This is a genomic window from Exiguobacterium sp. s89 (assembly GCF_018617735.1).
GTDB lineage: Bacteria > Bacillota > Bacilli > Exiguobacteriales > Exiguobacteriaceae > Exiguobacterium > Exiguobacterium marinum.
In genome coordinates, this window is record NZ_JACSKS010000001.1 from 976,622 (window position 1) to 1,034,292 (window position 57,671).

The window sequence follows — 57,671 nt, forward strand, 5'->3', positions numbered from 1 at the left end:
AAGTGTGGTTTCTTTTTCTGAATCGTCTTCAGGACATCCGTTACTTCAAAACGCGGCACGAGCACGAGCTCATAGCCGTTCGTGACACCGAAGTTTAGACAACACGACATCCCGTAGACGTGGAAGAAAGGTACGACACAAAGAACGCGCTTCTCATCCCCACGATTATACTTATAGAATAAGTTCGTGATTTGATCCGCGTTCGCCGTCAAATTGAAGTGGGTCAACATGACGCCTTTCGGAAGACCGGTCGTTCCGCCTGTATATTGAAGAACAGCGACATCTTCTTTCGGATCGATTTCGAGCGGTGTGATTGGGTTAAAGTCCTTATAATCTTTGAACGGCGTCGATCCGGTCGTATCGATGACGATATTGTTCTCACGTTTCACTTTGATCGGATACAGTTTGTTTTTCGGGAAAGGTAGGTAGTCAGCGATACTCGTTGTAATTACGGTTTGAATCTCCGTCTTCTCACTGACACGAAGCGTTTTCGGATATAACAGGTCGAGGGTGATGACGATTTTGACGCCCGCATCTGTGACGAGGTTATCGAGCTCACGTTCCGTGTAGAGCGGATTCGTCTGAACGACCGTCCCACCTGCATAGAGCACGGCATAGAACGAGATCACATATTGAGGACAGTTCGGGAGCATGAGGCTGACACGGTCCCCTTTTTCCAAACCTTTCGCTTGGAGCATCGTGCCAAGTCGACGTGCGGCGTCATCAATCTCAGCGAACGTCCACTCTTTCCCGATAAAGGAAACGGCCGTACGATCCGGATAATCCTTTGCTGCGCGAGACAACGCCTCATAGAGCGGCTTTACCTCATAATCAATCGACTGGGGCATTCCTTCTGGATAATCTTGTAACCACGGTTTGTTCATCGCTGTTCCTCCTTGAGAATGAATACTCATTCAGTTAACTCCATTATAATGCTAAGAAAACGCTTTCATCTACCCTTTACCCGATAATTTTCAGAAAATATCAAAAAAAGCGACTAGATTTGTCATCCAATCGCTGTCATACCCGCCTAAAATAGGAATCTTTCGAATCCAGTTTTTTAAGCTTCTGATTCATGAGTTGTTGCAATTCTTTTTCATGACGAATATTTGAGAAGTCAGTCCCGAACCATGCCTCCATCTCAGGTCGGGAAAAGGCATACGTCCGGTTCGGGAAGGCGAAACGGACGATCTCTGCGTTTGGAATGAGCGTGAAATATGCAGCCGCATTCCGAATCGCCAGACGCTCTTGCTCCGCCCGCTCCATTCCAGGATCTTCATAACGGACGGTCAACCCATAAGGACGCTTCTTCGTCTGCAGTTCGACGGATCGATAACACTCATGTAGCGGCAAACCTTCGGCAATACCGACGACGGCGGCATTGTCTCCGACTTTCGAACCTCTAAATTCAAAGGCGTTCGGTTCCGGATTCGCGCAACCTGATAATGAGATGACGAGTACGAGCAACAGACAGAAGCGTTTCATGGATGTACCTCCTTACGATTTTAGTTTCAAGTTGAATCGGTAGAGCAGGCGCTTGGCGAGTAAGTGCGCTAGAAATGCACCAATTACAAAGCCGACGAGATACAACATCACGCTTTGCGGGTAAAAAACACCCGAGAAGAACACGCCGCCTAACATCGCGAAACAAATGACGATGACGATATGGATGAGCCACAACCAGTTCGAAAACATGAAGAAGCGACCATTGTTCTCTTGAGGTGCTTCCTTGAACATCCACAGCCCTAGACCAAATGTGAGAACGATGAAGACAATAGGACTGAACAGTCCTATTGTGAGAAACTCAGTCCACTCCGCTCGAGAATCAAAGAGTAAATACATGTCCGTATTGACGATGTTATTCAAAGGTGACAGGATTCGCATCGGCACACTTTCAAACGCATCTTCAAAAAATGTATAGGAAGCATTTGGAGATAAGGCAAAAAGTGACCCTTGAATGAGGAGTAAGATTCCCATCGGAAAGACAAGGGCGACGAACGTCCATACGACTTGTGAAATCGACTCTCCTCCAAACGACCCCATCCATAGCGAGACAGAGAAAAATGAGATTCCCGATAATAATAAGAAAAGAATCAACCCAAACACTTTGAATTCATTGCCTTCGAGCAAGAAGGAGTAGTCAGAAAGACGGATGATGAGGAACATCAACGTTCCACCAACCAATGTCGCTGCAACGATACCCGTCACGCCAATCACCCACTTTGATATGTAAAGCTGGGTGCGGGTGTATGGTAGTGACATCGAAAAGTCCGACATTTGACTGTTTCGTTCACTTCCAATCAAGACAGACGCCATGAGCGCACCGAAGACGACAAATAAGAAAATGACGACCCCCATCGGAATGAGTGATTCAAGTCCACCAAGATAACCATAGTCAGAATTACTATTGAAAAAATCCTCGGTATTCATTGTTTCTACATTTCCCTGTAAAACATCCGAATACTGACTTGGATTTTCTTGCATGTCGCTAATCTGTTCTTCATATACTTGCATTTCTGTCCACACTGGCACCGTGAAGGCAACGACACCTAAGAAGACGAGCAAAATCCAAAGAAGCGACACTTGTTTCCAATCTTTCTTCAACAACACTTTAGACGGCATGAGCTTCTCCTCCTAACTGGATACGGAAGACGTCCTCGAGAGACATCGGGATTTCTTCGATGAGCATCGGATTGTATGAATCGACGAACGCCTCGAGTTCTTCCGTCCGTTCTTTCGCCATGAACAGCACGACCCGCCCTGTCACGCTGATGATTTCGATATCTTTTCGTTCGAGCAACTCGACCGGGACATGGTCGTTAAAGACGACTTGCCACTTGATACTGAGAGCACGCGCCTCTTCGAGTGACATGATCGCTTTGACACGTCCGCTCTCGATCATGATGATACGGTCGGCGATTCGTTCAAGTTCATGTAACTGGTGACTCGAGACGATAATCGAACAGTTCCGTTTCTCGACTTGGGAGATCATCAGTTTCAATACGTCTGACTTGGCGACGACGTCTAAACCGTCCGTCGGTTCGTCCAAAAGATAGTATTTCGCTTGGACGGCGAAGGCGAGCGATAACGTGACGAGCGCCTTCTGTCCTTTTGAAAGTTGGCGAATTTTTTTGTTATCGATGTTGTAACGCGTCAATGTTTCACGGAATGCAGAACGATTGAACGATGGATAGATTGACTCATACAAGTCCGTCGCCTCGTTCACTGTGTAATGTTTGAGCGCATCTGCAGAATCCGGCACGAAGATGACGTCCCGTTTCAATCCCGCGTCTTTGAAGATACTTTTCGTTCCATATAATACGTCTCCCATATCTGGGCGGATGATGCCGACCATCGTCCGGAGAAGCGTTGTCTTACCGGCACCGTTACGTCCGACGAGCGCGATGATTTCTCCTGATTCGACCGTAAAGTCGATGCCGTCGAGAATCGTCTGACGGTCAATTTTTTTACTTAACTGTTCAACTTTCAGCATTGGCTTCCCCTACTTTCTCATATTCCCTCCGCAATACGTCGATGGCTTCGTATAACGGCACGTTCGCATAATGGCAATCAATCGCAATCTTTTTGATTGATGCGATGACCGGCTCGCGTGCCGCATCATCGTCTACCCAGTCTTCAGAGACGAACGTCCCGCGCCCACGTCGCATCTCGAGTAGCCCGAGTCGCTCTAACTCCTGGTACGCCTTACTGACCGTATTCGGATTGATGACGAGGTCGGTGGCGAGTTCGCGCACGGACATCACCTTGTCTCCCGGTCGTAAAATCCCCCGGATAACGAGTTCTTTCGTTTGATTGACGATTTGTTCGTATAGCGGTTCTGAACTTTTCATATCGATTTTGTATAGCATGGGTCACACCCTCTCCTAGTCAATGGCACTCTTTAAGTGTATTATATGTATTAGTGCACGTAATTGCAATAGTATTTCGAGGGCACTTTCAGTTTACAGTGAAATGGAAATGATTTGAATAAGTCTTTAGACCGAGGTCCCACCCCGTCTTATCGGGTATATTGGTGGAGAGGTGACAAAATGATAAAAAAACGAATCGTGGCAGGCATCGTCGGCGGGCTTCTCGCTGGCGGCTTCTTCGTGTATACGACGCTTGAAAAATCCGAGGCACGGGATGCATACAGTGCTTATGTGAAAGAAACGTATCAGGAACAACCCGACATCGAGCTATCTCGCGACTGGCATATGGGAGGGTTTACCGGGGAAATGACTTTGACGAAAGAACCGTTCGCCGGCACCTATTTCCTCGAGACATATAGTGACGGACCCATCCACGACAACGTGCTCGAGACGTATTGGGAACGCGAGGCAGAGCGGACGATTCACGAGAGACTCGTGTCGCAAAGAATCTTAAAAGAAGAAGAGACCGTCCGCGCGGAAGTACCGCTCGGAGTGTCCGATGATGCGCAAGCGAACGTCAGTCCGACTCCGACATCCATCTTTAAAACGAATCCGAAGACGTATCTCGACGTATCGATCATGTTTCATGAAGACTGGAACAATACGGACGAACAGAAACAACGGATTCTCGACGTCATCCGTGCAGTGGAGTCCGACGTCTATTCGGTTCACTTCTCGTTCGACGGAAAACCAGGAGGCAACGACGACTACACAGAACGGTACATGATGTTCACGCGCAAAGCATCTGACATCGACCCGTCCTTCCTCGATGTGCGGACGATTGAGGACTTGAACGCCTATAACCGTCTATACGGATTCGACGAGACGACGTTCACGACAGAATATCGATTTGATGGCACCCCCATCGAAGATGAGACGACACAATAATTTGGTGTCGTCTTTTTTTGAGCGTTTGACTTTACAGGCAATCTGAAACGTTGTATCGTTTGACAAGTCAACGATTGATAAGTCAATTGAGAAAGGTGGGACGCAATGGACCTACGTGAAATCAGCCGATTACTTTACCAAATCAAGTTGGCGGAACAAAACGTCGCATCGTCGTTCGAACGGGAGACGGGCTTCAGCCTGACCCGCTACGAGATGTTACAAATCGTCAAAGAACGAGGCGTTTGTTCGCAACGCGTGATTAAAGAAGAGATGAAAATCGACAATGCCGCCATCACCCGACATTTAAAGATCCTTGAAGAAAAAGGGTATGTCGTCAGAGAGCGGAACGCGGAGAACCATCGCGAGATGTTCGTCCGTGTGACAGAGAAAGCAGAGCAAGACCTCGGGCACTGCGAACGAGACGAACAGGCCAACCACCTCGTCTTACAAGCCTTGTCTGCTGAAGAGATTCAACACTTATCCGGACTGCTTCAAAAACTGAACAGTCACACCTAAACAGAGAAAGAAGGAATTCACCAATGGCAACTACATTCGAAAACAACACATTTACAGATATCATGTTCGACCGCAAATCAATCCGTGTGTATGATGAGAACGTTAAAATCTCACAAGAAGAGATGCTCGAAATGATCCAAGAAGCAACAACGGCTCCATCATCGGTCAACATGCAACCATGGCGCTTCGTCGTCGTCGAGAGCCCAGAAGCGAAAGAAACGCTCAAGCCGCTCATCCGTTTCAACACACGCCAAAACGATACGTCGTCAGCGATGCTCCTCATCTTCGGAGACATGGAGTGCTACGAGTACGGCGAACAAATCTACGATCAAGCGGTCGCAGCAGGCAAAATGCCACAAGAAGTTCGCGACCAACAACTCGGCGCGATCATCCCTTACTACAAAAACCTCTCGAAACAAGAGATGAACGACATCGTGAAAATCGATGCAAGTCTCGCAGCGATGCAGTTCATGCTCACAGCACGTGCACACGGCTATGACACGAACCCAATCGGTGGATTCGAAAAAGACCAACTCGCAGAAGCGTTCGGTCTCGATAAAGATCGCTACGTACCCGTCATGATCTTGTCTGTCGGAAAAGCTGCAGAAGAAGGTTATAAATCTGTACGTCTTGACGCTCAAACGGTCACTTCATTCAAATAATTCTTAAAAAAATCGGAGGAATCACCCATGATCTTAGTAAACGCCACATTCGATATCCAAGCATCACAACGCGAGAACTTCTTGCGTGACATCCAAGTCTTGATCGACTCATCAAAACAAGAAGCGGGTTGTGTCGGATATGACCTATATGAGTCAACGTCTGTCGAGAACCGTTTCGTCATGATCGAGAACTGGGAAGACCAAGCCGCTCTCGAGCAGCACAACCAAAACCCGGTCCTCATCAACTTCGCACAAAACGTCGCGAACTACGTGTCAGCGAAACCGGTCGTGCAAGTAGCAGCGGTCAACTAATATGTCGACGCTCACCCTTGTGCTCGGAACGCTCGTCGCCATCGAATTCTTCTATATTTTCTATTTAGAGACGATTGCGACAGCATCTTCCTCGACGTCACGCGTCTTCCGTATGTCGAAAGACGAGCTAACGAGAGACTCCGTATCGGTTTTGTTCAAAAATCAAGGCGTCTATAACGGGTTGATCGGGGTCGGGCTCTTGTACGGGCTATACGTATCCCCTAACCCGATCGAAATCGTCACCATGATTCTGATTTATATCATCCTCGTTGCCCTATATGGCAGTATCACGAGTGACAAGAAGATTATCCTGACACAAGGTGGGCTCGCCATCTTGACGTTGATCTCGATGGTGATGTGATGACAGAAAAAGCGTTCGACCTGTTGAAAAGGTCGGACGCTTTTTGCTTGTATCCTCTATACTAAATAATGAGGTGATAATCTTGAGATACACATGCCCATGTTGCGGCTACCAGACGTTAGAAGATACACCGCCGGGCACATACGACATTTGTCGAATCTGCTTTTGGGAGGACGACGGGGTTCAATTCGACGATCCCGATTATGAAGGCGGTGCGAATACGGTGTCGCTTCGTCAGGCTCAACAAAATTACATTCAATTTGGTGCGAGTAATCGGCTCTTTTGTGATTCTGTCAGAAAACCAAATGAATGTGATAAAAAAGATTCAGACTGGAGACCATTACCCAGTTAACCAAAACAACAATCAATCACTGACATCAATCATTCACCCGCTCTAAACAACCCCACAACGCTTCATCGACGACAAAGAACGCTTCATGGGAACATACCGCGAGCACGCACGTATCCCCCGCGTAAAACATCAAGTCTTCTGGAAGTTCTGGATGGATCCAACTGAACAACGAGCCACCATGTTCTTTTAGGAATTGCGTTGTCCTGTAATTGATGTGAAACGAATACTGATACGCCGTATCCCCAGACAATCGTGTCGTCTCCCATTCACTCACGATGGTCCGTTCAATCAAATCCCAACGAATCTCTTCAGTCAGTACATCCATATACGCCAGACGCTCTTCTTCGATCTCCATTCGTCGCCTGTCTTCCACGAACGCAAAATGAGTACAATGCTTGAACAACACATCAATGAGCGCCTCATAGCGCTTTCCCTTTACATCTTGAGTGATCATCAGCATGCTTCAAGCCTCCTATGGCGAAGATACAAAGATGCCCGTCTCTTCTGTAATCTCGAACGAATCATGATTCCATCTGACTTCAATCGTCCCGACTCGTTCGGGTTCTTCGACACTTCGATATAATCGCCTTACCTCCATGTCAAAAGTGAAAAAGCCACTGGATTGTTTCATATATCCCTCTTCATTCACATATGTATTCGTCTGATCCCCAATCAGCTCGAACGAATCACAGCTCTCATCTTCACATTGTACCGAATACGTTTCCTCGAACCAGCTCACAAAGTCAGTCTCACTGGGTTTAGACGTATATATCGGTGCCACCCAAACTCTAGCTACAATCAACACAATAAAACCGATGAACAACCATTTTTTCATACGCTCTCCCCCACTTTCACTATCCAAAGTCTACCATATCCATTTCATCAAAAAAACCGCCCTGACCGAAGTCAGAGCGGAGTCCTGTTACAAAACGAAAATCGCTGCAGATACACCGACGACACCGACTAGCGCCATCGCATATACCGGTACACGTGGCATTTCACCATTGTTGTCGAGTGCTTTCCCGAACATATAGAAGACGATCGGGTGCACGAGGAACGGCATCGAGAAGATGAGCGGGATGAGAAGCGATGCTTCCGTCCCGAACATACCGCCTTGGACAGCTGCGAATAAGCCGAAGTGCGAGATCGCTGACGATTGTGCCATCGTCGTGTAATCAAACGCAATCGTGCTGAACGTCAAAATGACGAGACCACCGAAGACGGCCATTATCTGCCATCCGAACGAGAACTGCATAAGGGCTTTGACTTCTTTGAAGTCTTCCCCGTTCGCCGCACGCAAGTTTTTCAACGAAAGCGCCGTGAGCGCGAGACCGACCAAGACGATGATCATCGTTGGCCAGATCCAGAGCGCGCCGTTGTCGGCACTGACCGCGAGGATCGAGAAGACGAAGATATGTCCGAAGAACGGGATGTTGATCATGATTGGCGCACGTTTCGCCGCCACTTGACCGAAGTCCCCAGCCGTACATGCTCCTGTGAGACCACTATGTGAAAGAGACCCCGCCATACCTGGCGCGAGGTTACGGATGTGACCCGTACGAGCAAACCACATGATGAGTGCGATTCCACCGAACATCCAGAACAACTGTCCGAAGAAACCGTACACGAGAATCGAATTCATACCTTCGATGGCGAACGCGTCACCGATTCGTGAACCACCGACCATGAAGTTGGCAGCCAAGACGACCGGAATCCCTGCGAAGAGAAGCGCGCGGACAGTCGGTCCGTACGTCCAGTTATGGAAGATGGCACCGAGTGCTGACGAAATCAACATCGCGAAGAAGATTTGCGGCAATGCGATAATCGGCTGAACTGCTGTCGCAATCAGGAACGAGACGAACAAGATGACAAGCAAGAGGACTGTCTCGATGACACCTTTTTGCATGTATACTTTCTTGTCCTGAATCTGTGCTTTATGATCGATGAGTAAGAACGACACCGCAAGACCGAGGAGTGCGAGGATTGGGTAGTAAAGCGCAATCCCTTCTGCCGTACCTGGCTCGATTGCCATGCGGAAGAACCCTTCCAAACCGACGAGCAAGAAGAACGAACGAAGGATAAAGATAAACTGCGTACGCCCTGTCCCGAGGAACATCTCTTCTTTAGAAGGAACGACGATGTCCTCCATCTCGAGCTCTTGTTTGCTCAAGATTTTACGAAGTTCTTGTCCACCGACGAAGAACGAAACGACTAACGCGATGATTGTCGTCCGTGACAAGAAGTCGACGAGCGGGAATTCAGGAAGACCTGGAGTCGCGATACCGAGCTCGACCATACCGAATCCGAGACCGAGACCGAAGATGACGATGACGAGGATCGGCGAGAAGCGCGTCCCTGCCACGACCATACGAGATAAAATGACCATCGGGATGATGAAGGCCATAAGCAACCAGAATTGGTTGATGAGTTGCATTTGAGATAATTGCTGTACAAGTTCCATTGACTAACCCCTAACATAATTTTTAGCACACAATATCGAAGTGTACAGGAATGAACATTGTGTGACAATAGGGTGTGATGTTTTGTAAACATTGAAAGCGGAACCAAGTGAAATTGGTCCCGCTTTCGTTAGTTATTGGATTGTCTGAGGCCCCAAATGCCTTTATTTCCTGTGGAATAAAAGAGGTCTTTTTTTCCGGTAAAGCTCGCTGAATCACTGGAGTGCGCACGAATCTGTTTATTGACGTGCCCTTTCCAATCTTTATAGCGATCGAGCTCGAGTTGATAATACGATTTTTCGACATACGCATAAATGTCTTGTAAAGATGCCGTCCCACCGTGGTGTCGGAGAGCGAATTGGATTTTACGTAGTAATAGGCGTTTCATATTATCCCACCTTTCTACTTCTGCTTCATTTCAAAGTAGTCTTCTAATTTGTTTTCAACTGCTAATTGAATAGTAGCATGCGCTTGTTTAGTCAGAATGCAGTACTCTTCTCTGACAATGAGTTTCCCATTTGAATTCTCAAATGGTGATTTACCTGTTCTTGGCGATTCTGTCGTCAATTTTGCGAACGGTAGTGAGGATAAGTGGTTTTCAACTTCCGCTCGTGAAAATGGCTTGTGAAAAACTTTGCTTATCCCATCTAACGCATGCGTTTCACACTGGTCTCTTACCATATCATAATATTCGTTTGCGATACTATCCGCGGATATAGGCTGAAACCACTCCTCGTGCCCTTTTTTAAGCATAATCTTGATGACGTTCATTTTATATGGACCTTGCCGTTCAAAGCTTTCAATGAAGTCGCAAAAAAGTTTAACTGTAGTGTCAGTCTCTGCTATCCCCGAAGTTGCCATGTTTCTCTCATCCCTCTGCTTTCTTACTGAAGTAGTAATGCAATCGTACATCAACGATTTGCTTTACCCACTCATACACAATCGGACTTTGAAGCGTTTCTTGAAGTTCGATGTGGAGCGTTTCGTTCTCGACATAGAACGGTCCTTTTGCAATCTTGTCAAACGGCATACGAAGTAAAAGCTTCTCTATTTTTTGCTGATTGAATGGTTGTTGGAAATCTTTCGTTTTTCCATCGATCTGCTGACGATATGGTTTCTCTACAATGTAGTCGTAAAAAGGACACGCCGCATCAGCTGCTCTAAGTGGCTTGTACCAGTTCTCTTCTCCTCGTTCTAACATGATAGACATGACGACCATTTTATAGCTTTTGGTCATGCTCGTGTATTCCACCTCGACGAGAAGCGACTTCACATCATTGTATATTATCGTTTCTTCCTCACTTAGTTCTCCGAGTTTATGCAAGAATCCGAAGAACCCACCAAGCTTTCTCCATTCGGAACGATACGCATCTATAGAGTACTCCCCTCGTTGGATTAACTCCATGTAGCTCGGACGTCTACCCAATTCTTCTTTCACCATGAAATAATTTTGTTCAAGTAATTGCTGACGTGTTGAGGAACGTGTCACCATTTTCTTCAGTAAGTCAACAGTTTGTAAATCAAACTTAATTGTACATGACGAAGGTAGATCAATCGTAGTTGGTAAGGAATTCACTTTATCTTGTCGGCTAGTCGTCAACAAAGCCAGTTTCTTATCAATATTTTTATAGTTCCCAATCAAATCGATAATCGTACAGTGTGTCTTTCCTTTTGATAGACGTAGCCCTCGTCCGATTTGTTGAGTGAATACCGTCAGTGATTCTGTCGGACGACAGAACAATAGCGTATCGATTTCAGGGATATCGACGCCCTCATTAAATAGATTCACTGCAAAAATGATGTCCAATTGTCCATGCTTTAACTGACCAATCACTTCCGTGCGATCATACTCGGCCTGACTATGAAGTGCTACCGCCTGCACCCCTTGTCTCCTGAAATAATCCGCCAAATATTCAGCTTGTATAACGGATGAACAAAAACCGAGTGCCCTCGATTGATGATGCTCTGCCCACGCCTTATAAATCTTCTCGGCAACACTTTCTTTTAATTGTTCTGCCAATAACTCTTCCTGATCATAACGTCGTCCATTGATTAGACGAATTTGAGAGTAGTCGATTTCATCATAGATTCCAACATAATGAAACGGAGTTAAATACGATTCTTCGATTGCTTCTGTAAAGTGCATCTGGAAAGCAACGTTATCATCACAAAGTGCGTATACGTCTCCCCCGTCTAAACGGTCAGGCGTTGCAGTCAAACCGAGTAAGAACTTCGGTTGAAAATAATCTAGCACCCGACGGTAGGAAGGAGCAGCCGAATGATGGAACTCATCCACGATAATCAAATCGAATTGCTCCGGGTCATATTGCTCCATTCTTTGTTTTGAAGCTAACGTTTGAATCGAGGCAAACACGACGTCAGCAGTTTCTTGATCTCGTGATTCACCTCCGAGTAATAATCCGGTCTTCCAGTCGGTCGCCACATTGAGGAAAGACCTTTCTGCCTGTAACAAAAGTTCTTTTTGATGCGCGACGAAAAGGACACGTTTAAATTGACGAGCAAAGAATGCACTTAAATACGTCTTTCCTAATCCAGTCGCTAAAACGAGCATCGCTTTCTTTCGACCTTCCGCCATCGTTTCACGAAGTGCCAACAATGCTGCGTCTTGGACAGATGTCGGTGTAATCGAATCATCTTCTATGTAAACAGGAGAATGTTCAGCGACCTCCAGTTCTTTCATTCTATCCTTCCGCGCTTCATACTCTTCACGATAAGGCTGTAAGGAGACTGGATTCATCATTTGCGCATATTCACTATAAAATAATTCGTGGAACGCAGCGACTGATTCTTCAAACACTTCCTCTGATACACTTGAAGGAATTTCAACATTCCATTCCACTCCATGATTGAGTGCGCTATGTGATAAGTTCGACGACCCGACAAAAAATGTTCCGCTATTGAACGTGCGGAACAAATATGCCTTTGGATGGAACGACCTTCCCTTTGAGCGGTATAGCCTGAGCTCGATGTTCGGGATTTTCAGAAGCATGTCCAGCGCATCGGGGTTGGTGAGGTACAGATAGTCCCCAACCAAGATTCTTATTTGAGCACCGCGTTCACTCGCGTTTCTTAGCGAAGCAGATAATTCTTTCACTCCCGACACTTGAGCAAACGCGACGACCATATAAATTTCAGTCGCCGCGTCTATGTGTTCTTGTAAAGGGGTGCCGAGGTTGCTTGTATGGAGTCGTAAGTCACTCATAATCCAGGACCTCTTCTAAGAATAGACCCTTTTCAAAACCGCCGCGTTTTTTTCGTTTCTCTTCACGAATTTGATTCAATTCATCAAAGTTTGCTCCATGCATGTTCCCAAGTGTATAGACCAATTCCAAAATGTCAGCTAACTCTTCAAGAGACTCTTCATCAATGTTCGTTTCTTCATACTCTTTGATTTCTTCGTAGAGTTTCAATCGTGATTGCTCGAAGTGTTCGGCTTGAGTAAGTTTCTTCACAATCGGGATTTTTCCTGATTCGTGAATGATTTCAGGGATGCGGTCACGGATGAGTTTGTTGTATTTAGGCATTGTATTTCTCCTTTCACTCTATTTATCAGAAAGCTAACTTCACTAGGAGTGGTGGTCAACAAACTCAGATTACGGTTCATCACCATAGTCTCTTTTCAAAACAAGTTCCATTTTCTTCAAAGTGAAAAAAGCCCATGACGCTCTCCTCGAATAGAATGCAGTCACTACATCATACATTTAGACAGAGGAAATATCATGAGCTATACCCATCTCACCACAATGAAACGTGTTATAATAGATATTTAGCTAGAGCTAGGGCCCACAGCGAGACGAATCGAGACTTACGAAGAGACGCTACAAGAGGGCGAAGTCCAACTACAGCACCAAGACGAAGCTCGACGATACACCTCGCCGGATAATCATCAAAAAGCTGCAGGCTACTTGATTGCTGGAACAGACTCGCGGTCACCTCTACACAAGCAAAATCGCCATCTCCAACATCTATTGTTGGATTTATTAAAGGACAAATTGAAGTGTCCTCGACTGCGCTGCGCTAGAAGGTGAAACGCCCAGAGGCCGTCAAGACGCTATGGGAATCAACGATTGCCTTCTTCGGACAGGGGCAATGAAAGACATACTTAGCGACGTTCACCGAGGGAAAGAACCATTTCTATCTTACCCTGCCGGACCAAACGAAGGCGACGACTGACCGGCTCAAAGAGTTCAATGGGCACAAGCGCGTCCTAGCGACGCTCAGAGTACCGATGTATTTCGCCAATCCGTACTCATCTGGCAACGAAGAAGAAACGAGAACGCCATTAGATTCCTCCACAAGTTCTTTCCAAAAGGAAAGGACTTCGCATAATACATGATGAAATCACGGACGCGCTCGCCAAGATTAACAAGCGACTGAGAAACCGCATACGAGGTCTTCTACGAGAAAGTACTGCGCTTAATTCGATAAACCTTTATTTATATTAACTTTCATTACGTTTATCAGCTAATTTTCGGACTGCCGGAGTACACATCACCATCTGTATTGTATGTTAGAGTAAATACCATATCTGATAACCATTTCTTAAAAGAGTCGTTATCATTGTACTGCTTAAACACTTCCATGTTGTCAGACATAAGGTTAATGACAGCTCGATTTAGGGCTTTTTGGCTCTCAATTTTTGCATTTTGCTTATCAGAGTTTTTCATCGCATTCTGATAATCTTTATCTTTTGCGACAATTTCAGGGATAGCAGCAATATGTTTCTTAACCTGGTCTTCGTCCCTCCAAGAAATATTTCCAAAGAGGTCATGGAAGGTTTCGAGAATATTGCTCAGTAAGTCTAACTTTACTTCTGATTTCCCACCCGTTGCCGATGTAGGTACTGGTGCAATCTCATATTCTTCCTTATCCTCTAGTACAATGGACATTTTAGCTTGTGCTTCCGCCCTGTAACTATCTAAGTCAATCGCTTCGAGAATACCAATTGATAGGTCTTCTTCTTTTGGTGCAGGTAGCTTTGGTATCAAGAAGTTTAGGAAGATTGAAAGTTTTTCCCACTCAGGATTTCCATAAGGCAAGATGGATGCCAAGAATCCGTATGTTCGCACAAACGCCTTCGCCTTGCTCTTAAAGTCTATTTGGCCATCTTCATCCAAATCATCTTCATAATGCTTAGCACAAACATCGAGAATGGGGTCTAACTTATCACGTTCTGCCCCATTGAGGTAAAACTCTACCAGGTTATCAATATGTGTATCTGTGAAAACATGATAACGTCTAATGTCACTATCTAAGTCATTAAGTTTATCCGGGTCTGTCTCTTCTGAGAGTACCGTTGTTTTATAATACTTAGAAAAAGCATCTTGTATCGTATTCGTTTCATTTGCAAAGTCTAGTACGAATGTATCATGTTTTTGTGGATGCGCTCTATTCAAACGAGATAATGTTTGAACTGCTTTAATGTCTGTCAATATCTTATCAACATACATGGTATGAAGAAGCGGTTCATCATAACCTGTTTGGAATTTATTTGCCACGACTAGGAGACGATACGGGTCCTTTTTGAGTTTTTTCTCAATTTCACTACTAGGAAACCCGTTAATCGAACTCTCTGTTACTTTCTTTCCACCGTACTCGTGCTCACCTGAAAAGGCAACGATTGGTTTGAACTGACTTTTACGTTTTTCCAAGTAAGCAGATATAGAATAATAGTACTGTATGGCTCGTTCAATGCTGCTAGTTACAACCATAGCACGAGCATGACCGCCAATTTTTCCTTTTGCAATCACTTGGTCATGAAAATGGTCTACCATAATTTCAGACTTTAGTTCGATTGCCTTTTCATTGGACTCAACATACTTTCTCAGCTTTTTTTGTGCCTTCTTTTTGTCAAATTTCGGGTCATCTTCTACTATCTTGGCAATCTTGTAGTAACTCTTAATTGGCGTGTAGTCTTTCAATACGTCCAAAATGAAGCCTTCCTGAATGGCTTGTTTCATCGTATAAACATGGAACGGTCGATGTTTAATCTTTCCGTCCTTTGAATAAGGGACACCAAACATTTCAAGCGTTTTATTCTTCGGGGTTGCTGTAAATGCAAAGTAACTCGCATTGTTAAGCATTTTTCTCCCCTCTAGTATCTTTAAAATCTTATCTTCTGTCGTTTCATTTTCCGCATCTTCATATTGGTCAGAAAGTGCCATATTCATCTTGGCCGACATGTTTCCACTCTGACTAGAATGAGCTTCGTCAATGATGATAGCAAACTTGTTTTTTCGGTGTTCATTTCCAATGTCATCAAGAATGTACGGGAATTTATGAACAATGGTAATGATGATTTTCTTACCATCTTGAAGTAGTTTCCTTAAGTCTCCTGAGCTTTCTGCATGCCCCACCGTGTTCGATACCTGCATAAACCCTTTAATGGTATTCTTAATCTGCTTATCGAGATTAATTCGGTCAGTGACAACAATAACTGAATCAAAAAAATTCTTACTGTCTTTTGACAAAGAAACCAATTGATGAGCAAGCCAAGCAATCGAATTCGATTTTCCACTTCCTGCACTATGTTGGATAAGATATTTTTGACCGATACCCTTCTCACTGACATCAGCTAGGATAGATTTCACACCAGCCAACTGGTGATATCGAGGGAAGATTTGGGTACGCTTTACCTTTTTAGTTTCTTGGTCTTTCTCCTCAACAATTTGTGCATAGTTTTCAATGATATTTGCAAGTTCACTCTTCACAAAAATTTGTTTCCAAAGATAGTCCGTCTTGATTCCATCAGGATTAGGAGGATTCCCAGCTCCATTTTTATATCCTTTGTTAAAAGGTAGGAACCAGGATTTCTTACCGTCAAGTTTCGTACACATGCGGACTTCATTGTCATCAACTGCAAAATGAACCATACATCGTCCAAATTGAAAGAGTAATTCACGAGGGTCCCGGTCTATCTTATACTGATAGACCGCATCCTCAACATTCTGCTTCGTCAGTTGATTCTTAAGTTCACATGTAATGATAGGTAGACCATTAAGAAAGATAACAAAATCAAGTGCAAGTTTCATGTTGTCTCTCGAATACATCAACTGTCTTGTTACGCTAAATTTGTTTTTATTGTACAGTGCTTTTGCTGCATCATTGGCTTCAGAAGGCGTAAGGTAAAACAAATCTAGTGTCACTGGATAGATTTTCAGTCCGTTTCTTAAAACTTCAATTACACCATTTTTCGTGATTTCCCCTTGCAAACGATTCAATAACTTTGCTTTGTTGCTATCACTTTTATAAATACCCAACATCTCCAACTTTTCTTTTTGAGTATCCTCTAAGAATTGAAAGAAACGTGTCTCATCAATTGCATAGTCTTTATTATAGTCACTGTTTTGCCCTTGCTCATATCCATTCTGATTTACAAGATGATTAATAATTAATGTCTCAAGTCCTGATTCTTTTGTGTTAGTTGCCATTAGACCACACCCCTCGTCCTCTTAGACTTCCTCCAATTCCAATATTTCTTCATCTATAATATCTTCCTGCTCTTCATACTGGAAATCACCTATTTCAATATTTCTTACATCTACTTTACCAGTGACAACATCTGAAATAAGCCTACCACGATATTCTTCAAAAAGGTTGATTTCCCTTTGAAGTCTTTCTACTGCATCATCGATTCTTTTAAACTCTTTAGGAATAAACTCTAGTATTTCTTTTTGTTCATCTTCAGGTGGAACAAAAAAAGGTATTTCTTTCATTTTAGCGAGCGATAGGTCCCACTGACCAACTCTAATACCATCAGATGCCTGATAAAAAAAGTTTACATATACTTTACTTCTGATTGCATAATGAAAATAGTCTTTATTCTCAAAGTTTAAATCGAAAATATAATATGCTGGACTAACAATTCCATTATAATGAGAAACTCCGTATGAACCTTGCCAAGCTTTCATTTTATTCATTGCAAATTGACCAGTTCTTACTACCTTATAGCCACTCAAATCGTCTGGAATAAAATTATGATTTTCTTCTTTAGACATACTCGACCTTAAAATAACACCTTTTTCTCTTACAACTGAGAGCAAAGGTAAATCCGGTCTATTTTTAATACTCACTGGCCTTAATAATTGTCTTAATGGTTTTATTCCCCAATGCTCAGGAATATCTCCTAACCACTCAATTCCACTTGGCTTCATTTTCACGTTGGAAGTTAATCCTTTTGTAACTGCTTCATTAATTACTGCCTGTTTTTGTTCTTTCAGAACAATTATAAGTTTTTTCTTGGCTGTAATAAATTTATTAATTATAGCAAGCTTGTAGTCAAGATATTTTACAATTTGGTCTTGTTCTTCCCGTGTTGGTATAGGTAAGTATTGATTTGCAAAAACTTCAAACCTAAAATCAGATGACCTTTCACGTATTCCTCTGTATAGAGACTGAATGAAGCCTGTTTTAGCCATTTCTCTAACTATATAAGCATAATAATGATTATTTAAATCTACTTTAGGTACACAGACACTATATACTGGTGTCGATTTACCATCTGAATCAGACACACCTACAGCTCCTGCAAAGGCATCCATTACATGAATCACCAGGTCACCTTTTTTAATCCCTTGATAACCTACTTCTTTTATGGATTCAGTAAAACCTGTTGTTCTTCTATTTTTTCTTAAAGTTACTACTCCGTCTCTGAAACAGGTTATCACTTCATCTGTATCTTTAACAGGACGATTCACCTTTGAATACAATGCTTTTGCACGCTTAACTTCCCAAGTTTCTGGTAATTTGTCTAACCATGGTAAAGGCACATCCTTGTATTTCTCATAGGGTATAAACTTATGATGCATTATATTAACCTCCTATGATTTCCTGAAGCAAGCCTTCGGTTTGTTCTTCTAGCGCTTTTATATCAGCTGCAATTTCTTCAAGAGTACGTAATTGAACAGGTTTATAAAAATATTTTGTAAAACTAATTTCATAACCAATTTGAGTCTTACTCTCATCAATCCATGCATCTGAAGCAAAAGTAAGTACTTCATCCTTAAAGAACCTTTCAATTCCACCTTCATGCATCAATGGAATTTGTTCTGTGTCTCTTAAATTCCCATCTGGCTCATACTCAACTACATAATCTTTTCCATTAATTGTAACACTATATAAACCCTTTAGAGGATTTGCTTCAGACTTTTCAGGTTTGTGAATTTTCTTAATTACCTTCTCGGCATTTTCATCGACCTGTGCTATATAATTTTTAATTAAGTTAATTCGTTTATTAGGTAATTTTTCATCTAAACTTTTTGCAATTTCACTTAGTTCATTTATGAACTCGTTAAAGTCAAGAATAATCGAATAGTTGAATTTTTCTGCTGCTTTTCCGATAATTTCTGCTAGCATTGCGTCTTTTTGATATTCACATACTTCTAATATCTTCTTCAAGCTCTCACTTGTTAAGTCCACACTTAAACGTAATGGTCGTTCTACTGTTATCTTAAAGTAACCAAACTCTTGGTTATCAAATATCTTCGAGTGTTCTGTATCTTCAAAGTTGATAAGCATGTCAGAAATCTGTTTTCTTAATCCTGGTGTCAACTCACAGTTTTTATTGCCTAGATTTCTACGAAGTGGACTCTTCAGACCTGTTGCATCAATTAGCTGTACTTTTCCACTTCGGTGATTTGCTTTTCTATTTGTAACTATCCAAATAAAGGTAGCTATTCCAGTGTTATAAAACATATTTTCTGGTAGTGCTATGATTGCTTCCAACCAATCATTTTCAATAATATATCTTCTAAGATTACTTTCCCCTTGGCCCGCATCACCTGTGAAGAGAGAAGAACCGTTGTGAACTTCAACTATACGGCTACCTAATTCTGTGTCATGCTTCATTTTACTTAACTTGTTAGCAAGGAAAAGCATCTGACCATCACTTGAACGAGGTATCATTTTATAATTAGGGTCTCCGTTATGATTCACAATAAAGCGTGGGTCTGAAATATCTGCTTTCCCACCTAGTCTCTCTAAATCAGTTTTCCAACTCTTCCCATAAGGGGGATTGGATAACATAAAGTCAAAGTTTAACGTTGGATATCCATCATTTGATAAAGTAGAACCAAAAGCTACATTATCATCCTGGAGAGATTCTCCTTTAATTAATAAATCAGCTTTAGTGATAGCATATGTTTCTGGGTTAATTTCTTGTCCGTAGAGATATGTGTTAATCTCCTTACCATGTTCATTGGCCAACTGGTGTAATCGTTCGTCAGCAATTGTCAACATTCCACCCGTTCCACATGCACCGTCATATACAAGATATGGTGCGTTATTGATTTTATCAGCAATCGGTAAAAAGGTGATGTCTGCCATAAGTTCTACTACATCACGTGGAGTAAAGTGTTCACCAGCTTCTTCATTGTTTTCTTCATTAAAACGACGAATAAGTTCTTCAAAGATGACACCCATAGTATGATTATCAAGTCCAGGAATTTTAATATCGTCATTATCATCTAAGACAGGTTTTGGACTTAGGTTAATAGTCGGACTAACAAATTTCTCAATAACAGCACCCAAGATATCAGCTTCAATCATCGTATCTATCTGATTGCGAAACTTAAACTTTTCAAGGATTTCTTGCACGTTCGGTGAAAAACCATCTAGATAGGCAATAAAGTCAGCCTTCAATTGTTGCTGTTTAGCACGTGATTTCAAGTCTTTAAGAGTGAAAGGTGACGTGTTACAAAACGATTGCCCGGCTACACTACATAGAGCATCTGTTTGATTAATAACACCAGCTTCATCTAGACTTTTTTTCATTTGTAAAACCGCATCTTTTGTTGGTTCTAAAACAGCATCCAAACGACGAATAACGGTCATTGGCAAGATGACATCTCGATATTTTCCACGCACATATACATCTCTAAGGCAATCATCAGCAATGCCCCATATAAAACTAACAATTTGATTATAAGTCTGATTGTTCATTTTAACTTCCTCCAAATAAATGATACTTAGCACAATTCTATCATATAAATTGTTTATATTTTTGAGATTCGTAGTGAAAAAAAGAAAAGTATCCGTCCATTTTTTAACAAATGATGAATTAAATGATATTTTTATCTTTTCCCATTTAATTTAGCTATATAAGAATTTATACTTTCAATTATTGCATTTATATTCAAACCGATTCCGAAAAAATTAGGTTTCAGTTCGAACCATTTAGCTTTTTCAGCTAACTGAGAGGCTAGTATTAGTTTTCCACCATTATCAAGAATTCGTATATCTTCCAATTTCTCAACTGCATTACCAGTAGTAAAGGAGGGTACATAATGTACTTCTGATTCGTCAGTATCAATGAGTGACATTTTTCCTATTACTTCGAAAGAGAAGCTACCTCTATTTGACCTTAGCTCCATTTCTATCATTTGAGTATCATATTCTTCATCCCAAAACACCGAATACCTAAACTCTCTTTTTTCACTCATAATTTCTGAGGCATTATCGAATGGGTCAACTACCTTTAAATCCCTCAAACGCCGTGGTTATGGCTATCGAAACCTTGAACGGTTCTTTTTAAGGTTGGATGGTCTACACTAAGTTGGACATAAATGTGGAGGGGCGTTAAGGAACATATGCGTATGATCTTTATCGCATTCCAAGGCTATAATTTTGATATTCAGTTCTTCGCATATTTCGGACATCAAACCTTTGAAACGTATTTCTACATCGTTACGAAGGAATATCTTTCTTCTGTATCGAGGACAGAAAACGAAGTGATAATTGATTAGAGAAACAGTAGTATGAGTTCTTCTATAGTTGGTTTCCATATTAATATCGTGTCAGATTAACCAACAAACTTTCACTGCATTCGTCATCAAGACTTCAAACACTTCTGACCCGTTCGCCATGACCTACACCTCAACCTTCTTATGTATCTCGTTCCAAAATCTAGTTTCAGTATATACGGTTCCCCACATGAATTGTAAAATACCTTCCTAATTACCTATATATTTTATATTTAAAGTTCACGAAATCAAAAAAGGAGCATCCAAACGGATCCTCCCACTTTCTTCAATAAAAGATATACCATAGTGCCGCTGCCACTAAGAACAGCCCGGCCCCGATAAACAAGATTTTTGCCAATCGTTCGTATACCATGTCTTCACCTCACCAATGCCGCGCCGACGACGAGGGAGACCCCGATCGACAGCAAGAATGCCAACAATCCGACGGCGATATTTCCTTTTTGAATCTCATCGTTCACCTTCAGTGTCGGTGTCAAAAATTCAAACAACCAGTAGGTCGCGAGAAGAAGAGCGAATCCGAACCCACCCCCGACAAAGATGTCAATCGTGCTCTCATAATAGCTCTCGACGACACGGAAGATGTTGGCGAGACCGACAATCTTTCCGCCTGTCGCGAGGGCGACGGCGATATTTCCTTTTTGAATCTCGCGCCAGTTGCTGTACGGCGTCGTCACCTCGAAGATGGCCAGACCGACGATAATCATCAGTCCTGCCATCGAATAGAGACCGAACGATTCCAGCATGACGGCAAACATTAACGTGCCCATTCCCGACTCCCCTTACTTCAGTTCGACGACCGTGACACCGAGTCCACCTTCACCCATTCCACCCGGGCGTTGGCTCTTCACGTGACGATGTCCTTTTAAGAATTCTTGTGTCGCCTGACGCATCGCCCCGGTACCAAGTCCGTGGATGATGCGGACGTTGTCATAGCCCGACACGAGTGCTTCATCGATATACTTATCAAGACGCATGAGTCCCTCTTCGACACGGACGCCACGAAGGTCGAGCTCAGACTTCGTCGAGCTCTGACGTTTGAGCGAGCTCCCTTTCGACTGAAGCGACTTCTCTTTCGATGGACCGATCTTCTGAAGGTCATCCGCTTTGACGTTCACTTTCATGATGCCGACTTGGACGTTGTACTCATTGTCATTGATTTGTTTCACGATGTAGCCTTTTTGATTGAACGTCGTCACTTTCACTTCTTCGCCCTTACTGAACGTACGTTGTTGCTGGGCTTTTTGTTTCACTTTTTGGATCTTTTTCTCTTGAAGTGTCGGTTTGGCCGACTCGAGTTCTTTCTTCGCTGCGATAATCTCGTGCTCTTTGACGATTCCCTGCTCCCTGAGCTTCTTCAAGCGGTCGATGACTTCGTTCGCCTGACGCTTCGCCTGTTCGACGGCCTTCTCGGCTTTCGCCTCAGCCGCACTGTACAAGTTGTCGCGTTCGCGCTCAAATTCGGTCATCTTCTCTTCAAACGTTGCCTGCTCTTCTTCGAAGTCATGGCGTTTGACGATGAGTTCCTGCTCGAGCTGCTCGGCGCGTTGTTTCGCCGCTTCGAGCTCGTTGATCATCGATTCGACCGACTCGGCATCACTGCCGACATGGCTTCGTGCCTTGTCGATGACCTGCTCGGACAGTCCGAGACGACGGCTGATCTCGAAAGCGTTCGAGCGACCCGGTACGCCAATCAAAAGACGGTATGTCGGGCTGAGCGATTCGATATCAAACTCCATCGAGGCGTTCATGACGCCTTCGCGGTTATACGCGTATGCCTTCAGTTCTGAGTAGTGCGTTGTCGCCGCGACACGTGCCCCGCGCCGTTTCACTTCATCTAGAATCGCGATGGCGAGGGCTGCCCCTTCTTGCGGGTCCGTCCCGGCACCGAGCTCATCGAAGAGGACGAGTGACATGAAGTCGATCTTGTCGAGCATGCCGACGATGTTCGTCATGTGTGAACTGAACGTCGAAAGACTCTGCTCGATCGATTGCTCATCCCCGATGTCGGCATAGACCGCGTCAAACACGGAAAGCTCTGTCCCGAACTCTGCCGGGACGTAAAGACCTGACTGTACCATCAACTGAAGAAGTCCGATCGTCTTCAACGTGACGGTCTTCCCGCCGGTGTTTGGTCCGGTGATGACGAGTGACGTGTAGTCTTCTCCGAGCTCGACCGTGATCGGCACGACCTCATCTTTCGGGATGAACGGATGGCGTGCCTGTTTCAATTTGATCTCTCGATTGTCGTTCAACTTCGGCTCGGTCGCTTTCATCTCTTGTCCGTAAGCGACTTTCGCGAAGATGAAGTCGAGTTCGGCTAATACATCGATATTCGTCATGATGGCATCATGGACCCCACCGACCTCGTTCGAGAGCGCGCTCAAAATTCGATCGATCTCCGCACGTTCTTTCAGACGAACTTCTTGAATCTCGTTGTTGATGGAGACAATCGCTTGCGGTTCGATGAAGAGCGTCTGACCGGAAGCTGACTGGTCATGGACGATTCCGCCGAACGCCTGGCGATACTCTTGTTTGACCGGCACGACATAACGGTCGTTTCGAATCGTGACGATAGCATCTGAGAGCATTTTCGCGTTATTGCGAAGGATATTGTCGATTCGTGAACGGACGCTCCCTTCATAGCTCCGAAGCTGTGTACGGAGCCCACGGAGTTGTGAGCTCGCCGAATCTTGGACCGTCCCCTGGTCGTCGATCGCATGGCGAATCGATTGTTCGACTTCGATAAGTTTCGTCAATTTGTCCGCATACTCATCAAGGCGCGGGATTCGAATCTCCTCATTGTCCTCATGGAGTTTCTCGAAGAAGTTTTTCACCTGGCGACCGCCATACATGACAGCAGCAACGGCGAGCAATTCGCTCGTCGAGAGGACCGAGCCGATAGCGGCGCGCTTCACTTCCGCACGGACGTCCGTGAGCCCACCGAGGGGTAGACGATCACGGAGACGAACGACCTCGGTCGCCTCTTTTGTCACGTTCAAATTCGAGAGTACCCGGTCGTACGAGTAGTCCGGTTGCATCTTCAGCGCCAAGTCTTTCCCGAGCGAGCTCGCCGCGTGACCGGCAAGCTGTTGGCGTAATTTTTCATATTCTAGTACGCGTAACGCGTGGTCCATCTAGCATGTTCCTTTCTATCGCTTCGCCGCAAAGAACGCCTTGGCGTCCTCAAACGTGAAGCAGTTAATAATATCCGATGGTTCGAGATAGGCTTTCCGTGCGTGTAACACACCGAGTGCCATGTCTTCCATCATATCTGGGTGGTGCGTGTCGGTATTGATCATCACTTTGACTCCCGCAGCTTTCGCCTTCTTAAGCGTAGATGCGGTCAGGTCGAGGCGGTTCGGGTTGGCGTTCAACTCGAGCGCCGTCCCCGTCTCTTTGGCGAGTGCGATCAACTTGTCCTCGTCAATCGGATAGCCGTCGCGTCGACCGATGAGTCGACCTGTCGGATGGGCGATCACGTTGACGTACGGGGAACGGCAGGCGTTCTCGAGACGTGCCATGATCTCGTCGACGGATTGGTCCATCTTCGAATGGATGGAAGCGACGACGTAGTCGAGCGTCTCTAAAAACTCGGGTTCATAGTCGAGCGTCCCGTCAGGACGGATGTCCATCTCGACGCCTCGCAACACCTTCATGTCGTGCGTCTTCGCGGCTTCCCGGATCTCTTCCCCTTGTGCCTCGAGTCGTTCCTCCGTCAACCCATTGACGAACGTCAAATATTTCCCGTGGTCGGTAATGGCCATCCATTCATAGCCGCGCCCTTTCATCGCCACGACAATCTCGTCGACGGTCAACTTCCCGTCCGACCAGACCGTGTGCATGTGCGCGTCAGCCTTGATGTCCTTGAGCGTGACGAGCTTCGATAAGTCGTGCTCGAACTCAGCATGTCCTTCCCGAAGTTCAGGCGGGATGAATGGGAGACCGTACCGTTCGAACAGTTCTTCTTCTGTTTTTGGTTGCCACAACCCATCTGCCGTCTCGACCCCATATTCGGAAATGGACTCCCCTTTTGCCTTCGCGAGTTGGCGCATACGGACGTTGTGGTCTTTTGAACCTGTGAAATGATGAAGCGTGGCAGCGAACGCACCCGGCTCGACCATACGGAAGTCGACCGACACCATCTCCTCACGTTCGAGGACGAGCGAGACTTTCGTCTCACCTGCCGCAATCACTTCGTTGATGAACGGAAGGGCGAGCAGTTTCTCACGCAGCGCAATCGGCTCCTCGGTCGCAATGATGAAGTCAAGGTCTTTACACGTCTCTTCGGCACGGCGGAAGCTTCCCCCGACCGAATGACGCAAGACGAGCTCTTCTTTCTTCAACACGTCATTGATCTCTTCGACGATCGGTCGCATGACCGCATACGCTAATCGTTCCGGACGCGACTCAAGGTTTTTCGCTGCGGCGAGCAGCTTCTCGACACTCTTCGCACCGAACCCGGGTAGTGATGCCGCTGTCCCGTCTTCGAGTACACGGATGAGCGACTCCAAGTCGACGACGCCGACCTCACGGAGTTTCGCGAGTTTCTTCCCGCCAAGCCCTTGAATCTTCAAGAGCTTCATCAAACCGAACGGAATCTCTTCCTGCAGCGCTTCGAGTACTTCACTACGTCCTGTGTCTCGATACTCCTCAAGGACGGCGGCCGTTCCTTTTCCGATTCCTGAGACTGAAGTCAAATCCTCGATGTCCTCGAGTTCAAAGTCCATGTTCTCGAGCGCTGTCGCAGCCTTACGGAACGCATTGATTTTAAACGGGTTCTCCCCTTTGATTTCCATATATTGCGCGATCTTCTCGAGCAACATCATCGCTTCTACTTTATTCATACGGTTCCCCCCCTATTCACACAGAAAAGACCGAGACACAAGCACTAGCTTGCATTCCGGCCTGTCGTGTCACAACATCTTATTTGAAAACCAATCCGATAGATATGGTGTGTCTTGAATGATCGTTGTCGCGAGTGACGAATTGTCGACAGCATTTTGAACGCCCGCCATCGGCACGAACGCGATTACCCAAAGGATGAAGAACGTGATAACATACGCCTCAAAGAATCCGAGGACAGCTCCGATCACACCTTTTAATTGGCGTAAAATCGGCAAGTCCGTCAAGAAGTCGAGCATCGCCAAGATGAGATGCAAGACGAGTTTCGTGATGAGGAACAAGACGACGAACCAAAAGACGTTATAAAACGTCATCTCAATCCCTGAAAGAGAGTTGAGGTCCAAGACGCCGCCAGGTAGCGTTCCATCAAGCTGAGACGGATACGGGATCCATAGCTTGAACGCTTCAGCTAAATCTTTATAGTACGTGTTAGCGACAAGGAAACTGATAATGAGCGCGACCCAATGGCCGAGCTGTAAAATCGCACCACGACGAAAGCCATTGACGATTCCGATAAATAAGAAAAACAGTATAAGTAGCGTAACCATGGATTGAATTATTCTCCCATATTTCGTTTAGTTTTGACGTGATCGCTCGCGATTTGAATCGCAGCAAGGACCGCTGCCTGACGAGCATCTAGATGAGGGGATTGATCACGAATCTCGCGGATCTTACTATCGACCAAAAAGCCTACTTCCCTCACATGATCAGCGGGTTCTTCGCTTACGATCGTATAGTCTTGACCCGCAATGTGAATCGTTGTTCGTTGTAACTGCACGCGCACCCCTCCTTTACGTCTGTCAGCATTAATCATAACATCGTTTTTATATTAGGAAAAGGAGAAGCCCCTTCCATTGATATGTACAACATTTTCTATTACCCTTCTTTACAGTTGTCAAACGTCTTTCTTTAGAAAAAATAAAAGGAATGGTGGCAACATGTTGTGAAATGTGCGAAAATATCAACTATTCAAACAAACAGAAAGGATGATTGATTTGAAACTACGCATTGGCCTCTTAGGTCGCATCATCATCGCGATCGCTTTCGGGATTTTGCTCGGGAGCATCGTACCAGAAAGTCAGAACTGGATTGTTCGGACGTTTGTGACGTTCAACACAGTCTTCGGGCAGTTCTTAGGCTTCGCCATCCCATTGATCATTCTTGCGTTCATCATCCCAGGAATCGGGGAACTTGGAAAAGGAGCAGGAAAGTTAGTCGGACTCACAGCACTCATCGCTTATGCATCAACCGTTGTCGCAGGAACGCTCGCCTATTTCGCAACAAGCAACTTGTTCCCGCAAATTTTATCACGTTCTACAGTAGGAGCCGAAAATCCAGAGGAAGCCTTATTGAAAGGATTCATGGAATTTGAAATTCCACCTGTATTCGGTGTCATGACCGCTCTCATTTTAGCTTTCGTCATCGGCATCGGGATTGCCGCCATCGAAAGCAAACGGTCACTTGACCTCGCCATGGATTTCCGCGATATCATCGAGCTCTTAATCAGTAAAGTCATTATTCCATTACTACCAATTCACATCGCCGGAATTTTCATGAACATGACGTACGCGGGTCAGGTCGCTGAGATCCTCTCGGTATTCTCACTCGTCTTCGTCACAATCATCGTCCTACATTTAACGATGCTCATGATTCAATATTCAATCGCAGGTGGTCTCAACAAAGAGAATCCGTTCAAGTTGCTCAAGACGATGATGCCGGCTTACTTCACAGCGATCGGGACGCAATCATCGGCTGCGACGATTCCAGTCACACTTCGCCAAGCGAAGTTGAATAACACGGATGAGGGTGTCGCGAACTTCGTCATCCCGCTCTCGGCAACGATTCACTTGTCAGGTTCGACGATCACACTCACGTCGGTCGGTGTCGCGCTCATGTACTTGAACGGCATGCCGATGTCTTACGCGATCGTCCTCCCATTCATCCTCGCACTAGGTGTAACGATGATTGCAGCACCTGGTGTACCGGGTGGAGCCGTTATGGCATCACTTGGATTGTTCGGTTCAATCCTCGGATTCGACGCGACGATGCAAAGTTTGGTCATTGCGCTCTACTTGGCGCAAGATAGCTTCGGGACAGCGACAAACGTCACGGGTGACGGTGCCATCGCGAAGATTATCCACTACTTCAAACACAACACGAAACTTCTCGACAACACATCGTCGAAACAAGAAGATATCGCATAAAGCAAAAATCATAAGCGGGCAAGCCAACAGGTTTGCCCGTTTTTGTCTACATTGAAAAGGAGCGATACATATGGAATGGATTGAATGGAAAGACCCGAATCACTTCTCTGACCGCGTCATGGACGCATTGTTGAAAGAAGAAGCCAAGAATAGCCTCATGATCGGCGTCTTGAATAACGTGATTCAAGGCATCTATGAGACGTTTCATCAGTTCACCGTCGAAGAGGACGGTGAACTGCTCGCCATCCTTCAAGTGACACCGCCACATCCACTCCATTACATCGTCGTGGATTCAGAACGCTCGGACGAACTCCCGTCCTTCATCATCCCGCACCTTCTCGAAAACGAGATCCCCTTCACCGAGGTCGTCTCAGAACGCGAACAAGCCGAACGGTTCGGTCATGCGTGGCAGGAGTTGACGTCTGGGTCGAGTGAGATAAACATGTCCCAAGGGCTCTATCGCCTCGATTGTGTGGAAGACATCGACATGGCGACAGGGAGGATGCGAGAAGCGACGACAGCCGACCAGGAGCAGCTCGAGTCTTGGTATAGTGCCTTTGAAGCCGAATCAGGTCTCCGTTCATCTCCGCCAGAGAAAGTGACAAAGGCCGTCCAGACGATGCTCGAGAGAGAAGAAGCTGTCTTTTGGGAAGTCGATGGACAAGCCGTCTCGTGTGCGAAACGAGCACGTCCGACCGAGAACGGCATCACCGTCTCGTTCGTCTATACGTCACCTGACGCACGAGGAAGAGGGTATGCACGAAGTCTCGTCGCAGACCTTAGCCGCCAGTTACTCGAGACGAAAGCGTTCTGTGTCCTTTATACGGACTTGACGAATCCGACATCAAACAAAATCTATCAGGAAGTCGGCTACGAGCAGATTATGCACTCCGCTTGGGTCCGACTCGCTAGATGAAACGCATCGCCTCCCCTATACTAATAGGTGGAGGCGATTTTTTATGGTTAGATTCCGTTTTATTTTACGTGCACTCGGTGTTGCGCTCCTTCTCTATATGTTGATCGTCGGGGGACAGAGCGTTCTCGATAACCCGAACATCGATACGCTCTGGCTCAGTGTCATCGGTGCCGCGCTCCTGACGTTCATTGTGTATCAGACATCAAAAAAGTGATCGACGCGTTCGTCGATCACTATATTTGTGTTTAGAAGAATGATGCTGGGTTGACTGTCCCACCCGCGCTTGATGATGACCATGAGTAACCGCCACGGTGAATCTCGAAGTGAAGGTGTGAACCTGTCGAGTTCCCTGTGCTACCCATGCCTCCGAGGTTTTGGCCTTGTGACACGCGTTGACCCGCTTTGACTGAGACTGAGCTCATGTGTGCGTAAACTGTCGTCCAAACTTGACCATTGATGACGTGAGTAATCATGACATGATTCCCGTATGCGCCACCCCATCCAGCTCGTGTGACCGTTCCAGTAGCCGCTGCGTAGATTGGTGTACCAACTGACGCTGCGATATCAAGACCGTTGTGGAATGTGTAGCCGTTCACGCCGCTTGCTGGACCCCATCCTTGCGTAAGGCGACCGCTTGCAGGACGTTGGAACATACCGCCGCTTGCCGGTGCAGATGCAACAGGTGTTGTTGTTGCTGCACTAGTAGAACCACTGTTCGAGCTCGAACCTTGCTGCTTTTTAGCAGCGGCAGCTGCCGCTGCGGCTGCACGACGTGCTTCTTCTTCAGCACGACGTTGTGCTTCGATTTCTGATTGAATCGCTTTTTCTTGAGCTTTGAGCGTATCTTCCATCTCTTGCAAGCTCATGAGTTTCGATTCAAATTTCACTTTTTCAGCTTCAAGTTTCTTGATTTTCGCAGCGCGCTCTTTCATTTTTTGATCAAGCTCTTTCTGGCGTTTCTCAAGTTCTTCTTTTTGCTTCACGAGTGAATCACGTTCTGCCTTAAGTTCAGCTTGCGCTTTCGCGAGTTTTTCTTTCGTTGCTTCGTACTCTTCAAAGATCTGTTGGTCATTCTCTTGAATCGTACCAGCTGTGATCATGCGTGTAATCAAATCGCTGAAGTTTTTTGATCCGAAGATGAATTCTGCCCAGTTGACTGACGAACCACCGTTTTTTTGCATCGTCGCCATACGATCTTTCATAAGTTCTTCTTGTGCTTTCATTTTTGCTTCGTATTTTTTGATTTGCTCTTGAAGTTTTTTGATTTTTTCTTCAGTTGCACGAATCTCAGCTTTTTTCTGAGCGACATCATTGATGACGTCCTGGAGTTCAGCATCTAACTTGTTGATTTCTTGTTGTTCTTTGCTGATGGCTTGCTCACGTGATTGGATCGAAGAATTTGCTTTCGATTGTTCACTGCTATTCTTTTGTTGTTGTTCCTGAACTTTCTTCTGCTTCTCTGTAAGTGAGGCCGCATAAGTCGGTGACGTTCCGCCAATCAAAAGTGCGCCTAAAGTGACCGTCGCTGCAAATTTCTTCAAGTTACCCAATGTGCTTCCCTCCGCTGATTTCCGTGTATTTTTTATCTATTATCATTCAAGTATTTTTTATTAAGATGAGTCGCGATATTTCATTCGCTCTGTGACTCATTATAGCAATCTAAACCAAAAGTTATTTTACACTTATATTTCATTCGTATGACATTGACCTGATTTAGGTTTTATCGCTTAAAAAACGTGGGTATAAACAGTTTTTTATTTGATTTGTTGTCACAAAATAGTTTTAAAAAGAAAAAAAGCACTCAAAGAAAGCGCTTTTCACATAGTAACCTATATCATTTTTTGTTTACCTCAATGCCACATATCCAGCTCGTTTCCCGTTTCTCCGTTTCAAAAGAAGTAACAAGAACCCACCAATCAGGATAACCCCTGCAGCAGCACCGCTACTATCTAAGAGAACATCTTCTAATAACGCAGTTCTCTCAGAAGTCAAGCTTTGATGATATTCATCAAAGATCGCGACCGAATTGGCAAGCGTCCAAGCGAACAATAAGTTCAGTCCGGCATGCAGGTTCGTTCTCGAGATGGCTTTCACGAATAATGCACCGAGTGCAAAAAATGTAACGACATGTGCCGTTTTCCGCATAAAGAATTCAATCAGTCCTGCTGTTCCTAACGTCTCAAGTGAGATTTCCTTTCCGGCGTAGTCGAACTGCACGTTCGCTAGCGTAGGTTCGATCCACTCCCAATTGAATCGCTCTAGCGGCGACACAATGGACTGATCCGAGTAAGGAGTCGCACTTGATAAGAACAAGCCGATTAAGATAAGCGCAATCCATATAAATTCATTTTTTAAAAATCGCATAACACCGTTCCTTTCTACAACGTTTTTCATTATACGGATTCTTCTGTGAGAAAGATGTAACAGCGACATCATGATTTCATAACAATTTGATTGCACATAACGTGTTCAAAGTCGTCACCCCGTTACTCCCTTGATATACTAACGAAAAGGGGGAATCAACATGATTTATGATTTTGAAGCAATGAACATGAAAGGACAGCTACAACCGTTAGCTACATATAAAGGCGATGTCCTACTCATCGTCAACACAGCGAGCAAATGTGGTTTCACGCCGCAGCTCGACGGACTCGAGTCGTTATACAATACGTATAAAGGTCAAGGGTTACAAATCTTAGGCTTCCCGTGCAATCAGTTCGGACATCAGGACCCAGGTTCAAACGAAGAGATTCAAGAATTCTGTCAACTGAATTACGGGGTATCGTTCCCGATGTTCGCAAAAGTCGATGTGAACGGCAAGGACGCTCATCCGCTCTTTACGTATCTCTCGAAAGAAGCTCCCGGACTCCTCGGGTCAAAGACAATCAAATGGAACTTCACGAAGTTTTTAGTCGACCGTGATGGAAACGTCATCGAGCGCTTCTCGCCACAGACGACACCGGATGAGATTGAAGATGCGATTAAAAAATTGATCTGACCAAAAAAGGATGGCTCCGAGGAGTCATCCTTTCATCGTGGTGTAATGAAGTTGATTGTATAGAATGGACTGCTCTCATCATTATAGGCGAGGCCGACGGCTGCATGCGTGAATCGGGGTTGCAAGATGTTCTCACGGTGACCTTTCGAATTCATGAGTCCCCAATGTGCATGAAATACGCTCATCTGTCCCATCGCCAAATTCTCACCAGCTATCGAGTAGGAAAGTCCTGCCTCATCCATCCGGTCGAACGGATCACGTCCTTCTGGGTCGGTGTGACTAAAGAAATCGTTCTGCGCCATGTTCTGACTGTGCGCCCGAACGACTGGATAAAGGGGTTCGTAGTCAGACAAGGCGTTCAAATCAAACTTCTCCCGGTCCCAATTCATGAGGATACGCATCAACTGCTCATTGGCGACAGTTCCTTCTTTCGATAAATCGCCATAGTATCCCTCACTCGCCTCTTCGACACGACGCTCGACCGATAAAATACCTTTCAACAGGTCATCGTCATGCTGATCGAAAAAGAAGGTGACGTACTGTCCATCAATCGCGAAAACTGAAAAAGCTGGATCATCTGGAATCAAGTATCGATTCAACCCTTTATTATAAGATGTCACATCTTCAAAGCCGATGTCCTCGACTTGGTCACGTGTTGTTTCGTTCAAGACGAGACTGCGATACGTACTGCCTGTCTCGAACTGATAAAACCCTTTCTTCGCACCGTCCTCGTCAATCAATTCAAGTCCGCGATTGCCGCCGCGATCAACCAAATACCAGTCATGCCCGGCATACTGACTTGCAAATTTTGGCGCGTCCGACACGCGTTCGTTCGCCACTTCTGACTGAACTTGCACACTCGTCGGAGCTGATACGTTCGGCATCTCATATTGCCAAGCCATATAGAGTCCGATCGCCATCAATAAGATGATCAATTTTCGAAACATGGCTCCTCCTCCCTTACTGCTCCCGCTGACGCTCTCCAAAGACATGTAATCTACCTTTAATATCAGTGAGCATCTCCATATACGCGACATACGTCGCTTCGTCTATATTCAGCATACCACTTACTTGTAAAGGCACGTTGACTGCCTGCTCACGCAACGCGCTACCGGTTGCTGTCAGACGGACAACAATTTTTCGTTCATCGTACATTGCACGACTCTTTTCGACATATCCGATTTGGATTAATCGTTTGACGAGCGGTGACAAGGTACCTGAGTCTAATGTCAGCCTCTCTCCAAGCTGACGCAAATCGATTCCATCTTCTTCCCATAAAACGAGCATCACCAGGTATTGGCTGTATGTCAGGTTTAGCGGTGCTAAAATCGGGCGATATAGACGGGTAAGCTCTTTTGAAGCGGTATACAACTGAAAACAGATTTGATTTTCTAACTTTAATGATTGTTCCATGCCTAATCCTCCGTACTCTTCTTTAGCCAAGCATATCATTTGCGAAACTTTTTGACTGCTCTATAATTTAAATTGTGCACAACTTAATTGTTAAAAATGAAATGGAGGAATTTAATCATGAAATCACTATTCACAGCATCAGCAACCGCAATCGGTGGCCGCGAAGGTCACGTGAAATCAACAGACGGCGTCATCGACATGAACGTTTCAATGCCTGGCGCGAAACACGTCGACGGTGCGACGAACCCGGAACAGCTTTTCGCAGCTGGCTATGCGGCTTGCTTCGGTAGTGCCCTCAACCTCATCATCGGGAAAGAACGTGTGAAGACAGACGGTTCGAGCGTCACAGGTCACGTCACATTGAACCAAAACGATGAAGGCTTCTTCATTTCAGTCGAGCTTGAAGTCGAAATCAAAGGCGTCGACCAAGCGACAGCGGAACGCCTCGTTGAAGAAGCACACCAAGTGTGCCCTTACTCGAAAGCGACTCGTGGCAACGTCGATGTCAAACTGACAGCAAAAGCAGCATAATCGTTCATCCCGCTCTTCAGGAGCGGGATTTTTTTGCTTCATCCTGCGTGTCAGGGGTAAGATAGAAGCAAGAGGTGAAAGGAGAGGATTCTGATGACAAAACGAAAATCGACTCTTCTTTTTGTTGTGCTCGGTATCTTGTTGTTCACGGCGACCTATAACGCGCTGACCGTTCGGACGTACAACGTGACCTCAGAAAAATTGTCAGTGGATGAATCGCTCCGCATCGTACTCCTTTCTGACCTACATAGCGCCTCTTACGGTCATAAACAATCGATTTTAATCGATCAAGTCCGTGCTCAGGAACCGGACCTCATCGCCTTACCGGGTGACCTGCTCGACCGTTATCGTTCCCCGGAACCCGCTTTCGAACTCATCGAGGGACTTGCGGGCATCGCGCCGATGTATTTCGTTACAGGCAATCATGAAATCGATGACTCTGAAGATTACGTACGCCATAATGTCAAAAACGTCTTCCGTTCTCACGGGGTGACCATCCTTGAAAACGAATGGGAACCGATTACGATCAATGAAATCGAACTCGTCATCGGTGGATTAGAGGATCCGTTACGAACGTATACCGAAAACATTTATGGAAGTTGGGAAACGGATGCCGCATCATCCATGCAAAACGTCGACTCGAACGACACGTTCAACGTTCTCCTCTCCCATCGCGCTGAGGAAGTGGACACATATGCCGACTTGCCTTTCGATCTCGTCTTATCTGGACACGCCCATGGTGGACAAGTGAGAATTCCTTATCTATTGAACGGTTTATTCGCTCCTGACCAAGGGTTCTTCCCGAAATATGCAGGAGGTCTTTATGAACATGAGACGTTCACCCATGTGATTGGGCGAGGATTCAACTATAGCTTCAACGTGCCAAGGATCTATAACCCACCAGAGATTGTGGTGATTGATGTGTACGGGAAATAACGGACACTCAAGGGAAGTGTCCGTTGTCTTACCAGATGATCCGTTCCTCACAACATTGTCGCTCTCGTTCGACCTGTACCGTTGAGCGCTCGAACTTTCCGTATTTACGAATCCGCTCCGTCACTTGTCGTAACACGGCTTGATCATCTGCCTCTTCTCCGATTAATACGTGACATGTCGCGGCATGCTCACTCGATGAGATCGACCAGACGTGCAAGTCGTGCACCTCTTTCACCCCATCAACACTAGCAATCTCTTCTTGCATCGCTCGGACATCGATTTGTGCCGGTGATCCTTCCATCAAAATATGAATTGCCTCACGTGTCACGCGATAGCCGCTAATCAAAATCAAGACAGCTACAAACGCACTCGCGACCGGGTCAGCCCAAGTCCATCCGAACACCATGATGAGGATTGCGGCCGTAATCGCTCCAACCGATCCGAGTAAATCGCCGAACACGTGAAGTAAAGCACTCTTCACGTTCAAATTATCTTTCTCCCCGCGCATTAAAATCCAAGCGGCAAGGATATTGACGAGTAGCCCTATGATGGCAACAATCAACATACCACCACTCAAAATTTCCGGTGGAGCACTTATCCGTTGGTATGCCTCTATAAGAATATAGATCGAGATAACGAGTAGCGTCAGCCCATTTATGAATGCCGCTAAAATTTCAAAACGTCGATACCCGAATGTCCGGCTAGGCGTCGCCGCTTTCGCCCCGAATCGTACAGCTAGGAAGCTTAGCCCTAACGCCGCTGCATCTCCGAGCATATGTCCTGCATCCGACAAGAGCGCCAAACTGTTCGTCCATAGACCACCGATGACTTCAACGACCATGAACGTCGCAATCAGGATGAAAGCAAAGAATAGCGCACGCTGGTTCGTGGAATGATGATGGTGATGGTCGTGATCATGATGATGTCCCATGACTAATTCCTCCTTCTGTCTCTTATATTATTCCATTTCACCGAAACATTCAAACGTTCATTTGAATGAAAAACATTAAAAAAACGGGAGAATGAATCTCCCGCCTCCCATCACTTTTGTTCTAGGCGTACACGCATCACGCCACTGTATGGAAACAGCTTCAACTGAACCGCCTCTCCCTCGAACCAGACGCCAGCGGGTTGTTCGCTCGTCGGTTGGATGTCAGGGGTCGCGATTGCTTGTTTGTCCCAATCGACGGCACGTACTTTTTGGTCTCGTACCATGAGGAAGAACCCATCATAGAAATGATACTCGTTCACTTGATCACGTTGAACGGCAGAAGGATTTCCGAGTTCAGCTCGAACGGTCGCTATGTCTTTGCCAATCCAGTTGAGGACGGTCTCCGAGGCGTTCGGCACGACTTGTTGCCATGCGGCGATCACCTCATCGTCAGACAAGACCGGTGCATCCGTCGTGACACTCTCTTCCGTAACCCAACCAGTCATTCGTTCGTTCAACTGAACTTTCACGAACCCACTTACTGTCTCCAAGCGTTCAAAACGATCGCCGAGATCGGCTTCGTAAACGACCGCAACTCGGTCATCCGCATATACTTTCGTATAAGGTTGTTCGATATAAATCATTTCTGCTAATTCGGTTTCGGCGTCCTCTGGTTGTTCGGACTCCGAATCGACCATCTCCGTTGCAATCTCATCTGATTCCGGTAAAGCTGACTTCTGCTTTTGGTCAATCAATGCCGCAAACGCAATGATGCCAACTAAGGCGAGCATCAATGCCACCGCCGTCGTGATTCGGAATACGCGTTTACGCTTTCGGGTCGTCGCGCGCGACAATCTTCCTCCATTCATGTTCTTCACTCCTACTCGATTCGATTCATTCCACTCGTTTCGTCAAATGGTAGGAGGTTTCCTGCCTCATCAAAAAATTTCAAGTCATGTTTTGTCAATTCGTCCATCGTTCGGACCATTTGTTCAACATCGACCGGTCCATCGCGCTCATCGTTCTCACGTATGACGATGTGTTCTCCTAATTCAATCGTGCGTGAAGTCAGACGATGGAAATAACGGTCGTGGGAAATCAACAACAGCCCGCCCGGATAGACGGACAAGGCCGCCTCGATTTGTTCGCGTGTTGCCACATCCAAATAGTTCGTCGGTTCGTCGAGTGCTAAGAGATGCGCGTCGGAGAAATAGAGAATGAGAAAGGCAATCCGACACTTCTCACCCATACTCGCCTCGACAATCGGAAGGTTCACTTCATCCCGCCGGAACAAGAAGTGGGCGAGCAGCGTCCGCGCTTCCGTCTCCTCGATGTCACTATGGGCGAGCAACGCCTCGAGTAGCGTTCCCGTTTCCGGCAGACGTTCGAGTGTTTGCGAGAAATACCCGATCTTCAGACGGGGATGTCGCTGGATGACACCCGAAAGTGGAGCTCGTTCACCAATCAGTACGTTCAATAATGTCGTCTTGCCGCTTCCGTTCGGTCCGATGATGGAGATGCGGTCTCCTTTTTGAATCGAGAAGGAGAATGGGTCATAAAACGGCTCGCCGTATCCAAACGTCATATGTTCACACGTCAGCCACGTCTTCGCTTCAAGCTCATTCGCAGCAAAACGGACGGAGATGGTCTTCTCTTCTTTCGGCTTCCGCGGACGATTGTCTTCGAGCTGTCTCAGCTTCTGTTCTCTCGCTTTCATTTTGACGGCGAGATTAGCTGCTCCTTTTTGCGCCCCTGGGCTGCGGACACTAGCCGTTGCTTTCGCCTTCAAGTGCCACCCTTTATATTGGGCAATCATCTCCAAAAGTTCTATCTTCCGGCTCTCGTAGCGGGCGTGAACTCGCTCGTCACGCACACGTTCCTCCTCTTTTTGCCGCTTATACGCCGTATAATTTCCCGGGTAACGGGTAACTTGTCCGTCCGACAGTTCAAGGATTACAGTTGCGACATCATCCATCAATTGACGGTCATGTGAGATGACAAGAACTGTCCCGTTGAATCGGTTCAGCCACTGTGTGAGCCAGTCGATCGACTCGATGTCCAAGTGGTTCGTCGGTTCGTCGAGAAGGACGAGGTCGACCCGCTTCATCGTCAATGTCGAAAGCTGTGCCCGCGTCTTCTCACCCCCGCTCAAGTCGTTGATGTTTCGGTCGAGCTGACCATCTAGCCCGAGTCGAGTCAACGCCCTCTTCGCCTCTTGCTCCAAGTTGTATACATCGAGTGCTAGTGCTCGTTCATAGGAGCGCATGACTCGCGCCTCATCGCCTGAAGACACATCTTCATAGAGGGCATATCGTTCGGGATCGCTCCGCATCACCCACTCAAGGAGCGACATGTCCTCGGATTCAATCGTCTGCCGGACGAGTCCGATTTCACCGTGACATTCAATCGTCCCGGCTTGTGGGGTCAATTCCCCTGTCACGAGTCGGAAGAGCGTCGTCTTTCCACTCCCGTTCAATCCGAACAATACAGCTCGTTCTCCGGCTACGATCTCAAAAGAGACCGCTTCAAATAATGGTTTCCGGTCATAATCAAACCGGACTTGTTTCATAACTAACATCTGTTTCACCTCGCTTATTTTTCCGATACGCGATGAAACAAAAAACACCATCCGCTTCAAAGCGGTGGTGTGAAGGAATCCGTTCAAATGAGGAAAACGAGCGTTTCCCGTACTTGAAAAAAATGGACACACTTCACCCGTAACTGTTCAAGCGAACAGTGATGATTCGTCTCATCGATGGAGTGAATGTGTTTTTTTCATGGCACGGTGTACCTCCCTTTCCTAAGTTACTGTCACCTTATCAGATTGAAAGCGCATTCGCAACAACCCGCCCCACAATCTCCCGTTTTTTCTACTCCTTTAGGCGGATGCGATTCATTCATCCCCGCGTTATGATGACAGTATATTCGAACAGTGAGGTGATGCATGATGCGTCGACGCATCCTCGTTCCGAGTGCCGTCTTAGCGAGCGTCGGAACGTTTCTCTATACACGATTCAAACAACGGCTCCCCCGCCCGCGATTTAAATGGCCGGAACGTCCAGAACTGACAACCATTGATAAGACGCATGTGCAGGCGACATGGATTGGACATTCGACCGTCCTCATTCATTGGTACGGGCTCAAGATTTTGACGGACCCGGTCTTCTCCAAACGAATCGGTGTCCACTTAGGCCCGCTGACGATTGGCATGAAACGTCACACGGCTCCAGCCCTCTCCATCGAGGAGGTCGGACCGGTCGACGTCATCTTGCTCAGTCACGCCCATATGGACCACTTTGACCACAAAAGTCTAAAGCGACTCATCACACGCGATACAATCGTCGTTTCGGCCCCAGGGACGAGTCGACTGCTCCGAAGGTATCCGAGTATGCAAACACTTGAACTGCATCCGCATGACAAAGTCACGCTTGCGAACGGACTCGATGTCCGAGCCATCCCCGTCAAACATTGGGGCAACCGTTTCCCGTGGGACAAGCACATGGGCTACAACGGCTATTTGCTCAAATACAAAGGAATTCGAATGCTGTTTGCGGGAGACACGGCGTACACCGATTCTTTCAAAGGGCTCGCCGACCGTGAACCAATCGACCTTGCCTTCTTCCCGATTGGTGCCTATCAACCGGATTCATTCCAAGAGGCGCACTGCACACCTGAACAGGCTTGGTTGATGTACAAAGAGAGCGGAGCGAAGCGCTTCTTCCCCATGCATTGGGACACGTTCGTTCTGTCGTACGAGCCAATCGATGAGCCGTATCACCGTCTCGTAGCGGCCGCAAAAATCGATCGTGGTCAAATCGCAATCAAGACGCATGGAGAAAGCATCCGCTTATAGCTTATAGTTTATACTTTCCCTTCACCCAAAAGTTCGGTAACGTTAGAGACGAGAGGGAGGGATTTATTATGGAATGGACGACATTGAATAATACTGTCAACATGCCGATGCTCGGACTCGGTGTGTACAAGGTCGAAGATGGTGCGGTGACGGTCGACACGGTCAAAACTGCGCTCGATGCAGATTACCGATTGATCGATACGGCCGCAATTTATCAGAACGAAGAAAGCGTCGGGCAAGCGCTGCGTGAAGCAGGTGTCCCACGTGAAGAAGTTTTTGTGACGACGAAACTTTGGAATGAGTTCCATGGGTTTGACGAGGCACTTCAAGCGTTTCAGGATAGTCTCGACCGACTCGGTCTCGAGTATGTCGACTTATTCCTCATCCACTGGCCAATGCCGCGTTTTGGTAAGTTTGTCGAAACGTACAAGGCACTCGAGCAATTGTATGAGGAAGGACGAGTCCGTGCCATCGGTGTCTCGAACTTTGAGATCGAGCATTTAGAACAAATTATTCAATCCTGCTCGATTGTTCCTGCGGTGAATCAGGTCGAGATTCATCCATATTTGTCTCAAAAAGACCTGATTGCATTCTGTAAGCGATATGACATTCAAATTCAAGCGTGGAGCCCACTCATGAAAGGACGCGAAGCGCTCGAAGATGACACAATTGTCGAAATCGCGAACCGTCACGGCAAGTCTCCAGCCCAAGTTATCTTACGTTGGCACTTACAAAACGGGGTCGCCGTCATTCCAAAATCGGTTACACCGAGTCGAATCAAAGAGAACATACAGGTATTCGACTTCACGTTGACGAATGAAGAGATGGCGGCCATCGATGCGCTCAACCGTGATGAACGCACCGGCTCCGACCCGAAAGAGATGCACAAAATCCATTATTGAGGAGTGAATGACATGTTCAAAAAACTAGCTTCTGATTTGACCGGCTTCAGCGACATCGGTGAGGTGATTGACCCATCTGACTTCGATAAGGCGGATGCAGATGATTACGTCCTTCACGAGGACAATGAGAAGATATATTTCTTGATCAAGTCAAAATCAGATGAGTATTGTTTCACCAACTTGTCGATGATCCACCTCGATGGAACAAGCGCCATCAGTTCGAAGCGCGTCCTCTATCGTTATCCGTATTCGCATTATCCAATCAAGCACGTCATGTTCGAAACAGCGGGCACCGTCGACCTCGATGTCGAGGTAAAATTCACAATCGGGGATAAACCGTACTCGATTGATATCAACAAGAAGCAAATCGAACACGTGAAAGATTTATATAAGGCAATCCTCGCGATTGAAGAGATTCAACGAGAAGGTCGTCGTATGATGGAATATGCGAACACATCACTCACACACTCGGTCTCCATTTTGAGCGGACTTCGCGAAGGTGACATGAACGTGCCGAACACGTTTAAAGAGTTGAACGAGCAATCGTTCGATTGGCTCCAACGTCACTATCGTGAGTCGAATCGAAAAGATTTCGGTTCGGTGTATGAGAAGTACATCAATAACTGAAAAAGAACTCCTCACAGGAAGATTTCCTGACGAGGAGTTCTTTTACGTTTCGTCGATCAACTGCTCGGCCAATCGTTGATACAAGTGGCTCATGTGAACGGCAGACGCGATAGCGAGCGACCGCTGCACACCACCCTCTTTTTCGAGCGATGCATTCAAAAGCATGTCTGCTTGAACCTCGAACGCTTCTACATTCTTCATTTTTTGTGCCTGATACGCCTCGTAAAAGTCCTCAAGAGAGAACGTCTCGTCCGACTCATTCAACGGTCGGAGCGTTTCCTTAATATCACTAATCGATAAGAGGCCCTTCATCTCATAAATCAAACTGAGTAACATGAGATGTTCATTCGTATACTTCTTATTTTTGACGGGATGGAACAACTTGCCCTTCGCATAGTTGTTGATCATCGTCTTCGTCAAAATCGTCTCATCCTCATTCCGCTTCATTTTGCCATAATGCTGCTCGAACAATTGGATGACCTGGTCCATGTATAAGTCGATTGTTGGTAACACTTCCCGAGGAAGCGTCCCTTCTGTTTCGGCAATTTTTTTTGATTTCATCTGTTTCACCTCTCCTCTTTAGTATAAAGAACTCTTCCCGTTGTCGAAAGGTATACCTTGCTGTTTAGTCTCATTCAGTATATCATGTAGTTATCGATACTACATGATGTGATAAGGAGTGTTTTACATGAATTCAATTTTTCGGGAACCAATCAACGCGCTGACGCATCTCGCTGGAGCCTTGCTCGCTTTCGTTGCGCTCATCGCTATGGTCGTCAAAGCCTCACTACTAGGTTCGCCACTCGCGATTATGGCCGCAATTTTATTTGGCATCAGCCTCGTCTTTCTTTATTTATCGTCTGGTCTTTACCATAGCATCATCGCTTCACCGAACGTCATCGCCTTCTTCCGGAGAATCGATCATGCGATGATTTACGCATTGATTGCGGGTACATATGCGCCTCTGACGCTACTCGCGCTCGAAGGCCCGACACGATGGGTCCTCTTCGGCACGGTACACGCACTCGCCTTGTTCGGAATCGTCTTCAAACTCGTCTGGTTCCATGCCCCGCGCTTCTTGTCGACCGCGCTCTACATCGGGATGGGCTGGTTGTCGGTCTTCTTCATCGGACCGCTCCATGATGTAATCGGGAACGCCGGCATCTTCTGGCTCGTGCTCGGAGGTGTCATGTATACGATTGGCGGACTCGTTTATGGGTTCAAGCCAAAGTTCGTCAACTGGCGGGGATGGGGTTTCCATGAAGTATTCCATTTGTTCATCTTGTTCGGAAGCTTCGCCCACTTCGTCTGTGTCTTCTGGTACGTCTTTTAAGTCCTCCGCGTGGAGGGCTTTTTTTGTGAGCCGTTTCCTGTACTTTGAATTCAAGATTTTCTACACTAAGGACAGGAGGGATTCACTATGAAAATTGAAGTATGGTCAGATTATGTCTGTCCGTTTTGTTATATCGGGAAGCGTCGTTTAGAAGAAGCACTCGAACAGTTCCCCCAGGCGGACCAAGTGGAAGTCGAATTCAAGAGTTTCGAGCTCGATCCGAACGCTCCGACAAATGATTCACGTACCATCTATGAAGCGCTCGCGACGAAGTATGGCATGCCAATCGAACAAGCGAAAGGCACTACGGCACAAGTTGCTGCTCAAGCTCGCGAAGTCGGTCTCGACTATGATTTCGAGAACATGGTCGTCACAGGTACGCTCGACTCGCACCGTTTGACGCATTATGCGAAGACGGTCGGGAAAGAGAAAGAATTGTCGGAAGCGTTGCTTCAGGCTTACTTTATCGATGCCAAACACATCGGGAACCACGATGTCCTATTTGACATCGCGACAAGCGTCGGACTCGACGGTGACGCGGTACGTGATGTCTTGACGACCGACGTATATACGGATGACGTTCGTGCCGAAGAGAAGCGAGCAAGCGACCTCGGCATCACAGGTGTACCTTTCTTCGTATTCGACAATAAATACGGGGTATCCGGTGCTCAACCGACGGAAGCGTTCACGCAAGTACTCGAAAAAGTTTGGTCTGAGAACAACCCGACGATTCAAGTCCTCTCGAACGGTGCGACATGCACGGACGACAACTGTGATATTTGATTCATGAAGAAGCCGAACGTCGGCTTCTTTTTTGTGGTATTCTTCACCCCACTACTTGATAATAGTGATTAGCATATAAGAATCGAGGACTACATCTATGTGGAAAAATCGGAACGTCTGGATCATTCTGACGGGCGAATTCGTCGCCGGTCTCGGTCTATGGCTCGGCATCATCGGGAACTTGGAATTTATGCAAGACCGCGTCCCCTCTGACTTTGTAAAGGCGGTCATTCTCGCCATCGGCTTGCTTGCCGGGGTCGCCATCGGTCCGCTCGCTGGACGCTTGACCGACCAAGGTTCTAAGAAAAAAATCATGCTCATCTCAAGCATCGTCCGGGCGCTCAGCGTGATCTTCATGTTCGTCGCCATCGAAACGAATTCGGTCGTGTGGATGGTCGTCTTTTTAATCATTTTACAAGGATCGGCCGCCTTTTACTTCCCTGCCCTGCAGGCAGCGATTCCGCTCATCGTGAAAGAACGGGAACTCCTCGCCTTGAACGGTGTGCACATGAATGTGTCGACGTTGTCGCGCGTCATCGGGACGGCGATTGCCGGTGTCCTCTTGACGCTCATCTCACTTCGGAACGTCTACGCGCTCTCGCTCGTTGCCTATCTGTTGCTTGCGGTTGCGACGCTGTTCTTACAGCTAGACGAAACGAAGACACCGTCGGCGAAGAAAGTGGATGCGAAAGCGTCGAGCGGTTTCAAGGACGTCTTCCCAATCATCAAATCGATCCCAGTCATCTTCATGACCCTCGTCATGACGCTCATCCCGCTCCTCTTTATCGGGGGGTTCAACTTGCTCGTCATCAACATCAGTGAACTGCAAGACTCGACGGCAATTAAAGGGTGGATTTATACGGCTGAGGGACTCGCCTTTATGACAGGTGCCTTCATGATCAAGCGAATCGGAGAAAAATTCTCGGCGTTCTCGATTTTATTCTCGTTCTCGTTTTTGATTGGCGTCGCGCAACTCATGCTTTATTTCGCGGACATCCCGTTCATGTCGATTGCCGCGTTCGTCCTCTTCGGCTTCTCGGTCGGTTGCTTTTTCCCGACGGCTGTCACGATTTTTCAGACACGGATGCCAAAAGAGTATCACGGTCGTTTCTTCTCGTTCCGTAACATGCTCGATCGGATTGTCTTCCAAGTCGTCCTGCTCGTGACAGGGTTCTTCCTCGATTTGATCGGACTTCAGCTCATGGTCGTCTTGTTCGGAATCAGTTCCATCGCCATGACGGCTGCATTCCTTGTGTATACGCGAAAACATAAATTGCATATCGAGGAAGATTCTACAGAAAAAATGTCTTCATAACAAAAACAAGCGATGACCTCGGTCATCGCTTGTTTGCGTCTTGGAGCTCTCGCCACCACGTCGTCGTATCATTCCGACCGTCGAGCGTGATACGCTCCCCAATCTTCGGAGTGAGGACGACTTCTTTCGGTAATAGCGATGCCATTTGTTCTGCCGGGTCGAACCAATCGTGGAACGACAGTGTGAACGCACCCCAATGGATCGGCATCATTTGGTCGGCACGTAGATCATGAAACGCTTGCGCCGTCTCTTCTGGCTGCATATGTACGTCCGGCCAGCGCACGTCATATTGTCCGCATTCGAGAGCGGCGAAATCAAACGGTCCATACTGTTCACCAATCTGTTTAAAGTGAGGAGCATAGCCGCTGTCTCCGCTGAAGAAGAGACGGTCCGCCTCGCCGAGAACGACCCATGATGCCCAGAGCGTACTGTTTCGGTCCGTCAACGAACGACCGGAGAAGTGACGTGCAGGTGTGCAGACAAACGTCCAATTCCCGAACGTGTAAGACTCGTTCCAATCTCGCTCCACGATTCTCTCTGCACCGACACCCCATCGTTTCAAATGACTTCCTACACCGAGCGGCACGATGAACAAGGCGACCTTGTCTTTGAGGGCAAGGATCGTTCCATAGTCTAGATGGTCGTAATGGTCATGCGTCAATAAGACGACGTCGATCTCAGGCAAATCCTCGAGGTCGAACGGCAAGTCTTCGCTGAAGCGTTCATTTTTCGCGAACGGAAGCGGGGATGGGCTTCGTCCAAACATCGGGTCGACAAGCATCGTCTTCCCATCCATTTGCACCATGAGGGCCGAATGACCGAGCCAGTAGATTCTCGTGAAGCTTGAGCCCGTCTTCTCCTCGAAATCGATGGGCACGATCGGTAAACGTTCAGTCGGCTTGCGCAGTGAGGTCACGTCACGATAGTCGCGCGCCATCGATACCATGTCCTCTGCGGAAAAGTTCATCGGCGTCTCGTATTGATTACGGAACGTTCCGTTGACCCGGTTCGGGGATTGAAGTGATTTCGGTTTTCGTCCGAGTGGTTTGTACTGCGTCAGAATCGTACCAGTGACAGCCGCCATTCCGACCAATGAGAGCAACATCGTCTTTTTCATTTAGATCCTCTTTTCTACAAGTTCGTTGAATTGATTATAGCGTGCATTCCTCATTCTCATCTCGATTAGTATGCAGATTCACTAATCTTTCAAAAAAATAGAGTGTTCTTGATTTAAGTCAATGTGAACCCTCGTCCACCCTTTTATGATGGAGATAAGATTAATCGAAAGGAGTTTTTCTCATGACACATTCACCTTTACGTTCACAGCGACGTGCCGCATTCTCGTCCGGGATTGCCCTCGTCCTCATGGCACTCATCGCCTTTTTCGCGCAAGGATATGTCTACCAATCCCTCATAATCGAAAATGATCCGATGACGACGTATCAAAACTTAATGAGTCATCCGACGTTGTTTCGTTTCGGGATCATCGGTTGGGGCATCATTGTCGGGCTAGACCTGATTGTCGCCTACGGACTATACCGTGTCTTCAAACCGCTGCATGTCACATTCGCCCTACTCATCGGAGCACTTCGATTCGTCTATACACTGATTCTCGCGTTTGCCGTTTTGCGACTCGTCGAAGCCGAACGCCTCCTCGATACATCCGCTTCAGCTAGACAAATGTATGAGACGGTCACTTCCTTTGAAGGCATTTGGTCATTCGGCTTGATTGTGTTCGGGCTTCACCTTATCGCAATCGGATGGATGGCAGTGCGGACCCGGCTTATTCCGAGAATGATCGGGATCCTGCTCCTCCTTGCCGGCTTCAGCTATACGCTCGTCCATGTCCTTTATCAATTCCCTGCAGTTGAAGGCATGACGGCAATGCTCGAACTGTTTCTCATGCTCCCAATGTTCGTCGGGGAGTTGGCCTTTGCCGTATGGTTAATTGTGAAAGGAAGAACACTTCCTATTCATGACCTCACTCGACAATCCGAAGGTGACGCATCGCCCGCTTCTTGATTCGACTAAGTGATTCCGGGGTGATGCCAAGGTAACTCGCGAGTTGATATTGAGGGACGCGATGAACCAAGTCAGGTCTCTTCTCCATCAATGCCTGATATCTCTCTTCAGGTGAAGAAGACATGAACTCAGCGAACTCATCTCGCATCGTCCCCATGTCCTCTTCAATCATGTCACGTGTCATCGCCTCAAAGATAGGATTCATCTCGTATTGTTGTTGCTCCGTCGCAAGATCACCGACGACGAGACAACATTCCTCCAGACACGATAATGAATACGGTGACCGTCCGTCCGATTGATGTTTCGTCAATATGGTGATGCTCTGTTCTTCCGTGATGAAATCGACGGTATGCTCGTTCCCTTCTTCGTCGACCTTATATTGACGAATGCAGCCACTCAGTACGAAATAGCATTTAGTCGGGACGTCTCCTTGATGTAATAAAATCGTACCTTTCGGAAATGTGGTAATCGGTACATCGGCTGTCAACCGTTCACACTCTTCGTCACTCATATCCGTAAATCGCTTCATATATTGAATCAGGACGTCTTTCACTCAACTCACTCCTTTTCAGGAAAACCGATTTATTCCCTCAAGTATAGCAGGTTTCGCCATTCAAAAAGACCTGCCCACCGCTTTGGTGAGACAGGTCTTTTGTTAAGACTTTTGCAAGATTTTAATGTCGTTGATGATGTCTTCGGTCGGGACGTTTTGGAACCCGGGATAAGCCTTCATAATCTTACCTTCCTGATCGACCAAGTAAAAATACGTGCCATGGTCGACTTGTGTGCCTTCTTCAGGCTTACGGACGAGCGCTTTGAAGTTCTCTTGAGCGAACGTCTCGATTTCGTCTTGCGAGTAGCCTGAGAGGAACTGCCAATCCGCGTTCACAAGGTCGTATCCACTCATAAACTCTTTCATCTTCTGTGGAGTATCCACTGTCGGGTCGACGCTGAACGAGACGAATTGCACATCTTCGACGCCCTCCTCCTCGAGTGCTTCATTCAGCTTCGTCATATTATACGTCATCGGCGGACAGACTGTCTCACAGCTCGTGAAGACAAAATCCACCATCCATACTTTGCCTTTTAAATCTTCGAGACTGACCATTTCTTCTTCTTGGTTCATGTATTCGAACGATTCGACTTGCCAATTGAGCGGGTCCTCAATCTCTTGTCCACATCCGGCTAGGACGATGAGCATCGTCATCAAACTACCGATCCACCATTTCTTCACGCGTTCCAACTCCTTATCTCTTTTTGACATTCCACATCAAGATTGTGATGAACGTGAAAGCTGTCAACGCGAGGAACGGAATCGTGATGAACCCGAGCCAGTTGATATATTGACCGCTACACGGAACCCCTTGTGCACAAGGTTGAATTTCTGCAAAGCCCGGCACTTTTTGTACCAAGTAATGGTAAAGTGAAACGAAACCACCTATGATAGTAAGCGGTAACACATATTTCCGCACCGTCCGATCGTCCGTGAAGACGGCAATCCCTAGTATGATCGTCAGCGGATACATAAAAATACGTTGAATCCAACATAGCTCACATGGCACGAATTCCCGGATCTCACTGAAGTAGAGACTGCCGAGCGTCGCCGTCAAAGAGACGAGCCAAGCGAGATACAAGCCATATTTTTCGTGAAATGACTTCATTTATAGGTCCTGCTCGATCAACTGTTGGATTTGTTCATAATCGAACGGGTCTTCGAGCATCACACCATTGATCATGATTGACGGTGTGAATTGCACACCGTTCTCTTTCACAAGACCATCGTCCTTGCTGACTTTTTCGAGTACGGTCGATTCTTCTCCAAGGTCTTGCTCAAGTTTTGCCAAGTCGACCGATGCCGTCTCGCTCGCGATCTCCTTCAACTTCTCGACGGTCACCCATGCGTTGTCGTGTTGCTGAGAAGCCGGTTGAGCGTCGTAGAGCGCTTTATGGAACTTCCAGAACGATTCAGGGTCTTGCTCGTATACTGATTCGGAAGCGAGTGATGCCAAAATTGATTCTTGTCCATGGAACAAGACGTTAATATAGCTGAAGCTGACGTCTTCCTTGTCAAGATAATCCGCTTTCAGTTGCGGGTAAATTGTGTCGCCCCACTGTTTGCATGATGGGCATTTATAGTCTCCGAACTCGACGATTGAGACTTTCGCTTCTGGGTCCCCAAGCGTCGGTTGCCCTTCGATGGACACATGATCGCCTCGATCGACTGTTGCCGACTCATCTTGATTGAGCAAGACGAACACGATTGCAATCAATGCGACCGCGACGATGGTCATGACGACCAACCATTGATTCTTTTTCATTCTCTTCACCTCTATTTATTTTCGACTCGTCTTTCATTATAGCGGAAGCTCTTACACCTATCATGTGTTCGACTCGTTTTTCATAATTCTCTTCATTTCAAGCTTTAGGAGGTTTTTCTCGCATGATCAAGTCTTTTACGATGCGCCTCGGTCTCATTTTGGCGCTTAGCATTGCCACGCTTGTCTTTTTACTGACGATTGCACTCACATCTCTGATCAGTCACCGGGCGTCTGACTCGCTCGAACAAGAAATCGGGGAAAGACTCTCCACGACCTCGCATCAATTGGCGGACAAACTCGACTTTTATATGTGGTCACGTTATCAAGAAGTTCAACTCTTGCAAGGACTTGATTTAGAGGAGCCGGAGGAAACACGACGACTTCTCAATCAAGTCCAATCGAACATCCCGGCATTCTCATGGATGGGTGTAACGGATGCGGACGGAACCGTCGTCGCCTCGACGAACGGCATATTAGAAGAGGCATCCATCGCCGAACGACCAGTTTATCTCGAAGCGCAAGTTGCCCCCTTTATCGGAGACGTTCACGAGGCGGTCCTCTTAGCTGAATTATTGCCGAATCCGACGGGGGAACCGCTCCAATTCGTCGATATCAGTGTCCCGTTATTTCAAGACGGGACGTTTCAAGGGGTGCTTGCCACTCATTTGAGCTGGGCTTGGGGAAAAGAAGTGCTCGGACATTTCAATCGGACGCTCCATGAACAAGTCGATGATACGGATTTATTCGTCGTCAGTGAGCGAGACAACGTTATACTCCTCGGCCCAGACGACATGGTCGGAAAACCACTTCCCGTATCGTTTACAGAAGGAGCCACCGTAAAAAAATGGGAAGATGGTCAGGACTATCTGACGGGTATGTCCATCGGAGAAGGGTATGATGAATATCCTGGACTCGGTTGGCGTGTCGTCGTCCGTCAGCCGGCAGCAGTCGCGTTCGCACCGGTCGAGACACTTGAAACGAGCATCCTGTGGATTGGCTTGTTCGCATCTCTTGTGACGGCTGTCCTCGGTTGGCTGCTCGCTTCTATCGTGACGAGACCGTTGAAGCGAATCACCGAAACGGCTTCGCTCATGGAACAAGGGAAAGCCAATAAATTTCCACATCAGTCCGGAATCGAAGAGATTGAGTCGCTCGCATTCGCCTTGGAATCACTCGTCACTTCCCTCACCGAATCAGAGTCGGAACGGGTACACTTTGAGAAACTTGCGAATCGCGATGCGTTGACCGGGCTCTCGAACCGCGTCGCTTTACGGGAACAGTTGAATCGACTATATGATTCAGAAGAGACGCATGTCTTCTTTTATATCGATCTCGACGGGTTCAAGGCGGTGAACGATACATATGGCCATGCGGTCGGGGATGCGTTGTTAGTCGAAATTTCACAACGACTCCGAACACTTACAATCGATGAGTTATACCCGGTCCGATTGAGCGGAGATGAATTTTTCCTCATGTTCCCGAGACGTGAATGTTCGGTTGAAGAAATTCATCAAATCGGTAAATCGGTCATCGACACGCTCTCACAACCGGTGACGATTGACACTACTTTCATCTCTGTTGGGGCAAGTATTGGTGCATCGATTTGGTCGCCACCTGAACCACCACATGTCGCCATCGAACAAGCGGACGACGCTTTGTATCGGTCAAAAGCGAACGGGAAACAACAGCTTTCGTTCCACGAATTGTTCGAATAATTTTGGGCGCCCATATGAAAAGGAGTTCATGCTGAACTCCTTTTCATTTTTACTCTTCAGTTTCCATTATCATGTCATCCTGCTGCTCATTTTCCTCTTCTGGCATCGGCTCCAAATCCATCGTATACACGTATTCCTCCCCAAAGTTATTCAAGATGAACAACTCTTCTTCTGCACGTGTCGACAGTCCATTCGAAAATCCGATTGCGGCATACATTTCCTCTAACAAAACGTCCTGTTCTTTGTCAATCTCATCAAACATGGCTTTTTCCCACCGTTCAATGATTCCTCCGAGTTGAAGATAGTCATCGCTTTTGATTTTATTTTGATCGTGCAACAACTCCAAATATTCACGAACCTCTTTCAGATTTTTATGCGTCATCGGGATTGCACCCGCTTTTTCTGTCGCCAATATTTTTTGATGGGTCATCAGATGCATTGCTTCGACGAGATTCCCTTTGTTCAATTTTTTGGGGTCGTCAAAGTCGAGTCCCGTCGTTTCTTGCGGATTGATGCGGCGCGTGACGTTTTGACGCCGTCCGAATGGGTCTTCCTCTTTGATGGTATCAATCAACTCGAGTGCACGAGTGTATTCTTCTTCCGTCAACTGTTCACGGTCGAGTTCAGCTGGATTTGGCCCCATCCAATACTGATAGAATGCATATGTAGCAACGACAATGACAACTAAGACAAGTCCCATCCAAGGAAACCATTTTCTCCATTTCATTTACCATTCACGCCCTTTTATTGATTCACTCTATCAAGGATAACATATATACCTTGCTAAAAATTCCATAAAAAGGGTTTGATTATAACCTCACATAAAAAAGTACCCACCCCGAGATAGGAGCGAGTACTTTCTCTTCTTACGCTTCGAACAACAACTGTTCTGGATCTTCAATCATATCTTTAATGTGTTTGAGGAATGTCACAGCCTCGCGACCATCAACAATTCGATGGTCATACGAGAGCGCCACGTACATCATCGGACGGTTTTCCATCGTGTCCGCATCGATGGCGACTGGGCGGAGTTGAATCGAGTGCATCCCGAGGATGGCGACTTGCGGTCCGTTCAAGATTGGCGTTGAAAGAAGTGAACCGAACACGCCCCCGTTTGTGATCGTGAACGTACCACCTGTCAGATCACTTAATCCGAGCTTGTTGTTACGCGCTTTATCCGCGAGGTGAAGGATGTCTTTTTCGATTTCCCCGAAGTTTTTACGGTCCGCCTCACGGACGACCGGCACAACGAGACCGTCTGGAGCCGATACGGCAATCCCGATATCGTAATATTTCTTCAAGACGATTTCGTTACCTTGGATTTCAGCGTTCAAGTAAGGCATACGTTTGAGCGCCGCTACCGCTGCTTTCGTGAAGAATGACATGAAGCCGAGTTTGACATCGTTGTCTTTCACGAACTTCTCTTGGCGACGTTTACGAAGTGCCATGACCGCCGACATATCGATTTCATTGAACGTCGTGAGCATCGCTGCCGTCTGTTGCACTTCGACGAGACGGTTCGCGATCGTCTGACGGCGACGCGTCATCTTGATGCGCTCTTCTTCTTTGCCACTTGCGGCAGGTTGTGGTGCAGGTGTTGCAGCAGCCGTTTTTTGTTCTTTCACAGCTGGTTTGTCTTCATGTTTCGAAACATCGTGTACGTTGATGCGCCCAATTGGATCGTTCGTTTGAACGGCTGAAAGGTCGATGCCTTTCTCACGAGCAAGCTTACGTGCAGCCGGTGTCGCGATCGGTCCTTTACCAGGGCTTGCGACGTGCTCTTCACGCTTCTCGACTTTCTTGCCTTCTTCGACAGACTCTGTCTTTTTCTCAGTCGGCGCTTCTGCTTTCGTTTCTGCCGCGTTTTCTGTCTTCGTCTTCGTCGCGACAGCCGTTCCACCGCCAGAACCTGAACCGAGACGTGCGATGACTTCACCGACTTGAACCGTATCCCCTTCTCCGGCAAGTTGTTCTTCTAACACACCCGCTTCGTCAGCCGGGACTTCGATATTGACTTTATCTGTCTCGAGTTCAACGATGGCTTCCCCTTTTTCAACTTGGTCGCCCGGCTGTTTGAGCCATGTCGCGACCGTTCCTTCCGTAATGGACTCTGCTAATTCCGGTACTTTGATTTCGATCACAATGAGTTCCCCCTTAACTTATTTACGATCTTTTTGATATGTGCTCGTGCCTGCACCGCTCGAGACGACGTCACGAGCGAGTGCTTCACGGATGATGCGTGCTTGTTCTTGTTTATGGGCTGTCGGATTTCCTTCAGCCGGGCTTGAACGACGGCGACGACCGATGTAACGGACGTCGAGGCGATTCGTTGTGACCGCTTCAAGGCGGGGCTCGATGTATGACCAAGCTCCCATATTTTTCGGTTCTTCCTGTACCCAGACGATTTCACGCGCGTTCGGATAGCGACTGATAACGTCACGAATCTCGCGTACCGGGAACGGATAAATTTCTTCGACACGGATGATATGGAGAAAGTCGAGTGATTCCTCTGACTTGCCGACTGCTTCTGCGAGATCGATTGCCATCTTTCCTGTGCAGAAGACGAGACGTTCCACCTGCTCGGTGCTCTCACCGAGACCTGGTTGTTCAATGATCGGTTTGAATCCCTCTTCCGTGAACGCCTCGACTGGTGATGTGGCGAGTGGATGACGGAGCAGGCTCTTCGGCGTCATGATAATCATCGGACGAATCTCTTCTTTTCCGAGCATCTCGGCTTGGCGACGTAAAATATGGAAGTACTGTGCCGCTGACGAAAGGTTTGCGACAGTCCAGTTTTTCTCCCCGGCTAGTGTCAAGTAACGCTCCATCCGAGCACTCGAGTGCTCCGGTCCTTGTCCTTCGTATCCGTGTGGTAAGAGCATGACGAGGCCTGATTTTTGACCCCATTTCGCACGTCCCGCTGAGATGAACTGATCAAACATGACTTGAGCCGAATTCGCAAAGTCACCGTATTGTGCTTCCCACAGTACGAGCGTGTCTTGTGCAAATACGTTATAGCCATATTCAAAACCGAGCACCGATCCTTCTGAAAGTGGGCTGTTATAGACCGAGAACGACGCTTTCGCTGTCGACAATTGATGGAGTGGCGAGAACTTCTTCCCTGATTCGACATCGTTCAACATGATGTTTCGTTGTGCAAACGTTCCACGTTCCGAATCTTGACCGCTCAAGCGTACGGGCGTACCATCTGAAAGAATCGAAGCGAAGGCGAGCGTTTCCGCGTGACCCCAGTCGATTTTTCCACCTTCGTTGAAGGCCTCGCGACGACGGTCGAGTACTTTTTGAAGCTTATGGAAGACACCAAACCCTTCTGGCCAGTCAAGCAACTCTTCGTTCAATTGAGTGAGCAGATCGTGCTCTACAGTCGTGTCGACTTTTGGGAATCCTTTATGGACAGCTTCCGGCAAGACGATGTCCGCGTCCACTTCTTCAGGAGGAACAAGGTCGCGGGCTGCTTTGAGCGCCTCTTCGATGTTTTGTTCAACTTGCGCTTTCTCTTCTTTCGTCATAACGCCTTCTGCTTCAAGCTGTGCAGCATAGACGTGACGGACAGATTGATGTCCCTTGATCGCTTTATAAAGAACAGGGTTCGTGTTCATCGGTTCGTCCATTTCGTTGTGACCGTAACGACGATATCCGATTAAATCGACTAAGATATCTTTATGGAATTTGGCACGATACTCACTGATCAACTTCGCGACGGCGACACACGCTTCCGGGTCATCCGCATTCACGTGTAAGACCGGGATTTCATATCCTTTGGCGATATCACTCGCGTAACGCGTCGAACGTGAATCGTTCGGGTCCGTCGTGAAACCGATTGTGTTGTTGGCGATGACATGAACCGTCCCACCTGTACGGTAACCCGTCAAGTTCGTCATGTTGAGCGTCTCAGCGACAATTCCTTGTCCTGGGAAGGCCGCATCTCCATGAATCAAAATCGAAGCCGCCAAATCATCGTGCTGAACAGCCGATCCTTTTTCGGACCGATTATCTTGCGCGGCACGTGTGTAGCCTTCAACAACGGAGCCGACAAATTCAAGGTGACTCGGGTTGTTCGCTAAGTTGAGTCGAACTTCTTTTTGTTGTTCAACCACTTTACGGTCAAGACCGAGGTGATACTTCACGTCGCCCGTCCAACCAAAGTTGATGCCAATCGACCCTTCAGACGGAATCAATTCTTTGTTCGGTGCGTGCTGGAACTCCGCGAAAATCATCTCATACGGTTTACCGAGTACGTGGGCAAGTACATTCAAACGTCCACGGTGGGCCATTCCGATATTGATATGTTCAGAACCGCTCGAGATGAGTCCTCCAACCATGGCATCGAGTAATGGCACCATCGCATCCAATCCTTCGATGGAGAAGCGTTTTTGTCCGACATATGTTTTATGAAGGAATGACTCAAACAGTTCTGTCTCAGCAAGACGTGTGAATAATTCTACTTTTTCTTCTTTTGAGAATTTTTGCATCAACGCGCCTTGTTCGACTTGGCGGCGAATCCACTTCTTCTCTTCCATATCGTCTAAGTGACGAAGTTCGATGGCGACCGTCCCTGTGTAGACGTCAAGTAAGTGACGGAATAACTCGAGAGCACTCGCATCTGGTTTCGGTGCATCGTCTGATAAAAGGCGTGCTGGAATTTGCAACAAATCTTCTTCTGTCAAATCGTAACGTGACAGTTCGAACAATTCCTGCTCTCGTGGATGATCTTTCAGTGGATAAATATCGGCCGCTTTGTGACCGAAAGCACGGATATCATTGACAAGGCGTGTCGCAGAGACGACCTTCTCCAAATCAAACGATGGACCCGAGACCGATGCTTCTGCCGGTGATGCTACTGGCGCCCCATTCTCATCGAAGTAACGACGAGTCTCCTCATCGACCGTTGATGGGTCTTCCAAATATTGCTCGTACAGTTCAATGATGTAGCCTAAGTTAGGACCATAAAATGCTTGCGATTTCTCGTGGACATTCGACGACTCTCCCATTGAATAAATCCCCCTTATCCATTCCTAAACGTTCTATCTGTGAACGCTTTCATTTTAACATGTAGCCCGAAGCCGTTCACTTATCTCTTACCTAGTGAACAAAACAAAATCTTGCCTCTTACGCTCAACTTCATACTACACCTTTCATGGCGGAAAGACCCTTACAAATTCACAATTCGTCCATACTATTTCAATAAGTTTTGCTTATCGATAAATTGTGTCACAAGCATTTGTTTCAAAAATTTCAAAAAAAGATGAAACCTTATTTCAAACAAGCCCGTAGAAGGGGATGTAGGAAGCACAATAACACATTTAAAAGAAAGCTAGGTGACAACATGTTATCCGTACAGAATGTTCACAAGAAAATGGGAAAAGCGACGGTTTTGACGAATGTCAGTTTTGATGTCGTTCCAGGTGAGATTTTTGGTTTTCTCGGCCCAAACGGCGCGGGGAAGACAACAACGATACGTATTATCACAGGTCTCATGCCGGCCACTCACGGGACCGTAACCGTCGACGGATATGACGTCGCGAACAGTCGCCAAGAGGCGCTGAGCCGAATCGGTGCCATCGTCGAGAATCCAGCGTTTTACCCGTACATGACAGGACGAGAAAACTTGATTCATGCCATGAACTTGATCCCGAATTTGAAAAAAGTCGACTTGAACGCGCTCGGCGCACTCGTCGGTCTCGACGGAAAACTCGAGATGAAAGTGAAACAGTACTCGCTCGGGATGAAGCAACGTCTCGGGATTGCCCGTGCTTTGTTGCATAATCCAAAAGTTCTCATTTTAGATGAGCCGACGAACGGTCTCGACCCAGCTGGAATCGCCGACCTTCGGAATTACTTACGCCACCTCGCTGACCATCGCGGGATCGCCATCCTCATCTCAAGTCATTTGTTGAGTGAGATGGAATTGATTACGGACCGCTTCGCCATTATTGACCAAGGGCAAATCAAATCGGTAGAAGATGGACAAACGAAAGCCGAGAGTGTCATCCTTTGTAAAGTTGCCAAAGAACAAATGAACGATGCACTCGACGTCGCTGCACTCGCTTTTGATGACGTGAAAATCGTCCAGCAGTCTGCGGAGTCGTTCATCGTACCGCGACAGGAGACGGATATCCCAATCTTATTGAAACAATTAATCGAGCGAGACATCGCCGTCTATCAAATCGGTATGAAGCACGAGTCGCTCGAAGAACAATTCTTGAAATTGACGAAAAAAGAAGGAGGTACGAACAATGCGTTCATTACTCAGCAATGAATGGATGAAATGGCGTCATACGATTAAACCATATGTCGCCCTAGGTGTATACACGGCGATTATCCTCATCGTATACGCCGTATTGGCAAGCGGAGACGGTACACCGGAAGCGGCATCGTTCTTTGAATTTTCAACAATGGGCGCTATCGCCTTCCTGAGTATTTTTACAATCGTCTTCACGGCTGAGATGGTCGGGAACGAACTGAAGTTCGATACGCTGAAGCATCTCCTGATGAGTCCTTATTCTCGTGACCGTATCTTGTTATCTAAACTCGTCATGGCCGTCCTCGTCATGTTGTTACAATTCGTCTTCATCTTAGTCGTCGCGTTCGGGTTCTCCCTCACGCTAGACGGTTCTGTCACATGGGACGTCGTTCGTCCAATCCTCATCAGTGTGAGCGGACCAATCTTCATCATCTTCTTGACACTCATG

At 46.7% G+C, this 57,671-nt stretch carries 59 protein-coding genes and 1 pseudogene (2 of these 60 running past the window's edge); 22 read left to right on the plus strand and 38 right to left on the minus strand.

Translation table 11 applies throughout. From position 1 onward, the window contains the following. From KNO96_RS04995 to KNO96_RS05015, 5 genes are all read right to left on the minus strand, one after another. Positions 1–884: the 5' portion of an AMP-binding protein gene (locus KNO96_RS04995; protein WP_026826540.1), read on the minus strand. The gene continues 790 nt to the left of window position 1, outside the view; 884 of the gene's 1,674 nt are visible here — the first part of the coding sequence; the start codon lies at positions 882–884; its stop codon lies beyond the left edge, outside the window. Between the two features lie 136 nt (positions 885–1,020). Further along, positions 1,021–1,485, minus strand: coding sequence for a DUF4825 domain-containing protein (locus KNO96_RS05000; protein ID WP_214702489.1), 465 nt, complete (start codon positions 1,483–1,485; stop codon positions 1,021–1,023). Positions 1,486–1,497: 12 nt separating this feature from the next. Further along, entirely contained in the window at positions 1,498–2,622 is a 1,125-nt protein-coding gene (locus tag KNO96_RS05005; RefSeq protein ID WP_214702495.1) for an ABC transporter permease subunit, read from the minus strand. Then, positions 2,612–3,493, minus strand: coding sequence for an ABC transporter ATP-binding protein (locus tag KNO96_RS05010; RefSeq protein ID WP_214702497.1), 882 nt, complete (start codon positions 3,491–3,493; stop codon positions 2,612–2,614). Before KNO96_RS05010 ends, KNO96_RS05005 begins: the two co-directional genes overlap by 11 nt. Next, complete coding sequence (locus tag KNO96_RS05015) at positions 3,480–3,869, minus strand: GntR family transcriptional regulator (protein WP_214702498.1); 390 nt, start codon at positions 3,867–3,869, stop codon at positions 3,480–3,482. Before KNO96_RS05015 ends, KNO96_RS05010 begins: the two co-directional genes overlap by 14 nt. Positions 3,870–4,049: 180 nt before the next feature. On the opposite strand from KNO96_RS05015, the gene KNO96_RS05020 reads away from it, so the two are divergent. From KNO96_RS05020 to KNO96_RS05045, 6 genes are all read left to right on the plus strand, one after another. Next, entirely contained in the window at positions 4,050–4,817 is a 768-nt protein-coding gene (locus KNO96_RS05020) for a hypothetical protein (protein WP_214702500.1), read from the plus strand. A 105-nt stretch (positions 4,818–4,922) separates the two neighbouring features. After that, entirely contained in the window at positions 4,923–5,333 is a 411-nt protein-coding gene (locus tag KNO96_RS05025; protein ID WP_214702503.1) for a MarR family winged helix-turn-helix transcriptional regulator, read from the plus strand. A gap of 23 nt (positions 5,334–5,356) precedes the next feature. Next, entirely contained in the window at positions 5,357–5,995 is a 639-nt protein-coding gene (locus tag KNO96_RS05030) for a nitroreductase family protein (protein ID WP_026826547.1), read from the plus strand. A gap of 27 nt (positions 5,996–6,022) precedes the next feature. After that, entirely contained in the window at positions 6,023–6,307 is a 285-nt protein-coding gene (locus KNO96_RS05035; protein WP_026826548.1) for a putative quinol monooxygenase, read from the plus strand. 1 nt (position 6,308) lies between these two features. Further along, positions 6,309–6,668, plus strand: coding sequence for a DUF1304 domain-containing protein (locus KNO96_RS05040; protein ID WP_214702504.1), 360 nt, complete (start codon positions 6,309–6,311; stop codon positions 6,666–6,668). Positions 6,669–6,750: 82 nt separating this feature from the next. Beyond that, entirely contained in the window at positions 6,751–7,020 is a 270-nt protein-coding gene (locus tag KNO96_RS05045; RefSeq protein ID WP_214702506.1) for a CPCC family cysteine-rich protein, read from the plus strand. A 25-nt stretch (positions 7,021–7,045) separates the two neighbouring features. Here KNO96_RS05045 and KNO96_RS05050 read toward each other — a convergent pair whose 3' ends face one another. The 17 genes and pseudogenes from KNO96_RS05050 to KNO96_RS05130 all read right to left on the minus strand — a co-directional run bounded on the left by KNO96_RS05050 (position 7,046) and on the right by KNO96_RS05130 (position 26,939). Further along, entirely contained in the window at positions 7,046–7,480 is a 435-nt protein-coding gene (locus KNO96_RS05050; protein ID WP_251124998.1) for a stage III sporulation protein AH, read from the minus strand. A 12-nt stretch (positions 7,481–7,492) separates the two neighbouring features. Continuing rightward, on the minus strand, positions 7,493–7,855 hold the full coding sequence (locus KNO96_RS05055; protein ID WP_214702507.1) for a hypothetical protein: 363 nt from the start codon (positions 7,853–7,855) through the stop codon (positions 7,493–7,495). 87 nt (positions 7,856–7,942) lie between these two features. Further along, on the minus strand, positions 7,943–9,481 hold the full coding sequence (locus KNO96_RS05060) for a hypothetical protein (RefSeq protein WP_214702508.1): 1,539 nt from the start codon (positions 9,479–9,481) through the stop codon (positions 7,943–7,945). Between the two features lie 128 nt (positions 9,482–9,609). Continuing rightward, entirely contained in the window at positions 9,610–9,867 is a 258-nt protein-coding gene (locus KNO96_RS05065; RefSeq protein ID WP_214702509.1) for a hypothetical protein, read from the minus strand. 14 nt (positions 9,868–9,881) lie between these two features. Next, a complete protein-coding gene (locus KNO96_RS05070) occupies positions 9,882–10,340 on the minus strand; it encodes a hypothetical protein (RefSeq protein ID WP_214702510.1) in 459 nt (152 codons plus the stop codon). A gap of 7 nt (positions 10,341–10,347) precedes the next feature. Next, complete coding sequence (locus KNO96_RS05075; protein WP_251124997.1) at positions 10,348–12,702, minus strand: DEAD/DEAH box helicase family protein; 2,355 nt, start codon at positions 12,700–12,702, stop codon at positions 10,348–10,350. Then, positions 12,695–13,024, minus strand: a complete 330-nt coding sequence (locus tag KNO96_RS05080) for a nucleoside triphosphate pyrophosphohydrolase (RefSeq protein WP_214702511.1) — start codon at positions 13,022–13,024, stop codon at positions 12,695–12,697. Before KNO96_RS05080 ends, KNO96_RS05075 begins: the two co-directional genes overlap by 8 nt. Positions 13,025–13,960: 936 nt before the next feature. Further along, positions 13,961–16,930 carry a type I restriction endonuclease subunit R gene (locus KNO96_RS05085; protein WP_214700593.1) on the minus strand — a complete coding sequence of 990 codons (2,970 nt, stop codon included), beginning with the start codon at positions 16,928–16,930 and terminating at the stop codon, positions 13,961–13,963. A gap of 21 nt (positions 16,931–16,951) precedes the next feature. Further along, positions 16,952–18,307: a restriction endonuclease subunit S gene (locus KNO96_RS05090; RefSeq protein ID WP_214700591.1), complete on the minus strand. Its 1,356-nt coding sequence runs from the start codon at positions 18,305–18,307 to the stop codon at positions 16,952–16,954. A 4-nt stretch (positions 18,308–18,311) separates the two neighbouring features. After that, the gene (locus KNO96_RS05095) at positions 18,312–20,438 is read right to left on the minus strand and encodes a type I restriction-modification system subunit M (RefSeq protein ID WP_214700590.1); all 2,127 of its coding nucleotides are present in this window, start codon (positions 20,436–20,438) and stop codon (positions 18,312–18,314) included. 131 nt (positions 20,439–20,569) lie between these two features. After that, positions 20,570–20,908 (minus strand): hypothetical protein, encoded by a 339-nt coding sequence (locus KNO96_RS05100; RefSeq protein WP_214702512.1) that lies wholly within the window; start codon positions 20,906–20,908, stop codon positions 20,570–20,572. Positions 20,909–21,052: 144 nt separating this feature from the next. Beyond that, a pseudogene (gene tnpA, locus KNO96_RS05105) lies at positions 21,053–21,280 on the minus strand (IS200/IS605 family transposase); the annotation flags it as partial. A 335-nt stretch (positions 21,281–21,615) separates the two neighbouring features. Next, positions 21,616–22,026: a DUF350 domain-containing protein gene (locus tag KNO96_RS05110; protein WP_026826566.1), complete on the minus strand. Its 411-nt coding sequence runs from the start codon at positions 22,024–22,026 to the stop codon at positions 21,616–21,618. 12 nt (positions 22,027–22,038) lie between these two features. Next, positions 22,039–24,393, minus strand: a complete 2,355-nt coding sequence (locus tag KNO96_RS05115) for an endonuclease MutS2 (RefSeq protein WP_214702514.1) — start codon at positions 24,391–24,393, stop codon at positions 22,039–22,041. Positions 24,394–24,408: 15 nt separating this feature from the next. Then, positions 24,409–26,103, minus strand: a complete 1,695-nt coding sequence (gene polX, locus KNO96_RS05120; protein WP_214702516.1) for a DNA polymerase/3'-5' exonuclease PolX — start codon at positions 26,101–26,103, stop codon at positions 24,409–24,411. 69 nt (positions 26,104–26,172) lie between these two features. After that, positions 26,173–26,709, minus strand: a complete 537-nt coding sequence (locus tag KNO96_RS05125) for a CvpA family protein (RefSeq protein WP_026826569.1) — start codon at positions 26,707–26,709, stop codon at positions 26,173–26,175. Between the two features lie 8 nt (positions 26,710–26,717). Next, positions 26,718–26,939 (minus strand): cell division protein ZapA, encoded by a 222-nt coding sequence (locus KNO96_RS05130; protein ID WP_026826570.1) that lies wholly within the window; start codon positions 26,937–26,939, stop codon positions 26,718–26,720. A gap of 208 nt (positions 26,940–27,147) precedes the next feature. Here KNO96_RS05130 and KNO96_RS05135 point away from each other — a divergent pair, with 208 nt between their 5' ends. From KNO96_RS05135 to KNO96_RS05145, 3 genes are all read left to right on the plus strand, one after another. Beyond that, positions 27,148–28,365: a dicarboxylate/amino acid:cation symporter gene (locus tag KNO96_RS05135; RefSeq protein ID WP_026826571.1), complete on the plus strand. Its 1,218-nt coding sequence runs from the start codon at positions 27,148–27,150 to the stop codon at positions 28,363–28,365. A 70-nt stretch (positions 28,366–28,435) separates the two neighbouring features. Next, on the plus strand, positions 28,436–29,281 hold the full coding sequence (locus KNO96_RS05140) for a GNAT family N-acetyltransferase (RefSeq protein ID WP_214702517.1): 846 nt from the start codon (positions 28,436–28,438) through the stop codon (positions 29,279–29,281). A gap of 43 nt (positions 29,282–29,324) precedes the next feature. Continuing rightward, on the plus strand, positions 29,325–29,495 hold the full coding sequence (locus KNO96_RS05145; protein WP_167330582.1) for a hypothetical protein: 171 nt from the start codon (positions 29,325–29,327) through the stop codon (positions 29,493–29,495). Positions 29,496–29,526: 31 nt separating this feature from the next. On the opposite strand, the gene KNO96_RS05150 is transcribed toward KNO96_RS05145, so the two are convergent. After that, complete coding sequence (locus KNO96_RS05150) at positions 29,527–30,831, minus strand: murein hydrolase activator EnvC family protein (RefSeq protein ID WP_026826573.1); 1,305 nt, start codon at positions 30,829–30,831, stop codon at positions 29,527–29,529. Positions 30,832–31,126: 295 nt separating this feature from the next. After that, complete coding sequence (locus KNO96_RS05155) at positions 31,127–31,645, minus strand: VanZ family protein (protein WP_214702519.1); 519 nt, start codon at positions 31,643–31,645, stop codon at positions 31,127–31,129. A gap of 160 nt (positions 31,646–31,805) precedes the next feature. Here KNO96_RS05155 and KNO96_RS05160 point away from each other — a divergent pair, with 160 nt between their 5' ends. After that, complete coding sequence (locus tag KNO96_RS05160; protein WP_026826575.1) at positions 31,806–32,279, plus strand: glutathione peroxidase; 474 nt, start codon at positions 31,806–31,808, stop codon at positions 32,277–32,279. Between the two features lie 32 nt (positions 32,280–32,311). Here KNO96_RS05160 and KNO96_RS05165 read toward each other — a convergent pair whose 3' ends face one another. Continuing rightward, on the minus strand, positions 32,312–33,226 hold the full coding sequence (locus tag KNO96_RS05165) for a CAP domain-containing protein (RefSeq protein WP_026826576.1): 915 nt from the start codon (positions 33,224–33,226) through the stop codon (positions 32,312–32,314). Positions 33,227–33,239: 13 nt separating this feature from the next. Further along, the gene (locus KNO96_RS05170; protein WP_214702520.1) at positions 33,240–33,692 is read right to left on the minus strand and encodes a MarR family winged helix-turn-helix transcriptional regulator; all 453 of its coding nucleotides are present in this window, start codon (positions 33,690–33,692) and stop codon (positions 33,240–33,242) included. 117 nt (positions 33,693–33,809) lie between these two features. On the opposite strand from KNO96_RS05170, the gene KNO96_RS05175 reads away from it, so the two are divergent. Both KNO96_RS05175 and KNO96_RS05180 read left to right on the plus strand, forming a co-directional pair. Beyond that, positions 33,810–34,223, plus strand: a complete 414-nt coding sequence (locus KNO96_RS05175; RefSeq protein ID WP_015881037.1) for an organic hydroperoxide resistance protein — start codon at positions 33,810–33,812, stop codon at positions 34,221–34,223. A gap of 93 nt (positions 34,224–34,316) precedes the next feature. Further along, positions 34,317–35,159, plus strand: a complete 843-nt coding sequence (locus KNO96_RS05180; protein ID WP_214702522.1) for a metallophosphoesterase — start codon at positions 34,317–34,319, stop codon at positions 35,157–35,159. A gap of 28 nt (positions 35,160–35,187) precedes the next feature. Here the strand turns inward: KNO96_RS05180 and KNO96_RS05185 are convergent, their stop codons facing one another. The 3 genes from KNO96_RS05185 to abc-f all read right to left on the minus strand — a co-directional run bounded on the left by KNO96_RS05185 (position 35,188) and on the right by abc-f (position 38,668). Continuing rightward, positions 35,188–36,090, minus strand: coding sequence for a cation diffusion facilitator family transporter (locus tag KNO96_RS05185; RefSeq protein ID WP_026826579.1), 903 nt, complete (start codon positions 36,088–36,090; stop codon positions 35,188–35,190). 110 nt (positions 36,091–36,200) lie between these two features. Continuing rightward, positions 36,201–36,959 carry a hypothetical protein gene (locus KNO96_RS05190; RefSeq protein ID WP_214702524.1) on the minus strand — a complete coding sequence of 253 codons (759 nt, stop codon included), beginning with the start codon at positions 36,957–36,959 and terminating at the stop codon, positions 36,201–36,203. A gap of 11 nt (positions 36,960–36,970) precedes the next feature. Continuing rightward, on the minus strand, positions 36,971–38,668 hold the full coding sequence (gene abc-f, locus KNO96_RS05195) for a ribosomal protection-like ABC-F family protein (RefSeq protein ID WP_214702526.1): 1,698 nt from the start codon (positions 38,666–38,668) through the stop codon (positions 36,971–36,973). A 369-nt stretch (positions 38,669–39,037) separates the two neighbouring features. On the opposite strand from abc-f, the gene KNO96_RS05200 reads away from it, so the two are divergent. The 3 genes from KNO96_RS05200 (at position 39,038) to KNO96_RS05210 (ending at position 41,472) form a co-directional block, all read left to right on the plus strand. Beyond that, positions 39,038–39,943, plus strand: coding sequence for an MBL fold metallo-hydrolase (locus KNO96_RS05200; protein WP_251124995.1), 906 nt, complete (start codon positions 39,038–39,040; stop codon positions 39,941–39,943). A 68-nt stretch (positions 39,944–40,011) separates the two neighbouring features. Next, entirely contained in the window at positions 40,012–40,845 is an 834-nt protein-coding gene (locus tag KNO96_RS05205; protein WP_214702528.1) for an aldo/keto reductase, read from the plus strand. 12 nt (positions 40,846–40,857) lie between these two features. Beyond that, complete coding sequence (locus KNO96_RS05210; RefSeq protein ID WP_214702530.1) at positions 40,858–41,472, plus strand: PH domain-containing protein; 615 nt, start codon at positions 40,858–40,860, stop codon at positions 41,470–41,472. Positions 41,473–41,514: 42 nt separating this feature from the next. Here KNO96_RS05210 and KNO96_RS05215 read toward each other — a convergent pair whose 3' ends face one another. After that, entirely contained in the window at positions 41,515–42,033 is a 519-nt protein-coding gene (locus KNO96_RS05215) for a DUF1836 domain-containing protein (protein ID WP_214702532.1), read from the minus strand. Between the two features lie 127 nt (positions 42,034–42,160). Between KNO96_RS05215 and trhA the strand changes: the two genes are divergently transcribed. From trhA to KNO96_RS05230, 3 genes are all read left to right on the plus strand, one after another. Next, positions 42,161–42,805, plus strand: coding sequence for a PAQR family membrane homeostasis protein TrhA (gene trhA / locus KNO96_RS05220; protein ID WP_214702535.1), 645 nt, complete (start codon positions 42,161–42,163; stop codon positions 42,803–42,805). Positions 42,806–42,892: 87 nt separating this feature from the next. Then, complete coding sequence (locus KNO96_RS05225; protein WP_026826587.1) at positions 42,893–43,588, plus strand: DsbA family oxidoreductase; 696 nt, start codon at positions 42,893–42,895, stop codon at positions 43,586–43,588. Positions 43,589–43,685: 97 nt separating this feature from the next. After that, a complete protein-coding gene (locus KNO96_RS05230) occupies positions 43,686–44,903 on the plus strand; it encodes an MFS transporter (protein WP_214702543.1) in 1,218 nt (405 codons plus the stop codon). A gap of 22 nt (positions 44,904–44,925) precedes the next feature. Here KNO96_RS05230 and KNO96_RS05235 read toward each other — a convergent pair whose 3' ends face one another. Then, on the minus strand, positions 44,926–46,020 hold the full coding sequence (locus KNO96_RS05235; protein ID WP_214700572.1) for an MBL fold metallo-hydrolase: 1,095 nt from the start codon (positions 46,018–46,020) through the stop codon (positions 44,926–44,928). 182 nt (positions 46,021–46,202) lie between these two features. Here KNO96_RS05235 and KNO96_RS05240 point away from each other — a divergent pair, with 182 nt between their 5' ends. Further along, complete coding sequence (locus tag KNO96_RS05240; protein WP_214702545.1) at positions 46,203–46,925, plus strand: DUF4386 domain-containing protein; 723 nt, start codon at positions 46,203–46,205, stop codon at positions 46,923–46,925. On the opposite strand, the gene KNO96_RS05245 is transcribed toward KNO96_RS05240, so the two are convergent. The 4 genes from KNO96_RS05245 to KNO96_RS05260 all read right to left on the minus strand — a co-directional run bounded on the left by KNO96_RS05245 (position 46,885) and on the right by KNO96_RS05260 (position 49,243). Further along, positions 46,885–47,478, minus strand: coding sequence for a Crp/Fnr family transcriptional regulator (locus tag KNO96_RS05245; RefSeq protein ID WP_026826590.1), 594 nt, complete (start codon positions 47,476–47,478; stop codon positions 46,885–46,887). The genes KNO96_RS05240 and KNO96_RS05245 overlap by 41 nt on opposite strands. 102 nt (positions 47,479–47,580) lie before the next feature. After that, on the minus strand, positions 47,581–48,168 hold the full coding sequence (locus KNO96_RS05250; RefSeq protein ID WP_274357262.1) for an SCO family protein: 588 nt from the start codon (positions 48,166–48,168) through the stop codon (positions 47,581–47,583). A gap of 4 nt (positions 48,169–48,172) precedes the next feature. Continuing rightward, the gene (locus KNO96_RS05255; RefSeq protein ID WP_026826592.1) at positions 48,173–48,586 is read right to left on the minus strand and encodes a disulfide oxidoreductase; all 414 of its coding nucleotides are present in this window, start codon (positions 48,584–48,586) and stop codon (positions 48,173–48,175) included. Continuing rightward, positions 48,587–49,243: a DsbA family protein gene (locus KNO96_RS05260; RefSeq protein WP_026826593.1), complete on the minus strand. Its 657-nt coding sequence runs from the start codon at positions 49,241–49,243 to the stop codon at positions 48,587–48,589. Positions 49,244–49,365: 122 nt separating this feature from the next. Between KNO96_RS05260 and KNO96_RS05265 the strand changes: the two genes are divergently transcribed. After that, positions 49,366–50,958, plus strand: coding sequence for a diguanylate cyclase domain-containing protein (locus tag KNO96_RS05265; protein ID WP_214702558.1), 1,593 nt, complete (start codon positions 49,366–49,368; stop codon positions 50,956–50,958). Between the two features lie 49 nt (positions 50,959–51,007). On the opposite strand, the gene KNO96_RS05270 is transcribed toward KNO96_RS05265, so the two are convergent. The 3 genes from KNO96_RS05270 to KNO96_RS05280 all read right to left on the minus strand — a co-directional run bounded on the left by KNO96_RS05270 (position 51,008) and on the right by KNO96_RS05280 (position 55,970). Next, on the minus strand, positions 51,008–51,685 hold the full coding sequence (locus tag KNO96_RS05270; RefSeq protein ID WP_214702565.1) for a DUF6241 domain-containing protein: 678 nt from the start codon (positions 51,683–51,685) through the stop codon (positions 51,008–51,010). A 139-nt stretch (positions 51,686–51,824) separates the two neighbouring features. After that, the gene (gene odhB / locus KNO96_RS05275) at positions 51,825–53,099 is read right to left on the minus strand and encodes a 2-oxoglutarate dehydrogenase complex dihydrolipoyllysine-residue succinyltransferase (RefSeq protein ID WP_214700565.1); all 1,275 of its coding nucleotides are present in this window, start codon (positions 53,097–53,099) and stop codon (positions 51,825–51,827) included. 18 nt (positions 53,100–53,117) lie between these two features. Then, positions 53,118–55,970, minus strand: coding sequence for a 2-oxoglutarate dehydrogenase E1 component (locus KNO96_RS05280; protein WP_214702572.1), 2,853 nt, complete (start codon positions 55,968–55,970; stop codon positions 53,118–53,120). 335 nt (positions 55,971–56,305) lie between these two features. Between KNO96_RS05280 and KNO96_RS05285 the strand changes: the two genes are divergently transcribed. Both KNO96_RS05285 and KNO96_RS05290 read left to right on the plus strand, forming a co-directional pair. Further along, positions 56,306–57,238 (plus strand): ABC transporter ATP-binding protein, encoded by a 933-nt coding sequence (locus KNO96_RS05285; protein WP_026826598.1) that lies wholly within the window; start codon positions 56,306–56,308, stop codon positions 57,236–57,238. Continuing rightward, positions 57,216–57,671, plus strand: the 5' portion of a protein-coding gene (locus KNO96_RS05290; RefSeq protein ID WP_214702574.1) for an ABC transporter permease. The gene runs 282 nt beyond the window's last position; 456 of the gene's 738 nt are visible here — the first part of the coding sequence; its start codon is at positions 57,216–57,218; its stop codon lies off the right edge, out of view. The genes KNO96_RS05285 and KNO96_RS05290 overlap by 23 nt, the downstream gene beginning before the upstream one ends.

Excerpts from the sequence above, each read along its gene's own strand:
- KNO96_RS05175 (WP_015881037.1), top strand. The coding sequence starts at position 33,810 with ATGAAATCACTATTCACAGCATCAGCAACCGCAATCGGTGGCCGCGAA.
- KNO96_RS05160 (WP_026826575.1), top strand. The coding sequence starts at position 31,806 with ATGATTTATGATTTTGAAGCAATGAACATGAAAGGACAGCTACAACCG.
- KNO96_RS05135 (WP_026826571.1), top strand. The coding sequence starts at position 27,148 with ATGATTGATTTGAAACTACGCATTGGCCTCTTAGGTCGCATCATCATC.
- KNO96_RS05280 (WP_214702572.1), bottom strand. The coding sequence starts at position 55,970 with ATGGGAGAGTCGTCGAATGTCCACGAGAAATCGCAAGCATTTTATGGT.
- KNO96_RS05240 (WP_214702545.1), top strand. The coding sequence starts at position 46,203 with ATGACACATTCACCTTTACGTTCACAGCGACGTGCCGCATTCTCGTCC.
- KNO96_RS05050 (WP_251124998.1), bottom strand. The coding sequence starts at position 7,480 with ATGCTGATGATCACTCAAGATGTAAAGGGAAAGCGCTATGAGGCGCTC.
- KNO96_RS05090 (WP_214700591.1), bottom strand. The coding sequence starts at position 18,307 with ATGCATCATAAGTTTATACCCTATGAGAAATACAAGGATGTGCCTTTA.
- polX (WP_214702516.1), bottom strand. The coding sequence starts at position 26,103 with ATGAATAAAGTAGAAGCGATGATGTTGCTCGAGAAGATCGCGCAATAT.
- KNO96_RS05185 (WP_026826579.1), bottom strand. The coding sequence starts at position 36,090 with ATGGGACATCATCATGATCACGACCATCACCATCATCATTCCACGAAC.
- KNO96_RS05180 (WP_214702522.1), top strand. The coding sequence starts at position 34,317 with ATGACAAAACGAAAATCGACTCTTCTTTTTGTTGTGCTCGGTATCTTG.
- KNO96_RS05035 (WP_026826548.1), top strand. The coding sequence starts at position 6,023 with ATGATCTTAGTAAACGCCACATTCGATATCCAAGCATCACAACGCGAG.
- KNO96_RS05260 (WP_026826593.1), bottom strand. The coding sequence starts at position 49,243 with ATGAAAAAGAATCAATGGTTGGTCGTCATGACCATCGTCGCGGTCGCA.
- KNO96_RS05010 (WP_214702497.1), bottom strand. The coding sequence starts at position 3,493 with ATGCTGAAAGTTGAACAGTTAAGTAAAAAAATTGACCGTCAGACGATT.
- KNO96_RS05085 (WP_214700593.1), bottom strand. The coding sequence starts at position 16,930 with ATGGCAACTAACACAAAAGAATCAGGACTTGAGACATTAATTATTAAT.
- KNO96_RS05235 (WP_214700572.1), bottom strand. The coding sequence starts at position 46,020 with ATGAAAAAGACGATGTTGCTCTCATTGGTCGGAATGGCGGCTGTCACT.
- KNO96_RS05000 (WP_214702489.1), bottom strand. The coding sequence starts at position 1,485 with ATGAAACGCTTCTGTCTGTTGCTCGTACTCGTCATCTCATTATCAGGT.
- KNO96_RS05155 (WP_214702519.1), bottom strand. The coding sequence starts at position 31,645 with ATGCGATTTTTAAAAAATGAATTTATATGGATTGCGCTTATCTTAATC.
- KNO96_RS05125 (WP_026826569.1), bottom strand. The coding sequence starts at position 26,709 with ATGGTTACGCTACTTATACTGTTTTTCTTATTTATCGGAATCGTCAAT.
- KNO96_RS05215 (WP_214702532.1), bottom strand. The coding sequence starts at position 42,033 with ATGAAATCAAAAAAAATTGCCGAAACAGAAGGGACGCTTCCTCGGGAA.
- trhA (WP_214702535.1), top strand. The coding sequence starts at position 42,161 with ATGAATTCAATTTTTCGGGAACCAATCAACGCGCTGACGCATCTCGCT.
- abc-f (WP_214702526.1), bottom strand. The coding sequence starts at position 38,668 with ATGTTAGTTATGAAACAAGTCCGGTTTGATTATGACCGGAAACCATTA.
- KNO96_RS05285 (WP_026826598.1), top strand. The coding sequence starts at position 56,306 with ATGTTATCCGTACAGAATGTTCACAAGAAAATGGGAAAAGCGACGGTT.
- KNO96_RS05145 (WP_167330582.1), top strand. The coding sequence starts at position 29,325 with ATGGTTAGATTCCGTTTTATTTTACGTGCACTCGGTGTTGCGCTCCTT.
- KNO96_RS05255 (WP_026826592.1), bottom strand. The coding sequence starts at position 48,586 with ATGAAGTCATTTCACGAAAAATATGGCTTGTATCTCGCTTGGCTCGTC.
- KNO96_RS05140 (WP_214702517.1), top strand. The coding sequence starts at position 28,436 with ATGGAATGGATTGAATGGAAAGACCCGAATCACTTCTCTGACCGCGTC.
- KNO96_RS05205 (WP_214702528.1), top strand. The coding sequence starts at position 40,012 with ATGGAATGGACGACATTGAATAATACTGTCAACATGCCGATGCTCGGA.
- KNO96_RS05170 (WP_214702520.1), bottom strand. The coding sequence starts at position 33,692 with ATGGAACAATCATTAAAGTTAGAAAATCAAATCTGTTTTCAGTTGTAT.
- KNO96_RS05210 (WP_214702530.1), top strand. The coding sequence starts at position 40,858 with ATGTTCAAAAAACTAGCTTCTGATTTGACCGGCTTCAGCGACATCGGT.
- KNO96_RS05015 (WP_214702498.1), bottom strand. The coding sequence starts at position 3,869 with ATGCTATACAAAATCGATATGAAAAGTTCAGAACCGCTATACGAACAA.
- KNO96_RS05060 (WP_214702508.1), bottom strand. The coding sequence starts at position 9,481 with ATGGAACTTGTACAGCAATTATCTCAAATGCAACTCATCAACCAATTC.
- KNO96_RS05020 (WP_214702500.1), top strand. The coding sequence starts at position 4,050 with ATGATAAAAAAACGAATCGTGGCAGGCATCGTCGGCGGGCTTCTCGCT.
- KNO96_RS05030 (WP_026826547.1), top strand. The coding sequence starts at position 5,357 with ATGGCAACTACATTCGAAAACAACACATTTACAGATATCATGTTCGAC.
- KNO96_RS05115 (WP_214702514.1), bottom strand. The coding sequence starts at position 24,393 with ATGGACCACGCGTTACGCGTACTAGAATATGAAAAATTACGCCAACAG.
- KNO96_RS05005 (WP_214702495.1), bottom strand. The coding sequence starts at position 2,622 with ATGCCGTCTAAAGTGTTGTTGAAGAAAGATTGGAAACAAGTGTCGCTT.
- KNO96_RS05095 (WP_214700590.1), bottom strand. The coding sequence starts at position 20,438 with ATGAACAATCAGACTTATAATCAAATTGTTAGTTTTATATGGGGCATT.
- KNO96_RS05230 (WP_214702543.1), top strand. The coding sequence starts at position 43,686 with ATGTGGAAAAATCGGAACGTCTGGATCATTCTGACGGGCGAATTCGTC.
- KNO96_RS05055 (WP_214702507.1), bottom strand. The coding sequence starts at position 7,855 with ATGAAAAAATGGTTGTTCATCGGTTTTATTGTGTTGATTGTAGCTAGA.
- KNO96_RS05065 (WP_214702509.1), bottom strand. The coding sequence starts at position 9,867 with ATGAAACGCCTATTACTACGTAAAATCCAATTCGCTCTCCGACACCAC.
- KNO96_RS05075 (WP_251124997.1), bottom strand. The coding sequence starts at position 12,702 with ATGAGTGACTTACGACTCCATACAAGCAACCTCGGCACCCCTTTACAA.
- KNO96_RS05080 (WP_214702511.1), bottom strand. The coding sequence starts at position 13,024 with ATGCCTAAATACAACAAACTCATCCGTGACCGCATCCCTGAAATCATT.
- KNO96_RS05190 (WP_214702524.1), bottom strand. The coding sequence starts at position 36,959 with ATGAATGGAGGAAGATTGTCGCGCGCGACGACCCGAAAGCGTAAACGC.
- KNO96_RS05270 (WP_214702565.1), bottom strand. The coding sequence starts at position 51,685 with ATGAAATGGAGAAAATGGTTTCCTTGGATGGGACTTGTCTTAGTTGTC.
- KNO96_RS05165 (WP_026826576.1), bottom strand. The coding sequence starts at position 33,226 with ATGTTTCGAAAATTGATCATCTTATTGATGGCGATCGGACTCTATATG.
- KNO96_RS05225 (WP_026826587.1), top strand. The coding sequence starts at position 42,893 with ATGAAAATTGAAGTATGGTCAGATTATGTCTGTCCGTTTTGTTATATC.
- KNO96_RS05025 (WP_214702503.1), top strand. The coding sequence starts at position 4,923 with ATGGACCTACGTGAAATCAGCCGATTACTTTACCAAATCAAGTTGGCG.
- KNO96_RS05070 (WP_214702510.1), bottom strand. The coding sequence starts at position 10,340 with ATGGCAACTTCGGGGATAGCAGAGACTGACACTACAGTTAAACTTTTT.
- KNO96_RS05110 (WP_026826566.1), bottom strand. The coding sequence starts at position 22,026 with ATGGGCACGTTAATGTTTGCCGTCATGCTGGAATCGTTCGGTCTCTAT.
- KNO96_RS05265 (WP_214702558.1), top strand. The coding sequence starts at position 49,366 with ATGATCAAGTCTTTTACGATGCGCCTCGGTCTCATTTTGGCGCTTAGC.
- KNO96_RS05200 (WP_251124995.1), top strand. The coding sequence starts at position 39,038 with ATGCGTCGACGCATCCTCGTTCCGAGTGCCGTCTTAGCGAGCGTCGGA.
- KNO96_RS05040 (WP_214702504.1), top strand. The coding sequence starts at position 6,309 with ATGTCGACGCTCACCCTTGTGCTCGGAACGCTCGTCGCCATCGAATTC.